Origin of the sequence: Solibacillus sp. NPDC093137, assembly GCF_050280445.1 — a bacterium.
Lineage (GTDB): Bacteria > Bacillota > Bacilli > Bacillales_A > Planococcaceae > Solibacillus > Solibacillus isronensis_B.
The window spans coordinates 519045-576715 of record NZ_JBNNVH010000001.1 but is presented as its reverse complement, the minus strand read 5'-3'; the positions used below and the strand labels follow the sequence as shown (position 1 = coordinate 576715).

Annotated in this window: 60 protein-coding genes (2 of these 60 cut by a window edge); 5 read left to right on the top strand and 55 right to left on the bottom strand. The window is 41.1% G+C overall.

Annotated features, from left to right (window positions below; all coding sequences use genetic code 11):
- The 20 genes from ACQKN3_RS02870 to ACQKN3_RS02775 form a co-directional block, all read right to left on the bottom strand.
- Positions 1-743, bottom strand: partial view of an NADPH:quinone oxidoreductase family protein gene (locus ACQKN3_RS02870; RefSeq protein WP_427709219.1) — the 5' portion only. Its footprint begins 247 nt before the window's first position; 743 of the gene's 990 nt are visible here — the first part of the coding sequence; the start codon lies at positions 741-743; its stop codon lies off the left edge, out of view.
- Positions 744-885: 142 nt separating this feature from the next.
- Positions 886-1707, bottom strand: coding sequence for a MetQ/NlpA family ABC transporter substrate-binding protein (locus tag ACQKN3_RS02865; protein WP_427709217.1), 822 nt, complete (start codon positions 1705-1707; stop codon positions 886-888).
- A 10-nt stretch (positions 1708-1717) separates the two neighbouring features.
- A complete protein-coding gene (locus ACQKN3_RS02860; protein WP_251687156.1) occupies positions 1718-2380 on the bottom strand; it encodes a methionine ABC transporter permease in 663 nt (220 codons plus the stop codon).
- On the bottom strand, positions 2373-3119 hold the full coding sequence (locus ACQKN3_RS02855; RefSeq protein WP_251687154.1) for a methionine ABC transporter ATP-binding protein: 747 nt from the start codon (positions 3117-3119) through the stop codon (positions 2373-2375). Before ACQKN3_RS02855 ends, ACQKN3_RS02860 begins: the two co-directional genes overlap by 8 nt.
- A 229-nt stretch (positions 3120-3348) precedes the next feature.
- On the bottom strand, positions 3349-3882 hold the full coding sequence (locus ACQKN3_RS02850; protein WP_427709214.1) for a GNAT family N-acetyltransferase: 534 nt from the start codon (positions 3880-3882) through the stop codon (positions 3349-3351).
- 86 nt (positions 3883-3968) lie between these two features.
- Positions 3969-5123 carry a toxic anion resistance protein gene (locus ACQKN3_RS02845; RefSeq protein ID WP_251687150.1) on the bottom strand — a complete coding sequence of 385 codons (1155 nt, stop codon included), beginning with the start codon at positions 5121-5123 and terminating at the stop codon, positions 3969-3971.
- Between the two features lie 55 nt (positions 5124-5178).
- Positions 5179-5982 (bottom strand): HAD family hydrolase, encoded by an 804-nt coding sequence (locus ACQKN3_RS02840; protein ID WP_427709212.1) that lies wholly within the window; start codon positions 5980-5982, stop codon positions 5179-5181.
- A complete protein-coding gene (locus tag ACQKN3_RS02835; protein ID WP_427709210.1) occupies positions 5983-7092 on the bottom strand; it encodes a cysteine protease StiP family protein in 1110 nt (369 codons plus the stop codon).
- Complete coding sequence (locus ACQKN3_RS02830) at positions 7070-8425, bottom strand: phosphoribosyltransferase family protein (RefSeq protein WP_427709208.1); 1356 nt, start codon at positions 8423-8425, stop codon at positions 7070-7072. Before ACQKN3_RS02830 ends, ACQKN3_RS02835 begins: the two co-directional genes overlap by 23 nt.
- Complete coding sequence (locus ACQKN3_RS02825; protein ID WP_427709206.1) at positions 8415-9515, bottom strand: HpcH/HpaI aldolase/citrate lyase family protein; 1101 nt, start codon at positions 9513-9515, stop codon at positions 8415-8417. Before ACQKN3_RS02825 ends, ACQKN3_RS02830 begins: the two co-directional genes overlap by 11 nt.
- 207 nt (positions 9516-9722) lie before the next feature.
- Positions 9723-10301, bottom strand: coding sequence for a TerD family protein (locus ACQKN3_RS02820; protein ID WP_427709204.1), 579 nt, complete (start codon positions 10299-10301; stop codon positions 9723-9725).
- 30 nt (positions 10302-10331) lie between these two features.
- The gene (locus tag ACQKN3_RS02815) at positions 10332-10907 is read right to left on the bottom strand and encodes a TerD family protein (RefSeq protein WP_251687139.1); all 576 of its coding nucleotides are present in this window, start codon (positions 10905-10907) and stop codon (positions 10332-10334) included.
- A gap of 36 nt (positions 10908-10943) precedes the next feature.
- Positions 10944-11561 (bottom strand): TerD family protein, encoded by a 618-nt coding sequence (locus ACQKN3_RS02810; RefSeq protein ID WP_251687137.1) that lies wholly within the window; start codon positions 11559-11561, stop codon positions 10944-10946.
- 74 nt (positions 11562-11635) lie between these two features.
- A complete protein-coding gene (locus tag ACQKN3_RS02805) occupies positions 11636-13270 on the bottom strand; it encodes a YceG family protein (protein ID WP_427709201.1) in 1635 nt (544 codons plus the stop codon).
- A gap of 353 nt (positions 13271-13623) precedes the next feature.
- Complete coding sequence (locus ACQKN3_RS02800) at positions 13624-14172, bottom strand: GrpB family protein (RefSeq protein ID WP_427709199.1); 549 nt, start codon at positions 14170-14172, stop codon at positions 13624-13626.
- 138 nt (positions 14173-14310) lie between these two features.
- Positions 14311-15180, bottom strand: a complete 870-nt coding sequence (locus tag ACQKN3_RS02795; RefSeq protein ID WP_427709197.1) for a M23 family metallopeptidase — start codon at positions 15178-15180, stop codon at positions 14311-14313.
- Positions 15181-15318: 138 nt separating this feature from the next.
- Positions 15319-16194: a dehydrogenase gene (locus ACQKN3_RS02790; RefSeq protein ID WP_427709195.1), complete on the bottom strand. Its 876-nt coding sequence runs from the start codon at positions 16192-16194 to the stop codon at positions 15319-15321.
- Positions 16184-16678, bottom strand: coding sequence for an RNA polymerase sigma factor (locus tag ACQKN3_RS02785; RefSeq protein ID WP_427709193.1), 495 nt, complete (start codon positions 16676-16678; stop codon positions 16184-16186). Before ACQKN3_RS02785 ends, ACQKN3_RS02790 begins: the two co-directional genes overlap by 11 nt.
- Before the next feature lie 107 nt (positions 16679-16785).
- Positions 16786-17010: a hypothetical protein gene (locus ACQKN3_RS02780; RefSeq protein WP_251687125.1), complete on the bottom strand. Its 225-nt coding sequence runs from the start codon at positions 17008-17010 to the stop codon at positions 16786-16788.
- A gap of 22 nt (positions 17011-17032) precedes the next feature.
- On the bottom strand, positions 17033-17533 hold the full coding sequence (locus tag ACQKN3_RS02775) for a DUF1648 domain-containing protein (RefSeq protein WP_251687122.1): 501 nt from the start codon (positions 17531-17533) through the stop codon (positions 17033-17035).
- 105 nt (positions 17534-17638) lie between these two features.
- On the opposite strand from ACQKN3_RS02775, the gene ACQKN3_RS02770 reads away from it, so the two are divergent.
- Positions 17639-18292: a DedA family protein gene (locus ACQKN3_RS02770; RefSeq protein WP_251687120.1), complete on the top strand. Its 654-nt coding sequence runs from the start codon at positions 17639-17641 to the stop codon at positions 18290-18292.
- A 41-nt stretch (positions 18293-18333) separates the two neighbouring features.
- Here ACQKN3_RS02770 and ACQKN3_RS02765 read toward each other — a convergent pair whose 3' ends face one another.
- From ACQKN3_RS02765 to ACQKN3_RS02745, 5 genes are read right to left on the bottom strand one after another with little or no spacing between them, the layout of a single operon-like run.
- Positions 18334-18816: a chemotaxis protein CheW gene (locus ACQKN3_RS02765; RefSeq protein ID WP_427709190.1), complete on the bottom strand. Its 483-nt coding sequence runs from the start codon at positions 18814-18816 to the stop codon at positions 18334-18336.
- Between the two features lie 11 nt (positions 18817-18827).
- On the bottom strand, positions 18828-19937 hold the full coding sequence (locus tag ACQKN3_RS02760) for a M20/M25/M40 family metallo-hydrolase (protein WP_251687116.1): 1110 nt from the start codon (positions 19935-19937) through the stop codon (positions 18828-18830).
- Between the two features lie 47 nt (positions 19938-19984).
- Positions 19985-20965, bottom strand: coding sequence for a hypothetical protein (locus ACQKN3_RS02755; RefSeq protein WP_427709188.1), 981 nt, complete (start codon positions 20963-20965; stop codon positions 19985-19987).
- A gap of 53 nt (positions 20966-21018) precedes the next feature.
- Complete coding sequence (locus ACQKN3_RS02750; protein WP_427709186.1) at positions 21019-21762, bottom strand: AAA family ATPase; 744 nt, start codon at positions 21760-21762, stop codon at positions 21019-21021.
- Positions 21763-21792: 30 nt separating this feature from the next.
- Positions 21793-22485, bottom strand: coding sequence for an AIM24 family protein (locus ACQKN3_RS02745; protein WP_251687110.1), 693 nt, complete (start codon positions 22483-22485; stop codon positions 21793-21795).
- Between the two features lie 145 nt (positions 22486-22630).
- Between ACQKN3_RS02745 and ACQKN3_RS02740 the strand changes: the two genes are divergently transcribed.
- Positions 22631-23020, top strand: a complete 390-nt coding sequence (locus ACQKN3_RS02740; protein ID WP_427709184.1) for a general stress protein — start codon at positions 22631-22633, stop codon at positions 23018-23020.
- 8 nt (positions 23021-23028) lie between these two features.
- Here ACQKN3_RS02740 and ACQKN3_RS02735 read toward each other — a convergent pair whose 3' ends face one another.
- From ACQKN3_RS02735 to mce, 4 genes are all read right to left on the bottom strand, one after another.
- A complete protein-coding gene (locus tag ACQKN3_RS02735) occupies positions 23029-23379 on the bottom strand; it encodes a hypothetical protein (RefSeq protein WP_427709182.1) in 351 nt (116 codons plus the stop codon).
- Positions 23380-23425: 46 nt separating this feature from the next.
- The gene (locus ACQKN3_RS02730; protein ID WP_427709180.1) at positions 23426-23917 is read right to left on the bottom strand and encodes a tetratricopeptide repeat protein; all 492 of its coding nucleotides are present in this window, start codon (positions 23915-23917) and stop codon (positions 23426-23428) included.
- Positions 23918-24153: 236 nt separating this feature from the next.
- On the bottom strand, positions 24154-25722 hold the full coding sequence (locus tag ACQKN3_RS02725; RefSeq protein WP_427709178.1) for an acyl-CoA carboxylase subunit beta: 1569 nt from the start codon (positions 25720-25722) through the stop codon (positions 24154-24156).
- A gap of 2 nt (positions 25723-25724) precedes the next feature.
- Positions 25725-26138 (bottom strand): methylmalonyl-CoA epimerase, encoded by a 414-nt coding sequence (gene mce / locus ACQKN3_RS02720; RefSeq protein WP_251687099.1) that lies wholly within the window; start codon positions 26136-26138, stop codon positions 25725-25727.
- 203 nt (positions 26139-26341) lie between these two features.
- On the opposite strand from mce, the gene prli42 reads away from it, so the two are divergent.
- A complete protein-coding gene (gene prli42, locus ACQKN3_RS02715) occupies positions 26342-26437 on the top strand; it encodes a stressosome-associated protein Prli42 (RefSeq protein WP_008404197.1) in 96 nt (31 codons plus the stop codon).
- Between the two features lie 247 nt (positions 26438-26684).
- On the opposite strand, the gene ACQKN3_RS02710 is transcribed toward prli42, so the two are convergent.
- The 10 genes from ACQKN3_RS02710 to ACQKN3_RS02665 form a co-directional block, all read right to left on the bottom strand.
- The gene (locus tag ACQKN3_RS02710) at positions 26685-27641 is read right to left on the bottom strand and encodes an aromatic acid exporter family protein (protein ID WP_251687096.1); all 957 of its coding nucleotides are present in this window, start codon (positions 27639-27641) and stop codon (positions 26685-26687) included.
- A gap of 77 nt (positions 27642-27718) precedes the next feature.
- A complete protein-coding gene (locus ACQKN3_RS02705; RefSeq protein WP_251687094.1) occupies positions 27719-28159 on the bottom strand; it encodes a BrxA/BrxB family bacilliredoxin in 441 nt (146 codons plus the stop codon).
- A 78-nt stretch (positions 28160-28237) separates the two neighbouring features.
- The gene (gene meaB / locus ACQKN3_RS02700; RefSeq protein WP_251689995.1) at positions 28238-29326 is read right to left on the bottom strand and encodes a methylmalonyl Co-A mutase-associated GTPase MeaB; all 1089 of its coding nucleotides are present in this window, start codon (positions 29324-29326) and stop codon (positions 28238-28240) included.
- A gap of 2 nt (positions 29327-29328) precedes the next feature.
- Entirely contained in the window at positions 29329-31479 is a 2151-nt protein-coding gene (scpA, locus tag ACQKN3_RS02695; protein ID WP_427709175.1) for a methylmalonyl-CoA mutase, read from the bottom strand.
- Complete coding sequence (locus ACQKN3_RS02690) at positions 31476-33158, bottom strand: methylmalonyl-CoA mutase family protein (RefSeq protein ID WP_427709173.1); 1683 nt, start codon at positions 33156-33158, stop codon at positions 31476-31478. The genes scpA and ACQKN3_RS02690 overlap by 4 nt, the downstream gene beginning before the upstream one ends.
- 126 nt (positions 33159-33284) lie before the next feature.
- Positions 33285-34643: a dihydrolipoamide acetyltransferase family protein gene (locus ACQKN3_RS02685; protein ID WP_251687088.1), complete on the bottom strand. Its 1359-nt coding sequence runs from the start codon at positions 34641-34643 to the stop codon at positions 33285-33287.
- A 369-nt stretch (positions 34644-35012) separates the two neighbouring features.
- Positions 35013-35996, bottom strand: a complete 984-nt coding sequence (locus tag ACQKN3_RS02680) for an alpha-ketoacid dehydrogenase subunit beta (protein ID WP_427709170.1) — start codon at positions 35994-35996, stop codon at positions 35013-35015.
- On the bottom strand, positions 35996-37006 hold the full coding sequence (locus tag ACQKN3_RS02675) for a thiamine pyrophosphate-dependent dehydrogenase E1 component subunit alpha (protein WP_079527564.1): 1011 nt from the start codon (positions 37004-37006) through the stop codon (positions 35996-35998). The genes ACQKN3_RS02680 and ACQKN3_RS02675 overlap by 1 nt, the downstream gene beginning before the upstream one ends.
- 20 nt (positions 37007-37026) lie before the next feature.
- On the bottom strand, positions 37027-38436 hold the full coding sequence (lpdA, locus tag ACQKN3_RS02670) for a dihydrolipoyl dehydrogenase (RefSeq protein ID WP_251687084.1): 1410 nt from the start codon (positions 38434-38436) through the stop codon (positions 37027-37029).
- Positions 38437-38491: 55 nt separating this feature from the next.
- Positions 38492-39586 (bottom strand): Leu/Phe/Val dehydrogenase, encoded by a 1095-nt coding sequence (locus tag ACQKN3_RS02665; RefSeq protein WP_251687082.1) that lies wholly within the window; start codon positions 39584-39586, stop codon positions 38492-38494.
- Between the two features lie 403 nt (positions 39587-39989).
- Between ACQKN3_RS02665 and ACQKN3_RS02660 the strand changes: the two genes are divergently transcribed.
- Entirely contained in the window at positions 39990-40223 is a 234-nt protein-coding gene (locus ACQKN3_RS02660) for a DUF2627 domain-containing protein (RefSeq protein WP_251687080.1), read from the top strand.
- A 162-nt stretch (positions 40224-40385) separates the two neighbouring features.
- Here ACQKN3_RS02660 and ACQKN3_RS02655 read toward each other — a convergent pair whose 3' ends face one another.
- The 3 genes from ACQKN3_RS02655 to ACQKN3_RS02645 all read right to left on the bottom strand — a co-directional run bounded on the left by ACQKN3_RS02655 (position 40386) and on the right by ACQKN3_RS02645 (position 43266).
- A complete protein-coding gene (locus tag ACQKN3_RS02655; protein WP_427709166.1) occupies positions 40386-41111 on the bottom strand; it encodes a glycerophosphodiester phosphodiesterase in 726 nt (241 codons plus the stop codon).
- Entirely contained in the window at positions 41111-42682 is a 1572-nt protein-coding gene (locus tag ACQKN3_RS02650; RefSeq protein WP_427709164.1) for a DUF342 domain-containing protein, read from the bottom strand. Before ACQKN3_RS02650 ends, ACQKN3_RS02655 begins: the two co-directional genes overlap by 1 nt.
- A gap of 149 nt (positions 42683-42831) precedes the next feature.
- On the bottom strand, positions 42832-43266 hold the full coding sequence (locus ACQKN3_RS02645; protein ID WP_251687074.1) for a hypothetical protein: 435 nt from the start codon (positions 43264-43266) through the stop codon (positions 42832-42834).
- 364 nt (positions 43267-43630) lie between these two features.
- On the opposite strand from ACQKN3_RS02645, the gene ACQKN3_RS02640 reads away from it, so the two are divergent.
- Positions 43631-44104: a DNA polymerase III subunit alpha gene (locus ACQKN3_RS02640; protein WP_427709162.1), complete on the top strand. Its 474-nt coding sequence runs from the start codon at positions 43631-43633 to the stop codon at positions 44102-44104.
- 121 nt (positions 44105-44225) lie between these two features.
- Here the strand turns inward: ACQKN3_RS02640 and spo0A are convergent, their stop codons facing one another.
- The 13 genes from spo0A to glpK form a co-directional block, all read right to left on the bottom strand.
- Complete coding sequence (gene spo0A, locus ACQKN3_RS02635) at positions 44226-45017, bottom strand: sporulation transcription factor Spo0A (RefSeq protein ID WP_251687068.1); 792 nt, start codon at positions 45015-45017, stop codon at positions 44226-44228.
- 345 nt (positions 45018-45362) lie between these two features.
- The gene (locus ACQKN3_RS02630; protein ID WP_427709160.1) at positions 45363-46289 is read right to left on the bottom strand and encodes a SpoIVB peptidase S55 domain-containing protein; all 927 of its coding nucleotides are present in this window, start codon (positions 46287-46289) and stop codon (positions 45363-45365) included.
- 191 nt (positions 46290-46480) lie between these two features.
- Positions 46481-48172: a DNA repair protein RecN gene (gene recN, locus ACQKN3_RS02625; protein ID WP_427709158.1), complete on the bottom strand. Its 1692-nt coding sequence runs from the start codon at positions 48170-48172 to the stop codon at positions 46481-46483.
- Between the two features lie 16 nt (positions 48173-48188).
- Positions 48189-48638 (bottom strand): transcriptional regulator AhrC/ArgR, encoded by a 450-nt coding sequence (gene ahrC / locus ACQKN3_RS02620; protein WP_079527588.1) that lies wholly within the window; start codon positions 48636-48638, stop codon positions 48189-48191.
- Between the two features lie 408 nt (positions 48639-49046).
- The gene (locus ACQKN3_RS02615) at positions 49047-49865 is read right to left on the bottom strand and encodes a TlyA family RNA methyltransferase (protein WP_427709155.1); all 819 of its coding nucleotides are present in this window, start codon (positions 49863-49865) and stop codon (positions 49047-49049) included.
- Between the two features lie 6 nt (positions 49866-49871).
- Positions 49872-51767, bottom strand: coding sequence for a 1-deoxy-D-xylulose-5-phosphate synthase (gene dxs / locus ACQKN3_RS02610; RefSeq protein ID WP_427709153.1), 1896 nt, complete (start codon positions 51765-51767; stop codon positions 49872-49874).
- Between the two features lie 89 nt (positions 51768-51856).
- Positions 51857-52741, bottom strand: a complete 885-nt coding sequence (locus ACQKN3_RS02605; protein ID WP_427709151.1) for a polyprenyl synthetase family protein — start codon at positions 52739-52741, stop codon at positions 51857-51859.
- Between the two features lie 3 nt (positions 52742-52744).
- On the bottom strand, positions 52745-52972 hold the full coding sequence (gene xseB / locus ACQKN3_RS02600; RefSeq protein ID WP_008404237.1) for an exodeoxyribonuclease VII small subunit: 228 nt from the start codon (positions 52970-52972) through the stop codon (positions 52745-52747).
- On the bottom strand, positions 52969-54327 hold the full coding sequence (gene xseA / locus ACQKN3_RS02595) for an exodeoxyribonuclease VII large subunit (protein ID WP_427709148.1): 1359 nt from the start codon (positions 54325-54327) through the stop codon (positions 52969-52971). Before xseA ends, xseB begins: the two co-directional genes overlap by 4 nt.
- A gap of 193 nt (positions 54328-54520) precedes the next feature.
- Positions 54521-55384, bottom strand: a complete 864-nt coding sequence (gene folD, locus ACQKN3_RS02590; RefSeq protein WP_427709146.1) for a bifunctional methylenetetrahydrofolate dehydrogenase/methenyltetrahydrofolate cyclohydrolase FolD — start codon at positions 55382-55384, stop codon at positions 54521-54523.
- Between the two features lie 142 nt (positions 55385-55526).
- Positions 55527-55913, bottom strand: a complete 387-nt coding sequence (gene nusB / locus ACQKN3_RS02585; RefSeq protein WP_427709144.1) for a transcription antitermination factor NusB — start codon at positions 55911-55913, stop codon at positions 55527-55529.
- Between the two features lie 346 nt (positions 55914-56259).
- Entirely contained in the window at positions 56260-56526 is a 267-nt protein-coding gene (locus ACQKN3_RS02580; protein ID WP_251687050.1) for an aminopeptidase, read from the bottom strand.
- A gap of 110 nt (positions 56527-56636) precedes the next feature.
- A protein-coding gene (glpK, locus tag ACQKN3_RS02575; protein ID WP_427709142.1) for a glycerol kinase GlpK crosses the window boundary here: on the bottom strand, positions 56637-57671 show its 3' portion. It continues 456 nt past the right edge of the window; 1035 of the gene's 1491 nt are visible here — the last part of the coding sequence; its start codon lies off the right edge, out of view — the gene reads right to left on this strand; its stop codon occupies positions 56637-56639.

The window sequence follows — 57671 nt, the reverse complement described above, 5'->3', positions numbered from 1 at the left end:
GTTAACCCGCTCACCGCAACGGATCCGCCGTATTGAATTTGGCTTAGCAATGATGCTAATGGCTCACCACCGACAGGATCGACCGCAGCTGCCCATTTTTGCTTGCCTAATGCGCGCACTTTCCCGTCATATACTTCTTCACGTGGAATGATCGAAGTCGCACCAAGGCTTTTTAAAAACCCGTGTTCCGATTCTTTCCCAGTGCTCGCTTCTACTTCATAGCCAAGCTTTGACAGAATCGAAACGGCAAAGCTGCCAACACCGCCTGTAGAACCGGTTACAAGTACTTTCCCTTTATCAGGCGTTACATTATTATCTTCCAACCGTTGGACTGATAAAGCTGCCGTAAAGCCGGCTGTGCCGATGACCATCGCTTCCTTTAATGAAAGTCCTTCCGGCAGGGGAACAAGCCACTCAGATGGGATGCGGGCATATTCACTATATCCGCCAAAATGAGAAACCCCGATTTCATAGCTTGTCGCAATCACTTTGTCCCCTTCTTTAAATTGCGGGTTTTCCGAAGAAATGACCGTTCCTGCCAAGTCAATGCCCGGTACAAATGGATAGCTTTTCACAATGTTACCGTCCGGAATTGCTGCTAAACTATCTTTATAATTAATAGAAGAATACTCGACTTTAAGCAGCACGTCTCCTTCAGGTAAATCATTTAAGGAAAGTTCCTTCACGTTCACTGTAAATTGTTCTTCATTATTTACGACTAATGCTTTAAAGTTATCTGCCATTTTGACCACCCCTTCAATTGTTTACAAATAAAGGGTAACAAAATTAGGCATACCGGTCAAAAAGCTGCTTTGATTCAACGCATTTTTAATATAAAAAGCCGAAACGCATAATGTAAACGCGTCTCGGCATCAATCAAGTTATTTATTCAAAAGCTGGTGTTGCTGTTTCGTCGTAGTTTTCAATCAGGAAATTACGCACTTCTTCACTCGTCATCGCTTCTGCAAGCTTTTTGATTGCATCGTCGTCTTTGTTGTCTTCACGAGCCACTAAAGTAATGGCAAAGTCGTTTTCTACACCTTCTGTCAGCAGCGCATCACTTTTCGGTGTCAGGTTAAGTGGTGCCGCATATGCCGGTGTCATCACAACTGCATCGGCATCATCGTACATACGCGCAAGCATTAACAAATCGACTTCTTTAAACTGAAGATTTTTCGGGTTGTCCTCGACACTTGCCAATGTATAATACACATCCGTCTTTTCCTTCAAAGTAATGACACCGTGCTGGGCAAGCAGCATTAATGAACGGTCAACATTTGAAATATCGTTGGCAATTGCAACTGTCGCCCCTTCAGGCAACTCTTCGATTGAATCATAATTTTTAGCATACACACCGTAGTTCGCAAAGTAAATCGGCTGGATCGGCACTAAATTCGCGTCATTGTTACGGTTGAATTCCTCCATATACGGTACATGCTGGAAGAAATTTGCATCAACTTCCTTTGCAGCGAGTGCACTGTTTGGCTGTACATTATCCCCTAAAACGACAATCTCCAAGTCAATGCCCTGCTCTTCCAATTGAGGCTCGACTAGCTCCAGAATATCCGTCATGGGTGAAATTAATGAGGCCACTTTTAATGTTGTCTCTTCCTTTTCCCCTTCTTTATTCGGTTCTGTTTCTTTATTCTGTCCGCAGCCAACTAAAGCTAGCACAGCAGCCACACTTAACATCCATCTTTTTTTCACAATCATTCTCCTATCTTTTGTCCAACCATCTTGCTGCAGTCGTACCAATCATTTGAATAAGCTGCACCAAAATAATCATAATGAAAATCATATAAAGCATTAGATCTGTCTTGAATTGCTGGTACCCGTAGCGAATTGCAAAGTCACCGATACCGCCGCCCCCGACAACACCCATTATTGTGGAATACGAAATAAAACTGACTATTGAAGTCGTCAGGCCGAGCACTAGTCCTGAACGCGCTTCCACAAAAAGAAAACTGAAAATAATTCGTCGCACCGATGCCCCCATTGAAACCGCAGCCTCGATTACACCTTTTGGCACATCGAGCAGTGACTGTTCGACAAGCCTTGCATAATGCGCTATGGCAATAATCGACAACGGAACCGTTGCCGCCACCGTCCCAATTGCCGTACCGACAAGGAGCCTCGTAAAGGGAATCAAAAATACGACCAGCAGCAGGAACGGAAACGAGCGGATCGTATTCACCACCAGGTTCAGTATGTTGTAAACGACACGGTTTTCAAGCAACCTTTCTTTCCCGCAAAGAAATAAATATGTACCGATTGGCAATCCGATTAATACGGCAGCTACAATTGACACACCGACCATGAAAAATGTTTCACTGATCGCCCGCCAAATTTCAGCTTCGTATTGACGCAACACATTAGGCATGTCCGACCCCGCCTTTCACAAGCTGATCGACAAAGCTTTGCGGATGATGGTCCGTTTCAAGTACGCCGCTTGGTATCAAATTAACTGTTTTGTAAATTTGTCCGGCGTCCAGCACCGTAGCGCGATGGCAAATACTTTTCACAACATCAAGCTCATGACTGACAAGCACAATTGTCACACCGAGCTCAACATTGACCTTCTGTAAAACGCGCAGTATTTCCGCAGAGGTGTTTGCATCGAGCGCAGAGGTTGGTTCATCACAGAGCAAGACGGCCGTTTCATTCGCAAGTGCTCTGGCAATCGCCACACGCTGCTTTTGTCCGCCGCTCAGCTGGGCAGGATATTGATTGGCTAACTGCTCCAAACCGACAAACTGCAAACATTCCATGACACGTGCTTTCCGCTGCTTTTTCGGAAAGTTTGCCAGGACGAGTGCAATTTCCACATTATCATGGACGGTTTTATTTGCGACAAGGTGAAAATGCTGGAAGATCATCCCGATTGATTTTCTAGCTTCACGGAGTTCCGCATTTTTTAAAGCTGTTAGTTGCTGGCCATTTATGACAACAGTCCCGCTGTCCGGTACTTCCAACAGATTCATCAGCCGCAGCAACGTCGATTTCCCCGCACCACTTGCCCCGATCAAACCGTGAATTTCCCCTTTCGCAATCGTTAAACTCACATCCTGAACCGCGACAAAGGAACCAAACTTTTTCGTAACGTGCTGTAATTGTATCATCTGTCATACACCCCCACTGCATACCCAATCGATTACTAATTATAGTAGATATTGCACCGGCTACCAAGAGAAATGTTTATTGCAAAAAATTCCATGCTTTAAATGGTTTGCAATAACGGAAGGAGTGATCTTGTGAACCCTTTCCAAACTTACCTATTCATCATTTTTCCAATAAAAAAGCTGCCGGAAATTAGAATTTATTTCTAACTTCCGGGCAGCCGGTATCGACTTAATAAGGGACTTGATCCAATTTAATCGGTGTGATTTTATTGTCCTTCCAATCATCATAAATGGATGCATACAAGACAGTATCTGAAATTGAACCGTCTTCATTTTCCCATGCATTGCGTAAATAGCCTTCTTTTACGAAGCCTGACTTGGTAAAGCAGTTTCTCATCGCTAAATTATCTGCTTTTGTATAACCTTCAATTCGAATCTTACACTTTTCACCATACAAGTAGTCTTTTAGCCAGTTTAAAGATTTTTGACCAATGCCTTTGCCTCTTGCTTTTGTTGTTAAACGGAGATCAAATAAAGGGATCGTATCTTCAATATCATCGATTATTAAAATTCCTACTTTTTGTTCGTTTTCAATAACCCAAAACGTTTCTCTTCCTTCAGAGTAATAGCCATTCTCGATTGCTCTTTTAATCGCTGCTGGATTTAATTGAACCTTCGCATGGAAAGGCCAATCATTGGTACAAAGTAAATCAATCAGTTCATCATTTTCTGAGTTAAATTTTCTTATTTCCAAGGCAATCACTCCCTTTTAATTTGAAGTTGCTTCACAAGTTCTGAAATCAAAATAGGATGGCAACGGATCTGCTGGTGTGCCCAAAAGTCTAACGATTATACCTTTTTCAATTTTTCGTACTGTAATTGCAGTTGTTCGATACGCTTTCGCCCTTCATCGCGGTTACGAACCGTTTCGGCCTGTATTTGCTTCGTTTCCTCAATACCCGCAATAATTGACTGCCATGTTTGTTCCATTGTTTCGACCTTTATGCTTGGATTTCCAGCTTGTCTGGCAATATCGACGGAATTTCTCCGGACATTTTCCGCATTGCGTATTAGCATTTCATTTGTACGCTTATCCAGTTCCGCCATCGAATCTGATACGAGTTTCTGGCGCTGCATCGTTACGGCATGAATAAGCCCCTGTTTAAATATCGGGATTGTCGTAACAAAAGCCGAGTTGATTTTACCAATGAGCTGGTTGTTTCCTTGTTGCATCAGGCGAATTTGTGGAGCTGACTGGAATGAAACCTGCTGTGCCATTTCAAGGTCGTAGCCGCGTTGCTGAAGCAATTCCACGGAGCGCTTGATTGTCTCCAGTTCCATAATCGCTTCATGATCCCCTTGTTCTGCCTTTATGTTTAACGTTTGGATTGTCGCGTTCAGTTCTTCAACCTTAAGATCAATCGCAGCGACATATTCACTTAACTGTTTGAAGTAATTCAGGTTTTCATCATACATCTGTTCCAGTTGAACGGTATTTCGCTTCATCTCAATTTCATACTTTTGAATTTCCGTATACACCTTATCCACTTCTTTGTTCATCGTGTCGTACTTTGAGAGTACTTTTTCAAGCTGAACTTTACTTTTCGTAAAAAGTCGTTTAAGAAAACCGCCCTTTTTTTCTTCTTCCTTGAAATCTGCAGGGTCAAAACGGTCCATAATTTTATTTAAACTTGTTAGTAGCTGCGTAGACTTTTCCAGATCGCTTTGCTTAATGGTCGCAAGCATTCGGTCCGAAAATGTCGAAATGCCGCTCGCTGTCTCCTTACCAAATTCCAGTACAGCAATCTGATTTTTCGGATCGATTCTCTCTGCAAGTGTCCTGACTTGCGGTTCCTGCTTCAATGCCAGCTGACGCTGACGAATTTGCGACATTTCCTCAGTCGAAACAAGTGACTGCACAGGCGCTGCTGGGGTTTGCGTCGGCAGCGCATCAGTTGTCGTTGTTCTTTTTTCCAGGTCTTCAAATAGCGGGTTATCTGACATACACTACACCTTCTTCATTTTTATGATAGATTGAAATTTTTAGTTGTTTTCCTTCTTATAAAGCAGCATTTTCCGAGCTTTTGATTAAAATTTGCCGCAGACAATGTTCGGCAAAGTCAGACCCGTTCTTCTGCACGATCTTCAGATTCAGCTGTTGGGCAAACTGCGTAAGCTCCCCGTGCAGCGGCACGAAATACTCGTCGGCAAGTTCAAGCATACTCAGATCCATCAGTGAATCGCCTGCCGCAAAATGCCAGTCGTAGTGCTGGAAATGTTTAATATATTCGACTGCGGCACCTTTCGTTAAGAACTGCGGCATGATGTACAATTTTCTCCCTTGCAAATAGCTTTGCCAGCCGTCCTGCTGCAAAGACTGATTGAATTCTTTCAGCTCCTGAAGATTGACGGTTTGCTGATCGATAATAAAACAGTAAAACAGATTTTCGATGATATGATGGCGAAGGAAATAGCCGGCCGACAGCTCTCGGGCATATTTTATGCCGATTTGCTGAAGTGACAGCGGCAACAATTGAAGCTGCTGTTCAATATGCTGCTGCCAGTCGGGATCGATCACTCCATTGCGGAGAATGACACCCCCATTCGCCAAAATGGCTACATCCGGAACGACGGTATGCTGAAACAGTGTAATCCGTTTATACTGTGCCATGGAACGGGTTGTCACCGGAACAAAGTGCATCGTGTCATGAATCTGTTTCAGTAACTGCTCAATCGAGGCATTAATATACGAAATGTCCCGTTCTTCCAGTTGTTCGATGCATAAACAGTTTTCGATCGCTGTATGAATCGTCCGTTGCGAGAAAATAAGCGTCCGGTCCAGATCAGAGGTGAATAACTGCATTTACAATAACTCCTTAATCAGACCGCAGCATGCATAGGTCATATTCTCGTAATACTCAATTTCCACACCGCGCTGCTCTGCCAGAATATAAATATGTTCCAGGTTTTGCTTTGCGGATGGATTGACCAGAATTTTCCAAGGAACTCTGCGTAGGAGCACCCGTGTTGTTTCCCCTACACCTGGTTTAATATGATTGATTTTTTTTATCTGATAATGCTGCTGGATTTCCTCAATACATTGAAGCCCGCTCCATGACGGCTCTTGTTCCACGTCCGCATTGTCAGCTGCCTGTTTTGCCTCGGCCGCTAAATCTGGCGTGAAATGGGAAGCTATGGCTTCTATGTATGCCTGCGAAACGTCCTGCTGCTTCAGTTCATCATAAAATTTCGCACCGTGGAAATCGGATTTCTCCATGAAGCGCTCATTGAATACCGTTCTGCTGACAAGACCTGAAACGGTGGAATTCAGGCAGGCTGACGGGATGAGGAAATCTTCCCGCGTCCCGTATAGTTTTGCGCAGTTTCCGGGATCCGCCAGTACGGCTAAATCTGCTTTAATCGTCGGCTTGCCGGCTGCATTCCATTTGGCAACCGATTGTTCCAGCTCTTTAGTAATCGCACCTTTCCCGGTCCAGCCGTCAACAAATTGAAGATTGGCTTTTGGATGCTGGTGGACGATGTAATGCAATGCGGTTTCATCAATCCCCCGTCCCCGAAGAATGGAGACCGAATAATGCGGAACATCAAGATCATGAAACTGCTGCAAATACCGTTTAATCAATATGCCGATCGGTGTACCGGCACGCGCCAGGCTGACGAGGACAAGCTCGTTTGTGTCCCGCGCTTTGACTATTTTTTCTGCCACTACCGCCACACATAGGCTCACCTTCTGTCCATACGTTTCCAGCATTGCTTCATATAGCTTCATATAACGGATGTCCGGCTGATATTCGATCGGAAGCATCTCGGAGTAGTGGGCTTTTCCGGATTGAATTGTTTTTTCCCGCTCTTCCGTATTCTTTTCAATCGACAGATGACTAATATCCCGCATTACAAATGTAACATCTTCATCGCGGTAACTGCCCATTTTATCCGGTAAGTATTTCAGCATTGTCGGCACCTCCCAAAGTTACAACATGAATTGTTCCGGCGTATGGCTTCAGCAATCCGACAAGCTCCATCAATGCTGTATGATCCAGTATTCTTTCATAGACAATGACAATATCTTCATAGTGATCTGCCGGTACATTATAGAGGTAATTCACAACACCCGGATATTCCGCGCTGTTAAATTTAAATTTGTTCGTGATTACAGATTGTTCATCGGCAAAAATGGGGCTGCGTGTTGTCGCATGGTAGGCCACATCTTCACCGAGCTGTGCGGCAATCAGCATCGGGATATACATAAACTCACCCGTACCAAGCACTAGGCACTTCCCATGTGATCTTGCGTTCGAAATTTTCTTGGCAATCAGCTCGACATCTTCATAAAGGATGCGTTGTTCATCCGCAGCCAACGAGAATCTTCCGCTGCCCGTATAATAATTTGCCGTATAGGTATTATTTTCTTCACTAAGCGAGCGTTGCATAACGAGATGCTGCTTCAATTCCTCTTCAAATGAATGGATGTGTACAGGACTGGCCGCTATCTTTTTAATGCACTGTTCGGTATGCGGGAGCGCCCCCCTGTCCTCAATTTGAAAGGCCCCTTTGAATAACGAGACAGTATGGATCTGAATCCCGTACTGATGCGCGTAAGCCTGCAGTTCCTGTTCATGTTCCGCATTTCGCCAGTCCAAAATGGAAACGAGCGTAAATGTTGTTAAGTGCGGATACGTTTCATGCAATTGACGGATAATGTTAACATTCGTTTTGCCCGTTGTCATTTCATCATCAACAAGGACAATTTCCGTTTGATCTGCAAAAAAGGATGCTTCTGCATAGACATGATGGCTCGTCGCATGCGAGTGTTCTTCCTCAAAGCTGATCACCGGCTGCTGATCAATGATGATCTCTCTTGTTGTATGAATAAACCTTACATTGCCGGAAAAAGCATCAAAAAAAGCATGCCCTAATGCCGTCGCGGTTTCAGCAAAACCGATAATTGTCAGTGGCTGTTTCATGAAAATCTTATTATTCCATGATTCCTGCAATGTTTCATGGACATTATCCTGCGTTTTAATGGCTTCGCATATTTTTTCGGCGAATTCATGTTTTTCCTGAAAACGCACTTCCATGAAACGATGTGCCAGCAAGTGGCTTGTCAATATCGGAATTTGCGGGCTGACCGCCAAATGTTTGCCGAGTACTTTACTGACAAACAGAAAACTGCGCTTTTTGTTGATGCGCAGTGCCATGTCAAAAAGCTGGTGCTCATCAAAATGGTACGGATTGTCGATTTCGTGTACGGTTGCTTCATAAGCATTCAAGACGTTATACTGCATTTTGTACCTTCACTCCCAGCAAATCTGTAAAATATACACCCTTATTGAAAACACCGAATGCTTCCGCGCGCATCATTGTTCGCTGTGCCCAACTATAGTGCGGCTTGATTTCGTTCATTTTGTTACCGTAAGCACTTTTTTCCACACCAATCGAACCGTCCGCCTGCAGCAAAATGCGCTCGGCATCCAAATAGTCCTCATGTGATACGACATACATCGCTTGTACCGTTTTGATATGGGTAGGATGAATAATCGTTTTACCGATAAGTCCGTTTAGTCGATCCAGTTCAATTTCCTTTTCCAGCCCCTTTATAGCAAGATCCTGGTTGAAATATTCCCAAACCGAACCTGAAAGCACAAATTGTGAATCCCGTAAAAAAACATTTAAAATATCCGTTATGCAATCACGGACCGGTTGGATATCGTACACGGTGTGGTGAATCGATCTCCGCACGCCCAACAATCCGCAAAAATCGGTCGACCCGATCCGGACATTCAGTATATATTCTTCAAATTCCTGCAGTAAATCCCGGATTTGAAGAAGTTCCTGCAATCGTTTTTCTTTCAGCAGGATTTCGCCGGATTCCAGAATCGGCATGCCATACAGCTGAAAGCCGAGCTGATTTTGCTGTTTGATCAGCTGCAAAAAGTCCCGCCCGTTATCCGATGTAAACTTCGGTAATACGTAGCCTGTCAGGAAATGCTGACGATTGCCAAGCTGCTCCGTCAATTGTTGCAGTTGGTCTGCGCTTCGAACACGCACAAATAAAAGCGGAATTTTTTCGACAAAAATTCGGCCGTCTTCCATTGCCTCTTTTAATGTCGTCAATGTTCGTTTTAATTGCTCAATCCCCTCTGATACTTGCAGGTCACCGAGTGCATCTTCCAAATCCAGTACAATGGTAGTGAGTGACGGGTGTTTGTGTGCGATGATTTCCTCTGCAATCACCTCTCTTGTTGCCGGCATATACAGCGCTGCACCAACACAGTAGCGGAGTTGGTTCTTATTCGTATATTTTGAAAATTCACCAGGTATACGATAGAACAAGTCGCGTTGACCATTCATAATTTCTTTTTCAAAAAAGCGCAATGCCGATCCTCCCCTTCATTGTATTTATGTAATGCGAATCATTATTTTATTTATGTGAATCACTGGAAACGTCTATTTTCCGGTTCACTAAAAGGGAGGCGACAACAGGTTTGTCACCTCCCTTTATCCATCTTCTTAAATTAGTTGTGTCACTGTAGTGTACACATCGTCAATAACTTAATACGGCATTGACTAATTGCGCATAGTTTAGACGCTAAGACCGTAAGATTGAACGAGTGCCAATAAACCACCTTGATAACCAGAACCGACCGCATTGAACTTCCATTCATTTCCATGTCGGTACAATTCACAGAATACTACTGCTGTTTCAATTGAGAAATCTTCTCCTAAATCAAAGCGTAAAATTTCCGTTCCTAAATCTTCGTCAACTAAACGCACAAAGGCATTCATGACCTGACCAAAGTTCTGACCACGGTTCTCTGCATCATGGATTGTAACTGTGAACGCAATGCGGTGCACATCGGAAGGTACTTTATCCAGGTGAACTTTGATTTGCTCGTCATCGCCGTCCCCTTCACCCGTTCGGTTATCGCCTGTATGTTCAACGGATTTATCCGGACTAATCAAATTATTATAGAAAATAAAATCCAGATCATTCCGGCATTTGCCTTGCTCGTTCAATAGAAAAACCGATGCATCCAAATCGATTTCCGCTCCACCATCAAAGTTTTTAACATCCCAGCCTAAACCGACAACAATATTTTTTAATGCCGGATTACCTTTTGTTAAATCGATGCGTTGACCTTTACTCAATTGAATTGCCATAATCGTTTCCCCCTTAGAGATGAATTAAAATTAGCCTACTTGTAAACCGAAATCGTTACATAATGCTGCTAAACCGCCTTGATAGCCGGAGCCAATCGCAGCAAATTTCCATTCACCATTATGGCGGTATAATTCACCTACCACTAATGCTGTTTCAATCGAGAAATCTTCGCCTAAATCATATCGGATTAATTCCGCTGAATCGTTGAATACGCGGATGAAGGCATTTGATACCATCCCGAAGTTCTGACCACGGCTTTCCCCATCATGAATCGTTACGGTAAAAGTGATCTTTTCAATATTAGATGGTACTGACTGAAGGTCGATATGTACGACTTCATCATCACCAGAGCCGTCACCTGTCAAGTTATCGCCTGAGTGGACAACTGATCCGTTCCCGCCTGTTGTATTATTATAGAAAACAAAGCCTTCAGGACCAGCCACTTTGCCGCTAGCTTCCAATAAAAAGATCGATGAGTCAAGGTCAAAATCGTTGCCGCCATCGTATTTATTCGTATCCCAGCCTAATCCTACGCTGATTTTAGTTAATCCCGGATTGGATTTTGTTAAATCTACCTTTTGTCCTTTTGCTAATGAAACTACCATTTTCAACACTCCTTAATTTATGTTGTATAACTTTTTTTATTTGTAGCGATTGATGACTTCACCAAGTGACTTGTCTTGTGTACCTGTACCAAGCGCCGCAAACTTCCATTCATTTTCATGGCGATAAATTTCACCTGTGATCAATGTTGTCTGACCCGAATAGTCGTCTGTCAGGTTATATTTTAATAATTCCTGGTTTGAAGATGCATTGACAATTCGAATAAACGCATTTTGAATCATCCCGAAATGCTGATTACGCTTTTGTGCATCATAAATATTTACGAGAAAGACAAGTCGGTCATATTCCGCAGGGACAGAACTTAATTCGATTGCAATCTGTTCATCATCACCAGCTCCCGCGCCTGTTAAGTTATCACCTGAGTGGGCCACAGCGCCATTCGAACTTTTTAAATTCCCGAAATAAATGACATCGCTTTTTGCAGCAACTTTTCCGTCTTTCAGCATCAGTACAGATGCGTCACAATCAACCGGGGCACCTGTAGTAGTACTTCCGCCGAATAAACTTTTAAAAAGTCCGCCGCCACTTGGCTTTGCCTGTACTTCATCCCAGCCTAAACCAACAAAAATCTTGTTTAAACCGGTGTTCCCTTTCGTTAAGTCGATTCGTTGCCCTTTTTGTAAATTAATTGACATTTTTAGTCCTCCCAAAGTAAATTACTATAAAATCTACCATTATTGTATATTTTATAAAATATAATGACAAATTTTTATCTCTTTTTTTTCCCGATTCTTCTGATTACCGATTTGAAATCCAGTTTACGGTTGAGACCATCCAACCCGTTTGAACGGGCCAGCAAATTTTCCAGTGTTTCATCAAAACTGATTTTTTCAAGTCGGTAAGAATTCAGCAATTGCTCCGTTATAAAATGTTCGATGCTCAAAGATGCACCCGGACTGTAGATGAATATATCAAACCCCAGCATGCTGGCAAACAGGAGCATAACAGCATCCTGCCGCTGCATTTGCCCGCTGTTTTCTTCAATAAACAAGAGAATTGTCGGATTTGTATAGCTGTAGTCGAACTGCTGATAGAGGCGAATGATTTCCGTTGGGACAAGCAACATTTGCCCGAACAAATATTGCTCATGCTCTTGCCTAGACTGATTGTTCGCCACTGCTATGAAATCACTTTCAATAAGACGGATTATCGTTTTTGCGATATTTCTTTGCGCACCAACTGGTATATTTTTAAACGGCCAGATACCAAGCTGCAGCATTTTTTCGACATCGAGCTTGCCATTGGTACTGGCATCACGCATATGAAACTGCATATTGCTTTTCTGTGCCTGCAATAATGGAAATGTGGTCGCAGTATATGTAAGCTCACGGGATTTTAAACGTTGAAGCTTCTGCACATAATCCGATTTATCCAATGAGACACCCTCTATTTTCGCGAAGAGCACCGGTAAATAGACAATTCCTTCTTCATCACTGAACCCTTCCCTTAAATGGAGCTGGGCCTCGGAAAGAATAAATAATTCGTCATATGTTGTATTTAAAATTCGAGTTCTTGTCTCGTGATTCGCATATTTCCATGGGTAGTTGATCGCTGCATTATCATAGAGATGCTGTTGCACATGTTCTGAAGCACGCGATGTAATGGTTTGCACACGAATCGGTTTTTCATGCGGAAAATCAAATGTTTCTGCTTTTTCAGCCAATCGTTCCGTCGGGAAATTTAAGATGCCGTACTCCGTCATAATATCCTGGCCATCCGGTTCGAATATGACGACGTCGCAGCCGAATAAATAAAGGAAGTACAGGAAATACACTTCACTTTCTTTTGCAGGTCCGTACCAGACGATGCGCGGGACCGCTAATCCGAAATCACTTTGCTCCAGCCATTCAGGGAAAAAATGATTCGACCACTTCACAAAGTCCAAAAAGATTCGCTGCAGCTGATTACTAATGAGCTTTGGATAGCGGGACTCCAAAAATTCGAGCCAGCTTCGCAAAGTCGTAATAAAATGATCCCGATACTTCGTTTGCATGAGCGGCAGCAACTGTTTTCCGGCAAAAAATGCCATAAAGCGATTCAATGATATCGGATTTTCCTGATGCATCTGCAATATATTCACAATTTCCGTCCGCTTTTTCGGATCAATCAATTTCGGGAGATTATGAAACAATAAGGTCCACGGAATGCCTTTGTTTGTAAGCGCATACAAATACTCTTGCATCTCGTAGGCATTATCGTATACACCCAATATTTGTTTCGCAACCCGGGTATATTGTAATTCACCATCACTTTGCAAAAAAATCGGACGTGAATAAAGACCCGCACTAATTATTTCTTCCCAAGTTTTTGTGCTATCTATGTAATCATGTGGAACTAGCCGCATAAATTGATCACTCCAGTTTCTATCTCTCTACATTTTCCTTACTTACATGTACGGACAAAAGGATAAAAAGGTTTCAAAAAATAAGGATTTATTTTCCCCCGCTGTCGGTAAAAGTGCCGAATTATTCCGTCAATTACGAATGTTCTTTAACCATTTCCTTATCATTATACTAGCAAAAAAACTTCACAAGGGACAGAAATTAACTACGGTAAAATACATTGTCCTCCCAAAATTCCCCTCTTTGCAGAAATTAATTTCAAATTAATTTCGCAAATTCCTTATTAAACAGTAAAATTATTATGGAAAAAATACTGGATTATTTCATGCGACCCATTGGGAGAATGCGTATTCTTTTATATGGTATCCCATCGGTATTCTGGTAACTTTCGAAAAATCGACTGCACAAATTGCTCTTTATATTGCGTATATTCGTTAATCCCATGTAAACCTGTATTGAAAAAAGCTTCTTTTAACTCCTCATATTCTTTTTTCGCTTCAATATGGGCATTCAAATAATCTCTAAAAAAACGCATTTGATGCCATTTTTCCTCGTTGAACTGTACGATGTGAATAAAATGTGTTTTCATTTCAAACGTAGCATCTGTAAATTTCGCACAAATAATTTCATTTGGCCTTTGCACTTGCAGGCGGTAAAAACCTGCCTCCCTGAGACCTTTAAATAGCTCTTTATCCGGCGAGTCAAGATTTTCAATGCCAATGACAAGATCTATGACCGGCTTGGCCGCAATACCTTCAATTGATGTGCTGCCGATATGTTCTATTTGATAAGGCTGTAAACTCGTATGCTTTAGTATTTTTTCTTTCGTCTCAGCAAATTCTATCTTCCAACTAGCTTCATACGGAACGAGGATCACTTCATCCTTTTTTAATCCAAGTTTCATAAAGTTCGCCCCTTTCTCTCCAATTTAAGACATTTCTAGGTTCACTACTTAAAAAACTGCCCAATAATTCGGGGAATCAATAATAGCAGTTCACCCGCCGTAGCTGAGTTCTCAATCTTTCCGAACATATCAGACTCTTTATTTTCCCCCACTCGGTACTACAATATCGCCCTGAATTGGTTCTTCGCCGCCATGAAACTTTATCCGCAGTGATTTGGCCTTCAGGAAATCCTGTTGATCCATTACTTGAAAATGGATATGTGCTTCTGATGAATTGCCGGAATTTCCGCATAAGCCGAGCAGTTGACCTGCCTTCACGTTATCCCCTGTTTTCACACAAATCGAATCCTTCTTGAAATGGGCAATCATACTGTATTCATTGTGCTCATGTGCAATGATGCAATAGTTTCCTGCTGCATTTTCTTCATCCATTTCGCCCGGAATATTGTCCTTAATTCCATCAATTACCTCGACCACGACACCGTCAGCCGGTGCCACGACTTCAGTTCCAAACGCATAGTAATTTTCATTTTGCAGTGTCGAGTTTTTATAGGTTTCGTTATTAACCATTTGGACTAAATCATATGCATAGCGCTGCTGTTCATACGGATAGTGATAGTTTATAAATTCGTTCGTGCCGCCCCAAAAAACATACCACTCGTCATTAATCGGCATGCTGTATGTATTTTTGGTCCATACTTGATCACTGCTCGGAAACGTTTCAAACGGTTTTAAATAGATTGCTTGGATAATACCCTGCTCGTCAAACGCGATGACAACAGCTTTCGAATAAGTTTCATCAACCCATATATACTGTTCAAGCCCCTGAAATGTATTGGCCACGATACAAGTATAACTGCTCACACCTGAATTATAGTTTAAAGAAAGCTCGCGAAATTGTTCAAACGATACAAGATTCTGAAACGATTTAGCTGTTTTCCCGTAGATTCCCTCAAATTCACCGTTTAAAAAATACCGACCGAACTGTTCTTTAAATTGATTAATCATTCAAATGCCTCCTCTTTTTTGCTCCTTAATTTATACGAATTTTCAGACAAAAAGTTTCAAGTAATTTCCTTTAAGATTTTGATATGCAAAAAAAAATGGCCGCTCCTTTATGAAGGGCCATGCATTTTCAATAAGCAGTTACGCCATAACTATCCAAATTAGGAACCATAGCACAATAAATAGGATTTTGTACTTTTCCACCTTCAATATGTTCAAGTTTGTAACTTCTTTTTTAATCAGCCACCAAATGCTAAATCCATATCCAAACAATAAAAGTAGAAGCAATGGCTTATAAAGCGGTCCGATCATGAAATAGTACGACCCTATACTCGCCACAACGATCATATAAATTGTTATAACAATTCCTAATCCGCGGATTTTTTTCGGCTGTTCAATTTGGCGGCGACTATAATAGCTGGAGGTCAACATGATCATCACTAAAATGCCTAGACCGATAAATATCGGAGGAAATTGTAGTCGATTATGCGCATTTTCTATGTCCCCCAATATAACGGATGGATATTGTTCATACCCCGGATAATACGCATCATTCTTCACGTCATATAAATAGTTCCATGCCAGTTCAAATTTTCTCTGTTCACCGTTCTTATACAACACGACTATATCATAATGCACATCGCTCTTCGGAGGAGCCATAACAACAGGAAGCTCTGAAATATTTTCAAATAAAGTCACCATTTCAGCTGTCGTAACATTTTCAACCCCAACAAAAAGTGTCGACGTTCTTCCCCTAAACCCCTTTTCTCCGTTATTTTCATAGGAAGTAATTTTGGCAATCTCACCTGATGCTGCCTGATTGTTTTGAATGTCGGAAGTAAACAGTAAAAACATGCCGATGAAACAAATCGCCGCCATTACACCGATTTCACGGAATGTTTTCAATGGAAGACGTGCTCTCTCAGGTTTTTTATGGATGTTCTGATAGATGGATTTTTTTAATGCTTCATTTTGAGGGAGTTCATTTAACTGTTTTAAGCGATCATCAAGCTTCATCGATTTCACCTCCTAAAATTTTCTGCAATGCCTGCATCGCACTCCGCTGTGTATTTGCTACCTTCACCGAGGATAGTCCCATAATGTCACACGTTTCCTGAATCGAAAGCTCCTCGATTTTACGGTATATGATGACTTCGCGTTGCACTGGTTTTAACTTTTGCAGTGCGTCGTATAATCGTTTTCGGTCTTCTTCCTGGATAAGCCATTCATGCGGAACGTGGTGAAAATCCTGCTGCTCCGGGGCATTTGTAAACGGAAGCCACTTAATTAATGCTTTCTTCCGATAAAAGTCATAAACGAGATTCCGAGCGACTTGCCTCGTATACGTCTGGAAATTGGTCACTTTGGTCAAGTCCGTTTTATAAATTCGCACAAACGTATCCTGTGTTAAATCTTCTGCGACTTGTGCGTTCGATACCATGTAACGTATGTACTGATAAGTCTTGCGGAACTCCTGCTCATAAAGCTCATCAAAATCCATGTCCATCACCTCTCTTACTTATATAGACGAATGAAAATTAAAAATATGTAATTTAATTTGAAATTTTCAAACTGAAAAAAGCATCTCCTTTATGAGATGCTTCCGGTTTACGATGAGGAATTTGCTTTTCTTTTGAAGATTCTACTTTTTCTCATGCTGCGTTCTACTTTTCGACCGGGGTATTCTACTTTTCTCAAGAAACGTTCTACTTTCAGCACGCCATGTTCTAATATTAATCGAAGTTCTACTTTCTTCGTAAAAGATTCTCCTTTTCGATCGGGGTGCTCCACTTTTGCCCCGAAATCTTCTACTTTTCCTACGCCGCGATCCACATTCCCCTCAAAACTTTCTACTTTACTTAATCCTAAAAATCTTAATCATCTTCCAAATCAATACCCCAAACAGCGCTGCCAATATGACGAAAAACGGCCAGCCGATCGTTGTTGCTTCTTCTAAAGCAATCACAATAGTGCGGTACACAATGTAGGCGAATAATATATTTATAATGTTACGCATATAATTTAATGTTTGGCGACTATTTCTGTAAAAGACCTCGGCATTTGATTCATTGATGCGTGCCGGATAATTGTGCGTTTCAGGGAATTTTTCTAAAATTATTAAAAAGAAATGCATTGCAATCCCGATGCCCGGTAAAATTAACAGCTCCCATTTAGAGCCCCAGCGGTCGACATTGCCGCTGCCGTCAAAGTGGGCAGGTACTTCATTTGGCAGTTCGCGCCAGTTCATGAACAATACACCGAGCATAATCGCTAACGCTATATAGCCGATAATATCCATCAGCCATTCGGATTTCGATTTAGGAATCTCAATTTTGGGGCGTTTCGTCAAACTCATATCCATCACCTCTTTTAGTTTTATTACTCAGCACTTTTTATAACAATAATTTGCCAACATCCGCTATACTTAAATTTAATCATCCTCTTGATGGGAGAACTACTTATGCTACTTGATATTATTCAGTTTTTACGGGAAATTGACCAAGTCATATTTTATTACATAAAAGAGCTCGGACTGTATATTTATATTCTGTTATTTGCGGTTGTTTTCACGAAAACTGCATTTGTCATTTTAACATTTTTACCCGGGGATAGTACGGTGTTCACAAGCGGTACTTTAGCAGCGATCGATAAGCTTGATTTTCTGACATTGCTGATCATTTTCATCGTTGCGACAACGCTTGCCGACAGCAGCAACTACCTCATCGGAAAATCGATCCGGAAAATTCCGCCGAAGCGCAATCTCTTTAGGCGTTTTTTATCAGAGGAAACTAATGAAAAAGCTCTGAACTTCCTGGAAAACTATGACCGGGTTGCCATTACGTTTTCACGGTTTGTGCCGTTGATGCGGACTATGACACCGTTTATAAGCGGATATTCCGGCTTTTCGTATGCAACATTTTTACGCTATAACTTTATGGGGGCCGTACTTTGGACAGTTGTCTGGCTTGGCGGTGGTTTTATACTCGGAAATATTCCCTGGGTTGAAGAGAATCTTGTTCTGACACTTACGATTATTTCCATCTTTGTATTTAGCTTCACAGGTTATGCGTACGTTAAACAATTCAAAAAAAAGAAAGCGGTTACTGCCGATTGAAAAAATGGAGCCTATCACGTTCAGATGATAAGCTCCGTTTTTTAGTTTGTCTGATTTTCCTGCTGCTTCATTTCATGTAAATATTCGATAATTTCACGGATGCCGTCTAATGAATGCACGAGAATATTCGGATCGATACAAGAAATCATGCGGTCTTCCAAATTGGCAACCGCTGTAAAATATTTCGTCTTTTCATAATTGACAAGCCCCATCTGTTTTAAAACGCCTTCTTCAAAGTCGATAATTTCTTTCGCATCGGCAACGACCAACCCGTAATTAATCAACTCTGTCTTCAACACAATGATTTTAGCTGTTTGTGTATTTGTCGGGCGATTGTATAAAATGGTCTGAAAATCGATTATTGGTGTAAGTTCCCCTCGAATTCTCGTAAAGCCAAGCAAATAGTTCGGTAAATGAGGAATCGGAGTTACACGCTCCAGCTTTTCAATCGAAACAACCAGCTCAACCGGCACTGCATATTGTTCTGTGCCGCATAAAAATACGACTGCTTTTTCAATGCTCATATTGATACCTCTTATTTCGTTGTTTGAACAACGATTTCTTCCAATAAATCAGCCAGTTTTTCCAGTTCTTCAACCGGCATTCTTTCGTTAGTTGTATGAATTTCCTCATAGCCAACTGATAAGTTTACAGTAGGAATACCGAACCCAGCGATAACATTTGCATCACTACCGCCGCCTGAAATACCGAGCTGTGGTGTACGACCGATTGCTTCAACCGCTGCTTTAGCTACTTTCACAACTTGATCTTCTTCTGTCGCACGGAAACCTGGATACATTAATTTCACTTCAACTTCAGCACGTGCACCCATTTCATGTGCAACACGTTCAAATGTTTCTTTCATATGGTCAGTTTGGGCATTCAGTTTTGTTTCATCAATCGAACGGGCTTCCGCAAGAATTGATACTTCATCACATACGATATTTGTTGCTTGACCGCCTTCAAAACGCCCAATATTCGCTGTTGTTTCTTCATCGAGACGGCCTAATTTCATTTGGGCAACCGCTTTTGCTGCAACGGTAATTGCGGAAATACCCTTTTCAGGTGCAACGCCTGCATGTGCTGTTTTACCGATGATTTTCGTAAATACTTTTGCCTGGAATGGTGCTGCTACTACAATGCCGCCTACTTTGCCGTCACTATCAACCGCAAAACCGTATTTGGCGATGATGTTTGAAGGATCAAGTTCCTTAGCACCGACTAAACCGCTTTCTTCACCTGCTGTAATGATGAACTGGATTGTACCATGAGCGCTGTCTTTTTCTTTTAGACGACGCGCCATTTCGAATAGTGCTGCGATACCTGCTTTATCATCCGCGCCAAGAATCGTTGTGCCGTCAGAATAAATATAACCGTCCTCACGGATTTCCGGTTTAATGCCTTTGCCCGGCACGACTGTATCCATATGTACTGTAAAATAAATTGGCTCGATCCGCTCATCGCCTTTTAATGTTGCGATAATATTGCCTGCACCGTGACCATTGCGTGTATGTGCATCATCCTGAAAAACATCAAAGCCCATTTCTTCTAATTTTTTCACTAAAATGGGTGCAATTACTTCTTCATGTTTTGTTTCAGAATCAATTTGCACTAATTCCAGAAACTCTTCTACTACTCGGTTCATGTTCGATAACTCCTTTAAATAACTAGTTTACGCTTTATTGTACGCCTCTATTTTTGAAAAAACAACGATTGATCATCGGCATTTAAAATGCGTTGTTTTTCTACTTGCAGCGCCTGTTCTTTTTCGATTGTTATGTTCAATTTTTGCTTCAAATCGCGAAGTGTATTCGCCACATCATCCTGTACACGTGAAATTTGATCGATTGCAGTTGTAATTTTGGAATGTACTGACCAATCGGTGAAAATATTATCGAAAAAGTAATCCGTAAACATGATAAAACCGTCTGTATGAACTTCCAGTGTATTTTGGCGCATCTCTTTAATATCGAGCAGTTCATTTTGGAAACGTTGCAGGGCCATCTGCGCTTCATGCAAATAGCTGTTCGTTTCTTCCAGTTTGTCATGCTTTAACGCCGTTGCGATAAAACCCCCACCTAAAAATGTATCCCATGTTGAGTAGGATTTGGCATCCTGCAATTTGGAGCCGGCATCTGTTAATTTATTAAATGCCTGTTTACCCGCATCAATCGCTTCGTGGATCTCGGTTTTCAACTGTTTGCATAAAAGCTCCTGTTCAGTAATCCCCGTTAATTCCTTCGCTACTGCAGGTGCATTCGCCATAAGCCACACTTGTTTTTCGTTTTCTATTTTTTTCAGGTGCTCACGGATAATTGAAACATTTATCGTGCTCAATTGTTGAACAAGTTCAATCCGATCTTCCTGTAAATCATTAAACGTTAACTGCGCTTCGACCAGCTTCAGTTCTGTAACTGCTACCTGGTCCATATTTTGCTCGATCAGCTCATCCTTTTTCCCTGACCAGCCACGGAATAGATTCACAAAAGAAAATTCCTCGAGCTTATTCAATTGTTGACGTGCTTTTTTCAGATCATGTTCATGCTGCTTAACATCCTGTTGGGCATGCTGGATCTGTTGGTCAAGACTTTCAATTTTCTTGTTCAGTTTTTCCGCTTCCAAAAGTTGAATGTGATGCTGTTCTGATTGCTGTTGCAATTGCTGCCATCCCATATTCTTCACTCCTTTATAAATTCCGTGTAGTTATCGACACCCGCAATCGATTGCTAATCCAGTTCATCCTCGTCCTCTTCAAACAGCTTCTGCAGCATTTTTTTACGGTGCTGCAAAAAATACGAGGTTACCTGATAATGCTCAGTTTCTTCATATTTCACCTGCTCGATGCCATGTTCATCAAATTGATAGATGACCGCATCCGGGAATCCGAGTAAAATTGGCGAATGTGTTGCGATAATGAATTGGACATTGCCCTGTTTCACTAAATCATTCATCAATGTTAAAAACGCCAGCTGTCTAGTTGGAGATAATGCGGCTTCCGGCTCATCCAGTAAATAGATTGCCTGCCCTGTGAACCGGTGCTGGAACAACGAGAAAAAGGATTCCCCGTGTGATTGATGGTGAAGTGATTTCCCTCCGTATGCTTTATAGCCGTTTTGATCGATCTGATCCAAATGCGACGCAAACTGATAAAATGTTTCGGCACGCAGAAAAAAGCCGTTCGTTACTTTTGGCCACCAGGAGAGCTTCACATAATCGCCAAGCGCGGATTCGGATTGATCTACTTCATACGCCTTATAGTTTTGCGTGCTTCCCCCTGCCGGATTGAAGCCGATCTGATCTGCAATGGCTTCAAGCAACGTTGATTTGCCCGCACCGTTTTCTCCAACAAAAAACGTGACACTTGCGTCCACATCCAATTCATCCATATGGCGAATAAACGGAATCGAAAACGGGTATTCGCTATAGTCCGTTATTTCTTCTTTTTTAAGTTTGACTGATTTTAAAAACATCTTTTTTCTCCTTACTTTATCCCGCAGCCATTATGATTCCGACGATAAATAAACTTCTTCAAATGGCTGAATGATGACAAATCCTTCACCGGAAAAAGCCATTTGGATCGATTCATTGCTGCCGCGTCCAATAAGTGTTCTAAACGTAATATCCGTTACAAACTCCGGCTTTAAATTACCGGACCACGCAACAGTTGCATTTGGGTCAGTATATACTGTTTCACCAGGCTTAACGATTAATGTTAATGGCTCAAAATGGGTTGTAATCGCCACTTTTCCTTTGCCGTCCAGCATGACGTTAAATAAGCCGCCTGCCATCATACCGGCCATTTTGCGCATAAGTCGAATATCCCAATTGATCGATGGCTCAAATGCAAGCAGGTCATTGCCGTTCACGCACAGGCTTTCGTTCTGCAGATCAAAAATTGTAATCTTTTTTCCTTGGTCCGCTAAATACAACCGGCCTTTCCCTTTCGCTTTCATCAATTGCGTACCTTCGCCGGTCAATGCTTTCTTAAACATTTTCGATACGCCATGCTCCAGCATGCGCTCACGCTCAAATTTAATCGAACCGACATAGGCGATCATCGCGCCCATTTTCGACCATACTTCCCCGTTCAGATTCACTTCGAGTACACGATCGGTTTCCAATTCAAAATAATCATTTTCATTCTGGTCTTGCTGCGTCTTGTTGACAAAATCACGAATGGAATAGTTCCCCATAAGTAAAACCTCCCTTTTCATGTTCTACGTATTAAACACTGTATAAGTTTCGAATTTTCTGCATTTTATAATTGTATTGATGTACGATTGTTTTCAATCACTACCATCTCAATAAAAATTCCATTACAATAAAAAAGAGGTGATTATGATGGAATATCGACGTGAAATCGCTTTAGTGTACAGTGTTGAGGAAGCTATGACAAAGCTGAACATGATTAGAGGGCACGGTTTTTCCGAGCATGAAATTCATGTGTTTTCAAAAGATATCTTCCCTTTACAATCACTGAAAATGTATACCGACATTCAAGTCCATCTAGCCGGCAACTGGCTCGACCAGCTTATCAGCTTTGTCACACGAAAAAATGTGTATGAAGTGAGTTTGCGAATTTTGCACTTAACTCCTGAAGAAACCGCCCATTATGGGCATGGCATAGAACTTGGGGCAATCTTCCTGTTTGCCGAGCACGAACACCCGTATGAAAAAGAACCGAAAAAGCAGCAAGCAGCATTCAATCTGTCTAGAGCGGTGGATTAAGATTAATTTTATAAAAAACTGCCGTCGATAATAATGAATTTAAAAATTAACGCACTAACGACTAAACTGATGATTATAAAATTCAAAATGAGAAGAAATCGCTTAGGAAACGGTATGTTCAATAACGATGCAATGGTCCAGTGAACAACACTGTAAATTAATAGCGCAATAATCGTTCCAAAAGCAATAAAGGCAATGGTCAGCAACCTGCCCGAATTTGAAATATCTCCCGGCGGTGAATCTGCTGCAGTGAACAGCATTGAACCGATAAATAACACAGATAAGAAATAACAGCTGTAGCCGATCAGGCTGACCATCGCCGTATAAATAAAGCAGTTTACAATCTTAAAAAGTTTCATCGTATAAGCTACTAACTCTAATATTTTTCCCCAATGAATTAATCACTCACTTCCACATTTTATTTAATTTATCACTATAAAATAAAATGGCTTTTTTGTATTTCTGAATTTGAGGGTCAGACGAAGTAGCTGCTAAATTTTTCAATAGAAGCTCCATTGAACGCTCATGTTCTTTCAAGTTAAACAATGTCATCGCATAAAATACTTGAATGGCTAAATTGTGCGGAAACTTCTCCACCCCTTTTTCTAACGTATGTTTTGAATTTTCGTATTCCCCTAGTGTTCTATATGTACTGCCAAGACCTAAATAAGCATTCGCTAAATCTTCATCATTCAAATCACCTTGTATTGCTTTTTCATAGTATGGTACTGCATTCGATTCTTTGCCAAGTACATCGAAGCTCCATGCACACTGGTAATTTATAAGGGCTTCGTTCGGATGTTGTTCAACTAATTTCAATAGTAATTGATTGGATTGTTGTAATTCCCCATCGCTTCTTAAATCAATTGCCCTCTGTAGCTGGTTGATTTCCTTCATACTTTGTCCTCCTATATCGTCTTTCCATTTATATAGCATAAAGGCTTTTTGAAAATTTCACTATAATAAAATTGGAGGATTTACCATATTACAGGTAAATATTTTTTAGTAACTTTCTAGTATTATTCCTGTATTTTTTCATTTAGGGCTCTATATCAGCAAAAAAACACCTCAAAAATGATTGTATTGTATACAAATCATTTAAGAGATGTTTCTGAGGGTACTTTATTTAAAAATTATAGTGGAATATTCCCGTGCTTTTTGTATGGACGGTCTTCCTGCTTTGTTGAAAGCATATCCAATGCCTGGATCAGCTTAATACGTGTTTCACGTGGATCGATAACATCGTCAACCATACCGCGTGATGCCGCTACATAAGGATTTGCGAATTTTTCTTTGTATTCTTCAATTTTCGCTGCACGTGTTGCTTCCGGATCAGCCGATTTCGCAATTTCACCTGCATGAATAATGTTTGCCGCACCAGCAGCACCCATTACCGCGATTTCCGCATTCGGCCAAGCGAATACTAAGTCCGCTCCAATCGCTTTCGAGTTCAATGCTACGTACGCACCGCCGTATGCTTTACGTAAAATAACTGTAATTTTTGGTACAGTTGCTTCTGAGTAAGCATAAAGAATTTTCGCACCGTGACGGATAATCCCACCGTGCTCTTGTTTAACACCTGGGAAGAAACCAGATACGTCTTCAAATGTAATAACAGGCACGTTGAATGCGTCACATGTACGTACGAAACGAGCTAATTTATCAGATGAATCGATATCTAATCCGCCTGCAAGGAATTTCGGCTGGTTACATACTAAACCAACTGATTCACCCGCGATACGTGCAAAACCAACAACAATGTTTTTCGCGAATTCTTTTTGCACTTCCATGAATGAACCTTCGTCAACTACTTGTTCTACTACTTTACGAACATCATAAGATTTTGTTTGGTCAATCGGCACAACATCAACAAGTTCTGAACGGAAGTTATCGCCTTCTGGAGCAGCTTGTTTCGGTGCTTTTTCTCTGTTGTTCTGTGGTAAGTAAGAAAGTAATTGCTGAATTTGTGCAATGGCAGCTTCTTCGTTTTCAGCACGGAAGTGGGCATTTCCTGAAGTTGCGTTATGCACTTTAGAACCGCCAAGACCTTCAGCTGAAATTTTTTCGCCTGTTACTGTTTCAATTACTTTAGGGCCAGTAATGAACATTTGAGATGTTTTATCAACCATTAAAATAAAGTCTGTAATCGCTGGTGAATAAACAGCACCACCCGCACAAGGTCCCATAATTACTGAGATTTGCGGAATTACACCAGAATAGATTGAGTTACGGTAGAAAATGTGACCGTAGCCGTCAAGTGATAATACACCTTCTTGAATACGCGCACCGCCTGAATCGTTAATGCCGATAAAAGGCGTACCGTTTTTCGCTGCTAAATCCATTACCGCTGCGATTTTTTTCGCGTGCATTTCACCAAGCGCACCGCCGAATACTGTGAAGTCCTGTGCAAATAAATACACATTACGGCCATTGATTTTACCGAAACCAGTAACTACGCCGTCACCAGGGCCTTCCAGTTCATCCATACCGAAATCAACAGTACGGTGTGTGATGAAAGGATTGATTTCAACGAATGACCCGTCATCCAATAACATATCAATACGTTCACGGGCAGTCATTTTCCCTTTTTCATGCTGCTTTTCGATACGCGCATCCCCGCCACCAAGCTGGATCGCTTCTTTACGGTCATAAAGCTCATTAATTTTATCAAACATATCTGGAGTTACTGTCATTGTTGTCATCGTTACTTATCCCCTTTTCCGCTTTTATCGCATAATTCATAAAGTACACCATATGAGTCTTTCGGGTGTAAGAATGCTACTTCCGCACCGCCAGCACCTGGTCCTGGCTCTTCCGATAATAGTCGTACACCTTTTTCACGAAGTTCAGCCATGCGCTCACGAATACCTGTTACGCCAAATGCAACATGGTGAATGCCTTCTCCGCGTTTTTCCAAAAAGCCATGGATTGCGCTTTTTTCACTCATTGGCTCAAGCAGCTCAATTTTTACGTTGCCTGCATCGATAAAAGCAACTTTTACTTGCTGTGATTCTACTTCTTCCATCTTTAATAATTTCAGGCCTAGCGTTTCTGTGTAGTATGTAATACGTTCTTCAATATTACGTACGGCAATGCCGATATGATCCACTTTTTCCACGGTACTGACTCCCTTTTGAATAAAATTATTAATTCCGCCTCATCTGAATCGTATCCAGACATTTGTTCGAGGCTTTTTTAATGGGTGTTTGCTACTCCCGATAAAGAATTTTTTAAAATTCCGAAAATGTAAAATCTATTGTACTTGAGAATTCCTTCAAATTTGATAAACTAGTACTAGTTCATATTGAAGGAGCGAAAAGAATGAGCAACAAAAAGTTTCAAAAAATAGTCGTTTATTCAATGGTTGTTATCATGTTAATCTCAACTGTTGCAATGGGTGTCGCAGCAATTATGTAATGGATGTTTATGCATCCATTTTTTTTAATTCATCCGGTTTCTGAAGTTGATTTCCATTCCGGGTCGGACGCTTTCCGCGGGCCCGAGGCCAACACGATGTTGGTCACAAAAGCGTTGCCACAGGACGTTGCGTTCTTAGCTTTTCTTCCTATTGCTCTCCCTCGGGCTGTTCCCGCTGGAGTCGCCTCCCCTTCATTCCAATCAATTTGCATTTAAATCAAAAGTTGCCATCCCATCATGTTCCGTTTTATTTCATCCCCTTGAACGATTGCTTGATGACCAGGTATTCATCCATTTCTTCGATGAACTGGTACAACGCAGCCATTGCGAGGAATGTTTCGTGATCATTTGGCAATGGCATTTTGGCGAACTCTTCTTTTACTTTGTCGAGTTTTTCCAAAAAGCGGCTTGCTGTATTTCCTGAATGGACATGTTCGCTCAAGTCTTCCATGAAGGCTGCAATTAATGTAGCCTGCTCTGTCATTACCGGCAGTGTCGTAATTTTCGGCAACACGCGCTCTATAATTTCCAGCTGTCTTTCACGCATATCAAAATACAGATAAAATGTATTTTCTTTACGAGTCACGTGGTTTTCAACATCTTGGAATGCCAGCGCTTTTCCTGCCTCGACCACTTTTGCCATCTCAATCAGTTCGTGACCGTCCCATAATGTATCGCCATCTCTTAGATACCCTGCAATTTCTGCAAGAATTTTCTTCAATAACGACTCCAATTTTTCGCGGTGGTAATACAGGCCCTGCTGGATATCCGGCATGTACATATTTACGACTAAACCAACCCCATAACCGATTGCCATTAAGTAAAATTCATTAATTAGCAGATCGACCGTAAAATTGCCGGTCAAATAAATGTGCATCATAATTACCGAACTTGAGATAAACCCTTCCACAACCTTTAGTGAAACGATTGTCGGAATGAAAAGAATCATAACAACCCCTAAAACAATCGGCGAATAACCGAATATTTCGAAAAATATAAATGCATAAGTAATCCCGATAAATGTTGAAACAATCCGGGTGTACACTGCATGGAGAGATTTACGTTTTGTTGGTTGAATGCTTAAAATCGTCAGAATACCAGCTGCCGTGAAAAACTGCAAATCAAAATATTGGGCAATTGCTATCGCAACAGCAGCACCAATGGCTGTTTTTAAAGTACGATAGCCGATTGAAAATTTCTTCATATCGGTTGAACTCCCCCGTTATAGCTGTGCAGCGGGTACGTTCAATACGCACCCGTTACACAATAACTCTAGTAGTATTAGATTTCTTCGCAGTTTTCCTCGAAGTGCCCTTGAAGGTTTGTTACAACACTCATTGGGTCATGTCCTTCGATTTCAAAGCGGCCAACTTCTCCTACAACTTGTCCATCTTTCAATAAAATGAATGATGGTGATGATGGGATGTGATCTTCACCGAAATAATAACGTGCAGCTGCTGTTGCCTCTTTATCTTGACCAGCAAATACTGTTACTAAATGGTCAGGACGTTTATCGTAATGTACAGCATGTGTTGCTGCTGGACGTGCAATACCGCCAGCACAACCACATACAGAATTCACCATAACAAGAGTTGTTCCTTTACGAGCAAACGCTGCTTCCACATCTTCCGGAGTGCGCAGTTGTTCATAACCTGCTGCTTCCATCTCTGCACGTGCAGTCGTTGTAATTTGTTGCATAAATAAATCATAATCCATGTTCATAAGCTTTTTAGCCCCTTTCTATGTTCCTTTTTATCATAGCAAGGTTACGAAAGATGTGCAAAGACTGTTGATTATCATTCATTTATTTTCATCTTTTTCGCCAAATAGTGCATTAACACCTTGTGTAACCGTCAGTTGGCCATGCAATATTTCTTCCTCAAGTGTCCGGACCTGCTTTTTGCGTTCCGGATTTTTATAGAACGAATCTATTAAATGATCGGTAATCATTGTATGGAACCAGTCGCGCGTTTGTTCATGGCGACGTGTCGTCCAATAATTCGATTGCTTAATCGTCTGCTCAAATTCCATCAGCATATCCCATACTTTGTCGAGCCCCGTTTTTTCAAGGGACGATACGGTCAGTGACGTACTGAGCCATCCAGGAGTCGATGGCTGAAGGAAATGAAGGATCTGCTTGTATTCCTGCATTGTCCGGCGTGCAGGGCGCATATTGTCACCGTCCGCTTTATGAACGATAATGCCGTCTGCAAGCTCCATAATGCCCTTCTTCATCCCTTGAAGCTCATCTCCCGCACCTGTTAAGACTAGCAGCAGGAAGAAGTCGACCATGCCGCGCACATACGTTTCACTCTGACCGACACCGACTGTTTCAATCAAAATGACGTCATAGCCTGCCGCTTCACATAACAGCATCGTTTCGCGGGACTTTTTATGGACACCGCCTAATGTACCGGCACTCGGTGATGGACGGACAAAGGCATTTTCCTGGCGTACCAGTTCTTCCATTCGTGTTTTGTCCCCTAAAATACTGCCGCCTGAAAGCGAAGAGCTCGGGTCGATTGCAAGAACCGCAACGCGCTTGCCCATTTTGCACAGCATCGTACCGAATGCTTCGATAAACGAACTTTTCCCCGCACCCGGTACACCGGTGATGCCAATACGGATTGAATTGCCCGTATAAGGCAACAGCTCCTGCAGCAGCTTCTGTGCTTCTTCCTTATGGGCATTGTTCGAGCTTTCAATGAGCGTAATCGCTTTTGCGAGCGAAGTACGGTTACCCGCACGTACTTCGCCAGCCAGCGTCTGTAGATCAAGTGCTTCCTGCTTTTTTTTCCGGAACCTTTTCGGGTTTGAATAGCTCATACCATCATGACCACCCTTCACACCATCCATGACAAATAAAGCGCTTTTCTCGTCTTGTGGCATCACTACTCTGCCACTTCCTCATAACCTAACTTTTTATAAATTTCTTCTATAATGCGGATCGCCGATACTGGAATCACAGTACCTGGCCCGAAGATCGCCGCAGCACCTGCTTCATACAGGAACTCATAGTCTTGAGCCGGGATTACCCCGCCGCAAATGACGATAATGTCCTCGCGACCTAATTTCTTCAATTCAGCTACAAGTTCAGGCACTAATGTTTTATGACCTGCTGCTAAAGAAGATACTCCGATACAGTGTACATCGTTTTCATTTGCCATTTGTGCAGTTTCTTCCGGTGTCATGAACAACGGAGAAATATCGACATCGAAACCTAAGTCCGCATAACCAGTTGCAACAACCTTCGCACCACGGTCATGTCCGTCTTGTCCCATCTTCGCCACTAAAATACGTGGACGGCGACCTTCTGCTTCCAGGAAGTCTTCTGTCATTTGCTTCACTTCAGAAATCATTTCATCATCCGAGAAGTTTGCAGAGTAGACACCAGAAATTGAACGGATAACCGCTTTATGACGGCCAGATACTGCTTCAATCGCATCCGAAATTTCACCTAATGATGCACGTGCTCTTGCTGCATCCACTGCAACAGCTAATAAGTTTTCAGAGCCGTCTTCAGCCGCTTTTGTTAAACGTGCTAAATGTTTTTGTACTTCCACTTCATCACGTGTAGCCTTCATTTTTTCAAGACGAGCAATTTGTGATTCGCGTACGATCGCATTGTCGATATCCAAAATGTCGATTGGATCTTCTTCCGCAAGGCGGTATTTGTTTACGCCGACAATCGTCTCTGTTTTTGAATCGATTTTCGCCTGACGTTTAGCCGCTGCTTCCTCAACTTTCATTTTTGGAAGTCCTGTCTCAATCGCTTTCGCCATTCCGCCAAGAGCTTCGATTTCTTCGATTAATGCCCATGCTTTTTCTGTCAGCTCTTCTGTCAGCTTTTCAACATAGTACGAGCCGCCCCATGGATCGATTACTTTAGTCATTCCTGTTTCTTCCTGCAGGAATAGCTGTGTATTACGTGCAATTCGAGCCGAGAAGTCCGTCGGTAAAGCAATTGCTTCGTCCAGTGCGTTCGTATGAAGCGACTGAGTATGGCCCATTGCAGCCGCGTTCGCTTCGATCAATGTACGTGTTACGTTATTGAATGGATCTTGTTCCGTTAAACTCCAGCCTGATGTTTGCGAGTGTGTACGCAATGCAAGAGCCTTCGAGTTTTTCGGATTGAATGTAGACATCATTTGTGCCCAAATGCGACGTGCTGCACGCATTTTTGCAACTTCCATGTAATAGTTCATACCGATCGCCCAGAAGAACGATAAACGCGGTGCAAATGCATCAATGTCAATGCCCGCTTTTAAACCAGTACGTACATATTCAAGACCGTCAGCCAATGTATACGCAAGCTCGATATCATTTGTCGCACCCGCTTCTTGAATATGGTAACCCGAAATAGAAATCGAATTGAATTTCGGCATGAATTTCGCGGTATATTCAAAAATGTCTGCAATAATTTTCATCGACATTGCCGGTGGATAAATATATGTGTTACGTACCATATATTCTTTTAAAATGTCGTTTTGGATCGTACCGGCCAATTTATCAGGCGATACTCCTTGTTCTTCAGCTGCAACGATGTAGAACGCAAGAATCGGTAATACTGCACCGTTCATCGTCATCGATACCGACATTTGATCAAGTGGAATGCCGTCGAATAAAATTTTTGCATCTTCTACTGAATCGATCGCAACGCCGGCTTTTCCGACATCCCCTGTTACACGAGGGTGATCCGAGTCATAACCGCGGTGTGTTGCCAGGTCAAATGCGACTGAAAGCCCTTTTTGACCCATTGCCAAGTTACGACGGTAAAAGGCATTTGATTCTTCCGCAGTCGAGAAACCTGCATATTGACGCACTGTCCATGGACGCGCTACATACATTGTCGGATATGGACCACGTGTATTTGGTGCAATACCAGCCACATCATTCAAATGTTTTGCGTCTTGAATATCTTCTTTATTGTAAACCGAATTCACTTCAATGCCTTCATTTGTCACGTACGAGCCTGTAGAAGTAAGTTGCTCTTGTTTTAATACATCTTCAATGACAACCGTTGCGAAATTTGCTTTACTCATTGTTGTACCCCCTTCACGCTCATCACGACATCCGACAGCTTGCGGGCGATGTTCTGACCTGCATAAATAAAGCCGTTTAAGCCATTTGCAGTCCACGCCGCTTCATCTTCTTTATACTTACCTGCTGCATCCAATACAACCGTTTGTTTATTGTTTTCTAGTAATGCCGGAACAATGGCTTTTGTATCTTCATCCGTTGCTGCTACGACTACATAGTCATAGTCGGCACTTGCAAGCCAAGTTGTTGCATCTTCAATTGTTTGGAAGCCTGCTGTTTGATATGCTACAACACCCGCTGTCGCAAAGTATCCTTGTACAAAATCTGCACGCGGCTTGTAGTTTTTCAGTTCGCCGAATGTTAAGATCGCTGCCTTGATTCCAGTTTGTGCATAAGTGGCACGTAAGTTTTCAAATGGAATGGCAAGACGTTTTACACCTGCAAATTGAGCATTTTCAGTTGTTGCTACTGTATCTTGCGGGTTTGCATAAATGTTCGTACCGATTAGTGAATGCTTGCGTGTCTCCACTTGCTTCATGCGCGCCTGATACACTTCCTCAATTTGAGCATTGATACCGTATGCTTCCAATCCGCCGGCAATTTCGATTTCCAAAAACAGTGCCCATGCTTCTTTTACATAGTCAGCTGTTAGTGATTCGATAAAGTACGAACCTCCTGATGGATCGATGACATTAGTTACATGTGACTCTTCTTTCGTAACAAGGGAAACATTGCGCGCAATACGGATCGATTGCCCTGATACACCTGTCAATGCATCATGCGGATGTACCGTAATAACATCTGCACCGCCGATTGCCGCTGAGAACGCTTCATTGCCTGCACGTAATAAGTTTACATAAACATCATATTTCGAGAAGCTGCGTACCGAAGTTTCCACTACGACCGGGACAGCGCTTGCTTCATTGCCGAATGCTGAAGCAAACGCTTTCCATAATACTTTGAATGCACGAAGTTTTGCTACTTCTGCGAAGAATTGTGTATCGACAGCGAACTGTACGAAAAACTTCTGTTCAAATGCTTTAAAATCTTCAGCCGTATTCGCAAGTTTAGCTGCTTGCGCAAGCGCAATAGCAAGCTCTTGAACCGCATTAGCGCCATCATTATGGAATGGAATCGTATTTGCACAAAACGTGCGGACGTTTGGATAGTCAGCTAATTCTAATGTTTCAGGTGAAACAATATAGCCTACAACGTCTTTACGTTTAGCTTCGTCAATATATTTGAATACATCCAGCACTGCATCTTCAGCAGAAGCGACGATAAATTTAAATGAATTTTCCGATAAATAAGAAGCGAGTTTTTCGCTGTCTTGTTCAGACCAGTCAAATGCAACCGGGCTGTTGATTGTAATCATTTCATTGCCTCGCGATAAGCTATCCTCGATATTGGCAAAAAAGCTGGCTGCATCATTGCCGGCGATTTGCTGTGCAATAGTGAAGCTCGTTTGTTTTGTTAAAGAACGGATTGTTGATACTTGTTTCTCCAGTTGGTCTCCCAATTTTTCGATTAAGCTTTCTTCTGTATAAAGTGGGTCAAGCGTGATATTTTCAATTGTCTTTGTAAATAAGGATTCAAACGGTTTTCCTTTTAATGCTTTTACCGCTTCTTCCTTCCACTGCTCATAGCTAGCTGTTTGAAATTCGATCTCTTTCATATTCATTGACATGTGGTCGCTAAGTAGCTTCCCCCCTTGTTATATTTCTGTACTATAGTTTACACGAGAATGTTCTGACAATAAAGAGAAAAAAAACGTGAAAGCCTTATTTTACAGGCTTTCACGGCATTTTTAGTAGACTGACATCTTCTGTTTATCGACATTTTCGAGAATTTCTTTCACACGAGATAAGAATTTACCACAAATCATGCCATCTAAAATTCTATGATCTAAAGATAAACATAAATTTACCATAGAGCGTGGAGCAATCATATTACCCTGTACTATTACAGGTCTTTTTACAATACTTTCCACCTGCAAAATTGCTGCCTGTGGATGATTGATAATGCCCATCGACTGAACAGAACCAAATGATCCGGTATTGTTGACTGTAAATGTACCACCTTGCATATGTTCCAATTTCAGTTTTCCGTTGCGTACAAGATGTGCATATTCATGAATTTCCTTCGCGATGCCTTTAATCGATTTTTCATCGACATTTTTGATAACCGGCACGAATAGTGCATCATCAGTAGCTACAGCAATCGATAAATTAATATCTTTCTTTTGAATAATTTTATCTTCCGCCCATACAGAGTTGATGATCGGGAATTCTTTTAGCGCCTGGGAGACCGCTTTTAGGAAAAATGCAAAATACGTTAGGTTGAAGCCTTCTTTTTTCTTGAAATCTTCTTTTATGCTGTCACGGTATTCAACAAGCTCTGTCACATCGACTTCCATCATCATCCATGCATGCGGAATTTCATGTGCGCTACGCAGCATATTTTTCGCAATTGCTTTACGGACTTGCGTAACCGGAATTTCAATATCTCCAGCAGCAACAGGGATTTCCTGTTTCGGCTGAGGCGACGATACCGGTTCTTGTGTAGAGCCTTGTGCTGACTCTTGCGAAGACGATTCTTGTTTTGGCTCCGCGAATGCTGTTGGTTGTTCGTCATTCGAAATATCCTGACTTGTCGGCTTACCCGCAGCAACATAGGCTTCAACATCTTTTCTTGTGATCCGATTGCCGACACCTGTGCCGGTAATTTGGGCCAAGTCGACATCGTGTTCATTGGCCAATGCTAAAACTGCAGGTGAAAAACGACCAGGCTTGCGTTCTGTGCGCACCGGTTTGTCTTCTTTTTTTGCTGCTGGTTTTTCTTCTTCTTTTTTCTGTGGGCCGGCATTTAGAATTGCCGAGCTGACATTCGAGCTTTTTTCTACTGGTGCTGGCGGCATTTCTGAGCCTTCCACTTCAATCGCGCATACAACTGCGCCTACCGGCAATGTTTCGCCTTCGTTTGCGATTAATTCTGTAATTACCCCTGCAAACGAAGAAGGGATTTCGGCATTAACTTTATCTGTTGTTACTTCTGCTAATGGATCATATTTATTTACTTTGTCTCCCACTTGGACAAGCCAGCGTTCAATCTTACCTTCTGTCACACTTTCTCCAAGTTGCGGCATGACGATATTTTGAATTGTCATTAAACAATCCCCCTTTAACTAATAGGCCTTATTTCAAAAAAGTTGCAAGCCAAATATAGATACTTGAATTAAATAAGGGCATCTCAAAATATATGAGTTGATTTCCATTTCAGGGAGGACGCTTTCCGCGGGCCCGGCTCGAGCCTGTAGTCTCTCCCACAGGCTGTTCCCGCAGGAAGCTTGCTTGTGACTGTCGCTTACGCTTTCGTCACAGAGAAAATCTTGTAGCGAAAGGCGCTAGCCGTCAGCTTGTGTTTTAGCAGTGCGAAAGGTGAAACCGTCAGCACGAACACTCGCCTCCCTTCCATTCCAATCAACTCTTTTCTCTACAAAATTGTAGCTTAAATATTCTGTCCCTTATTCTATTAACTAGAATTCAGCGAGTTCGCGAATTGCTTTTTCTACTTTGTCGGGATTAATCATGAAGAACTTTTCCATTGTTGGTGCGTATGGCATTGCAGGTACATCCGGTCCCGCGAGACGCTTGATCGGTGCATCCAGTTCAAATAGGCAATGCTCTCCAATGATGGCCGCCACTTCACTTATAATACTGCCTTCTTTATTGTCCTCTGTGATAAGAAGGATTTTCCCTGTTTTTCTTGCTGCTTCAATAATAGCTTCTTGATCTAACGGGTAAACAGTACGCAAATCTAAAATGTGCGTTTCGATGCCGTCTTTTGCCAGGCGTTCTGCTGCCTGCAATGCAAAATGTACTGCAAGACCGTACGTAATGACGGTTACATCATCACCTTCGCGCTTCACATCGGCTTTTCCGATCGGCAATGTATAATCATCTGACGGCACTTCACCTTTAATAAGACGGTATGCACGTTTATGTTCGAAAAACAGTACCGGATCCGGATCGCGAATGGCTGCTTTTAACAGGCCTTTTGCATCATATGGTGTTGACGGAATGACAATCTTCAATCCAGGAGTCCCTGCAAACATCGCTTCAACCGATTGTGAGTGATAAAGGGCACCATGAATTCCCCCACCAAACGGAGCACGCACAACTAAAGGACAGCTCCAGTCATTGTTTGAGCGGTAACGAATTTTTGCCGCTTCCGAAACAATCTGATTTACAGCAGGCATAATAAAGTCCGCAAACTGCATTTCAGCAATCGGACGCATGCCGTACATCGCTGCACCGATGGCGACACCGGCAATCGCACTTTCCGCTAACGGTGTATCCAATACACGTGCTTCGCCGAATTTGTCATACAGACCTGTTGTCGCTTTGAACACGCCGCCTTTTAACCCAACATCTTCACCTAATACGAAGACGCGGTCATCTCGCTCCATTTCTTCTTTCATCGCTAAGTTAATCGCATCAATATAAGAAATTACCGGCATTACGCATCTTCTCCTTCCGCATACACAAAACGCAATGCATGTTCTGGCGAGGCATAGGCTGCATTTTCTGCATAATCTGTCGCTTCATTGACAGTATCCATAATTTTTTTGTTCATTTCTTCCAATAGCGCATCATCCGCTATACCGTTGTCTTTTAAGTATGTTTCAAATAAAATAATCGGGTCTTTTGCTTTTCCTTCTGCAATATCCTCAGCTGTACGATATTGACGATCATCATCATCCGAAGAATGGGCTGTCAATCGGAACGAAACCGTTTCGATCAGTGAAGGCCCTTCACCGCGACGTGCACGATCAGCCGCTTCTTTCACCACTTTGTATACTTCCAGCGGATTTTTGCCGTCTACCGTTACACCAGGCATCCCGTAGCCGATTGCACGGTCTGATACTTGTGCACAGCCCAGTTGACGCTCAACCGGTACAGAAATTGCATATTGGTTGTTTTCTACCATGATAATAACCGGCAATTTATGCACGCCCGCAAAGTTTGCTCCTTCATGGAAGTCCCCTTGGTTTGACGAACCTTCACCGAGCGTTACAAATGTGATAAAGTCCTTTTGCTGCATTTTTCCTGCAAGTGCAACACCGACCGCGTGCGGTACTTGTGTCGTTACAGGAGAAGAACCCGTAAGTATACGATTTTTCTTTTGCCCGAAATGCCCCGGCATTTGACGCCCGCCAGAGTTCGGATCTTCCGCTTTCGCAAACGCCGAAAGCATTAAATCTTTAGCAGTCATCCCAAAATGAAGGACAACCCCCATATCACGATAGTACGGCGCAATATAATCCTTTGTATGATCAAGGGCAAAGGCAGCACCTACTTGAGCCGCCTCCTGTCCTTGGCATGAAATAACAAATGGTATTTTGCCAGCACGGTTTAACAGCCACATCCGCTCATCAATACGGCGTGCCATTAACATTGTTTCGTACATTTTCAGTACATCTTCATCCGTTAATCCCAATTGTTCATGTGTAATATTAGTGTCCGTCATAAAATACCCCCTTGTCGCTGTTAAAAATGAATTGCTTTGCCTTCAATCGCCAGTGCGGCTTCCCCAATAATTTCGCTTAGCGAAGGATGCAAATGCACCATCTGTCCAACTTCCCATGGTGAGGCATTTAAAAACAAGCCAAGTGCAGCTTCAGAAATTAAATCCGTTGCATGTGGTCCGATTAAATGGACCCCGACAACATCATTCGAACTTTCATCGGCAACTACTTTCACAAAGCCTGCTGTTTCACCATACACAATCGCTTTACCGATCGCTTTAAACGGGAATGTTGTTGTCACAACTTTATAGCCGTTGTTTTTCGCTTGCTCTTCCGTAAGGCCGACACTTGCGACTTCCGGATTACTGTAGACGCCTCGTGCAATATTTGCATAATGCAGTGGAATCGAATTCTGTCCCGCAATATGCTCGACAGCACGTATTCCTTCATGTGAAGCAACATGTGCCAACTGCATTCCACCGATAACATCTCCTATAGCATATATATGACGTTCTTTCGTCTGGAAATGTTCGTTTACTGAAATATATCCATTGTCCAGTTCGATTTCCGTATTCTCCAAGCCGATGTTTGACGTGTTCGCTATCCTTCCAACTGATAGTAAAAGTGCTTCCGCTGAAATGGTTTCATCATTCACTTGTAGTGATACATTTTCCTTTGTATCAATTGCGGAAGGATCAAGTTTTACATTGAAATGAACATTCACCCCGCGCTTTTTTAAAGATTTCAGCATCTCCGCGGAAATGGCTGCATCTTCAGTCGGCAACAAACGATCACCTAGCTCGATAATCGTGACTTCAACATCGAAATCAGTGAGCATTGACGCCCATTCGACACCAATTACGCCACCACCGATAATAATAGCTGACTTCGGGAGCTTTTCGATTGTCAGGAATTCATCTGATGTGAATACTTTTTTCCCATCAACTTTCAATCCGTCCAATGTTCGAGGGCGAGAACCCGTCGCAATGATGACGTTTTGCGGCACAAGCATTTCATTCTCTGTGCCATCATTCATTTCCACTGAAATCGTACCTGGCATCGGCGAGAAAATAGATGGTCCTAAAATGCGGCCGAAACCATCATATACGTCGATCTTTCCTTTTTTCATCAAGTGCTGGACACCTTTGTAAAGCTTATCTACAACGGTAGCCTTTCTTTGTTGGACACGTTCAAAATCGATTTTGACGTCATTTACTTCCACCCCAAAATCAAGTGCCTTTTTCGATTGCACATATACTTCCGCACTTCGGAGCAATGCTTTAGTTGGAATACAGCCCGCATGCAGGCATGTACCCCCCATTTTATTTTTTTCGACGATTGCCGTTTTCAATCCGAGCTGTGACGCACGAATCGCGGCTACATAACCGCCTGTGCCTCCGCCTAAAATAACGACATCATAATCTTTCGCCATAACCGACACCCCTTTTTCCAGTTACAAAATCAATTTCTTCTTTCGTAATCGCGTATTAGCGACCGTTTAAAATATTTTTTTCGTTTTGAAGGAACTGACTGCGGGATTTTGCTACACGAGCAATACGCTCTTCTGCCAAACGGTTTGCTGCTAAATATGTTGGAATATCTTCTTCTTTTGAAATTGCAAAAATCTTTTCCAAGCTTGTGTAGATCGTTTCTACACGCTTCATTGCACGCTCGCGATTATAGCCGTATAACTCGTCTGCTACGTTAATAACCCCACCTGCATTAATCACATAATCCGGTGCATAAACAATCCCTAAATCATGCAGTACTTTACCATGTCTTGATTCTGCCAGCTGATTGTTTGCAGATCCAGCAATAACCTTCGCTTTGAATGTCGGAATCGTCTGATCATTGACAATTGCGCCAAGAGCACATGGTGAGAAAATATCCACATCTTGTGCGTAAATTTCATCAGGTGCTACAGCTACTGCTCCAAAGTCTGCAACGACACGATCGATTGCTTGCTGATTAATGTCAGTTACGATTAGTTTCGCTCCTTCTTTATGCAAGTATTCACATAATGTGTACGCAACATTCCCAAGACCTTGAACTGCTACTTTACGGCCTGCCAGCGAGTCATCTCCAAATGCTTCTTTCGCTGCTGCCTTCATCCCTAAAAATACACCATACGCTGTAATTGGCGAAGGATTGCCAGAGCTGCCGAATGCCGGAGAAATACCTGTTACATAATTTGTTTCTTCATGAATTAAATCCATATCTGCAACCGTTGTACCGACATCTTCTGCCGTAATATATCGACCATTCAAACCTTGAATGAAACGTCCTAATGCACGGAACATTTCTTCATTTTTATCCTTGAACGGATCTCCAATAATAACTGTTTTACCGCCACCTAAATTTAAGCCTGCTGCCGCATTTTTATAAGTCATACCGCGTGCTAGACGAAGTGCATCTTCAATAGCTGCTTCCTCTGAGGCATATGTCCACATGCGCGAACCCCCAAGAGCTGGTCCCAATGTTGTATCATGAATAGCAATAACCGCTTTTAACCCCGATGCCTCATCTTGGCAAAAGACTACTTGTTCAAAATCATATTTCTGCATGTACTTGAAAATTTCCATAACACTATACCCCTCCACTCAAGAAAGCGCTTACTTTCTCGTATATTATTATTTTCTGTTAATTAAAGATAATAAATACTTAAATTTGTATAATTTTATTATCGTTATTTTTACAATACTTATAAATCTAAAAGGATGCAACTAGAAATCCTTAATTTGATTTAAATTAGAATATTCGGACAATTTTTACGCAAAATCAAATTTGAAAACCACGCAAAATTACTTTCGAAAAAACTATTTCAATATAGTAATTTAAGTTTTATTGTACTCATCCCATATTTCCATTCTATGAATCTATACCCGATTATTGACTTTCTCTGCCTGCATTGTAAAATTAAGTGATACTAAAAATAATCTGAGACATTGTTTCATTTACTGTTTTTTGTCTGAAGGAGGTCTGTAAATGGCACGTATGGCTGCATTTATCGTACTAGTCATTCCCGCAATTTTAATGGCTGCCGGGATAAAATTTATGCGAGACACATTATTCGGTATTTTAATTTCACCATTTCCTTGGATTTGGTTACAATTCGTCGTCGGTGCCATATTCTTTGCCGTTTCATTTTTATTTTTTGCAGGGTTTTTACTGTACCGGGATCGCAAGCGTGGTAAAGTATCGGAGCGCTGGCAGAAATAAAGACAAAACAAAAAATCAAATTTCTCTTTATAGGGAAATTTGATTTTTTTCGTATATTCAGTTAATTCTTCAATGAAGAAGAGTAATGTTATTGTGGCATTCCACAAAATTATTAGGGTAAAAGTAAATAGGGAATTACTTCCACATTTCATTTAAATAAAATCAAACTTGTCGATTTTTCTGGGCTTCCTGAACTAAATGCGGAAAATCCGTAATCCACCCTTTTACAATCGAATGGGGATTTTTTAAGAAAGATTCATTTCCCTGGATTGCGTAAAAACGCATGCCGATATTAGCCGTTTTACAGGCCTCTAAATATTGATCTTTATAGTACCGTTTATGTGCATGTATCGCATCGAAAAAATTTTGCTCCGCTAATGTGGCCCAATAGAATTTTCTCGTAATAATATACGCCGTCTCGATGTCCGGGCGAATCTCTTTCACAATCTTTAGCAGAGAATCATGGAATGAAGAGAAATGGCTGTTTTCAGGTAAGCTGATCGTTTGCAGTAATTCCTTCAGAACATGCTCATTCGTTAATAGCGACTCTTTCAGCTCTACATTCAACGCAATATTTTCGGCATTCGCCCATTCCAGTACGTCGGCAAAGGCAATCATCCGGTCACGACGAAACAGCCGTTTAAACCGCGGACCTAATTTATAGTGAATGAGCTCGTCATAAGAACACTGATTGACCATTTTATTAATACCGGCCAGTCTCTTTAAGTCATTGTCATGGAATACCACTAAAATACCATCATTTGAAACTTGGAGATCCAGTTCAATGCCATCTGCCCCAAGTTCTTTCGCTTTTTTAAAGGCAGCAAACGTATTTTCTAAGTGAAAGCTTGATGCCCCTCGGTGGGCAAAAATGGGTATGTTATTCATTATACATTCAACTCTCCATTTTCTATTAAAAATCGTCCATTTGTTATAGACGTCAAAACAGTGGACTTTTTGCCAATCTGTATATATGTACCAGGATATGCTTCTTTCGTCACATGAATCTCTGCTTTACTAACTTTGCGTAAATCGTTCATTAATTGTTTAATTTCCCGATCTAAATTCTGCGCTGTTTCTTTATTGGAAGCGAGCTTTTGTTTTGTGAGCTCCAATGCCGCCAATTGTCGTGGTGTTAACGTATGTATAACAGGAAGGATGCGTTCTATTTGTGCCTCAAGCTGCACCATATCTTCATGCATTGATTTTAGCAGCGATGCCTTGTATTGAATTACCTCAAGACTTTGTGCTCTGTTTATGCTATTAATGATTAATTCAGTCGGTCTTTCCAGTCGGTTTCCTGTAAACGCCGAAACGATTGTACTTTTTGCGATTGCAGTCCCACCGATGATTTTCCCTTTCCGCTCATCAACCAAAATGGAATGTGCAGTCAAATTTGAACCTAACGAATAAAATCCAATATTCAGATTTTGACCTGCGACTAAATGGGCATCATTTACATGTTTAACGAATATATCTCCGGCAGCTTCTACAAGTGTTTCGCCTAAACCGAATATGCCTCCTCGAATAAAAATATCCCCGTAAAGGGACTTAATCAGTTTTGCGCCGGATACACCTTCTGGATGTTCGATTGAAATATCACCATTTGCAACAACGGAAAAGCCTGGCTGGACAGTTCCTTTAATTGAGACAGATCCATTAAATTCAATATTCCCGGTTTCGATGCCGACATCACCGTCAATTGGTAAATGCTGATTCACACTCACCATTCCTTGATGTTCTTCAACTACCCCGCTTATTTTCGAGCGAAGTACCGTTTTTCCCTCTTCTTCAACTTCATAGGCCGATTTCTTGTCATAATTCAACGGCAAATCTCGCCCCAAAGGAGCAGGAATCGATTCCCCATAAATATTTATTCCCGGAATACCTGGCTGTGCATGAATTTTCTCACCAAGCCATGCGCCTTCTTCAATTTCATAAATAAAGTTCATATCATAATAATCCGCTTTGCCATCTTCTCTTATAACCGGTTTTCGCTCAGGTAATTCTAAATAGGTAATTTGTGAATCTTCACCTTTGACAGGCGGTGTTCCTTGCGCAATCAATGTTGCCTTCGCAGTGACAATCGATTCCAGTTTCACATTTAAAATACCGTACGTTATGTTATCTTCAGCTAAAAGCTTCTGAACCTTTTTTTGTATGGATTGCACATTTTCTTTTATATACTCCGCTGTCTCATATACAAAAAGCGATGCTGACATTTTATCTCGGGAAATTTCGATTACAATCGATGGAAGCCATTTACCGATTTCAACCGGGGTGTCAGTCACTTCATTTAGTCCCTCTTTTAATAATGCAAAATTCGTTAGTTTAATACGAGGATTTTGGCGCAAAATCGTTTCGAAGTCTTTTAGCATAAAACCTGGCTGTCGGGTTTGCAAATATATTTTTCCCTCATTTTTTATTATTTCAAAAAAGTGATTTTCATGAATAACCATGCCATTCCACCTCCTCATACATTACAGTATATACATATTTCTGATAATTGTTTAGTTAAAAATTGGATTGTAAGGAGGTTTTTTAGCATGTTCTTCAAATTAGCCGAAAAGTATCTGTCTCATAAGTTATAAACATCTATAATATATTATTATAGTGAACGTTGGAATTGGAGTAAATTATGATACATATCTGACAGGTCTTTTAAATATTTTTCATCCCGTGTTTCAATAGCCCTAAGTGTACGATTGATCATTAAAATATCTAGTTCGATGGAATTGGTTAGGTTTTGATGGTTAATATTATTTTCGATAATCTCGTTTCTTAATGTACCCAGCTCATTTAAATAATTTTCAAGCTCAATTTCCATCGTTTGAAGCTGTGTATTACTCAATGTACCGAGCAGTAATATATCGTTATAGCATATCTCACGTTGAACATGTAATTCTTCTTTATATTTTTTTACAACCTCATCCGGAGAATTGGCCGTTGTCGTAGGAGACGCATCAAAATCTTGCGGAAATCTTACTAGCAGAAAAAACGTCAGCACGCCCAGAAGGATCAATACGAATTTCCATCGTTTCATTTATCATCGCTCCTTATTGGTTATCCCCCTATTCTACTGTGAAATTATATTAATAATGTGAAATTAATATTAAAATCCTATGACAACAAAAAAAGTGCCCAGCACCAGCTAGACACAAATAGAACAATACGTTTTCAAACATATTATCCAAAGAAAGGAGGTAAAAACGAAGACGAAGAATTTCTTAGCCTTGCTATCTAATTTTACCCGTTGTTATTTTTTGTTAAACGTTAATTACAAATATTTTTATTCACGTAATACGATTTACGATTTACCCAAATTATAGTTTCGCAAAGTCTAAAAAATCTCTTTTTAGGTTAAAATACTCATAAATTACCAATGAATGTAAAAGGATGATTATGAAATGAGTGTAATTGTACTTGATAACAAAAGGCTTTTTCTAAAAAGGATTAAAAATTATGAGTTGAATTCAGAAAAAATCTATTATAGAAATGATAAAGCAGAGGAAAGATTTCTTTTCCTGTTCCTTATGAATGAGGAGGAACTTTGGAGTGAATATAAGTTCAAATATTTATATATTCAGATGTTTGATGGCAGTGAATATAAATATTTTTCCGATAAAAAATTATATAGAATTTTAAAGAAAATGGATGAATACTTTAAAGAAGCTGGAATTAGTGAGATAGAAGACTGCTCTTATAATAGTTCGGAAGACTGTTACTATGTTAGTGAAGATTTGAAAGAAATAATGGAAACCGATGAGCATCTAGCGCAAGCTATTGATAGTTATGTAATAATCAAGGATACGTTCATATTCGTTGATGAAGACATTTCAATTATAGCGGATAGGATGGATAATTCCTTTGGAACGGTATAAAGAAGTCAAAATAAAAAAGCCTTCTTAAACTGTCGATAGAAACTGTTTAAGAAGGCTTAATTAGTAATGTAGTATTCTTGTAATAAAAAATAAGTTTCCGAGGTAAAATGCCCTCAATTTATTAGCTCGCTACCATCTCAATACGGATTTTGTCCGCAATCATCGCAATAAATTCTGAGTTTGTCGGTTTTGATTTCATATGGTGCACGGTATAGCCGAACAATTCCGAAATGTTCTCATAGCTGCCTCGGTTCCAGGCTACTTCAATCGCATGGCGAATAGCACGTTCCACACGTGACGGGGTTGTCCCGAATTTCTTCGCGATTTCCGGATATAAAATTTTTGTAACTGAGCTTAGCAACTCAATATCATTGTAAACCATCTGGATCGCTTCACGTAAGTAAGCGTATCCTTTTATATGTGCAGGTACACCAATCTCTTTAATGATGCCTGTAATCGTTGTATCTAATAAGCGTGTGTCCATTTTCGCAGGGGTACTCGTTGATAAAACCGGTACACGTTTTTCCTGTTCGACTTTCTTGCCTGCACAATGCAGAATTTTTTGAACAAGCTGCTCAAATTCAAAAGGCTTTAACATGAAATAAGATGCACCGTAATTCACAGCCTGCTTCATGACATCTTCTTGGCCAAAAGCAGTTAGCATAATGACTTGTGTCTGTGTATGACGCTCATCGTTATACATCTCTTCCAAGACAGCCAGTCCATCCAAATGCGGCATAATGATATCCAATAGCAGAACATCAATTTTATGCTCTTCCAACATTTTAATACAGATTTTTCCGTTAGACGCTGTTGCAACAATTTCAATTTGCGGATGATTCGTAAAATACACTTCCATCATTTTAACTAATTCGCGATTATCATCAGCAATCGCAATTTTCACCTTTGACAAACAAAATCCCCCTTTAAATTCTATTTCTTATATATTCATTACAATAGCAAATTGTATGAGTTTTCTTACAAATGTCCAAACTTCTTGTGTAATACAATTGTAACAAAAATGAGCGACAGTTGTCTTTCGATCTCTCTTATTTTGCATTGTCCTTTAGTGAAGTTTCGACAGAATTACTAAATTTCCTTTTCTTTCATAAAAAATGAGTAACAAGTAGTATCTTTTCTCTGTTTATCGACAAGGAAATATATGGTTCATCATTTGTCGATTTATCATTATGTACTATTGTAATGAAAAAATCAAAAAAAGACTACACTTTAATAAAAAGTATAGTCTAAAGTATTTTTAGTACGGGCTCTTTTTCAGCATTTCAATTACAAGAATACCGGCACCTTTTGTTGGTTCTTCAATAAACATATGCGTTACCGCACCAACGAACTGGTTATTCTGTATAATAGGACTTCCGCTCATCCCTTGAACAATACCGCCCGTTTTCTTTATAAGACGTTCATCGACGACATTGAAAGTAAACGTATTATCCGTTTGTTTGTCAATTTCGATATCAAACAAATTGACTTCTTCCCCGTCGATTGCCGTTAAGATTTGTGCTTTTCCCTTTTTTAACTCATTTGCATGTATAATTTCCATCGGCGGATGCAAACTGTCATGTAATGATTGTTTCCAATTACCAAAAATACCGTATACATCATTGCTTATTACTGAACCGAGTGGCATTTGTGATTTATCTACAACTGAAATTTTGTACCCTGGCTGTCCAGGCGTACTTTTCTTCACTTGTGAGATTGATGCTTCAAAGATTGCACCATCATTGAATTTCGGAGGCTGCTTCATTGTAGAATCTACAATTTGATGTCCAAGCGCTCCGTATTCCATCGTTTCAGGATCGATGTACGTTAACGTCCCTATTCCATCTGTTTCACTTTTTAAAAATGGTTTTAAATGCACCAGTTCATGAGCTGATACGTTGATCTCTCGTTGTTGCTTTCCATTTTCAACGGTCAGTGTAAATGATTCGCCTTTGCCGGCAATGTCTTCTAACTGGCTTACTTTTTCACCATTAAGTTTTAAAATATGTTCTCCCTTTTTCAACCACTCACTATTTTCCAATAATACGTCCTGTGCAACCATTACATAAGGCATCTCCAACTGAACGCCAATTGAATGGCCCATTGGAATTAATGATTTCCCCAATACTTCTATTGGTGATAACATAAAAAGCAATGCAACGAGTATCGACCATTTTTTAATCATCCTTCACCTCCTCTATGCGCTTACTATGTGAAAATTTGACGGAGTTATGAACGGAAAAATTTTGTTGATATGAGGAAAAATTAGAATGTATTCGTTGTAATCCCTGCTGCTTCGCGACCTTGAAACTTATACGTTTAAAAAAATAAAAAACCGCCTAAAATTTTTATTGATTTTAGACGGTTTTTGTATATTTAATTCATCATTTCCTTACGTTCATTGGCCATGTGGATTAATTCTGAAGCATGTTGTAATGTCAGGTCTGTAATTACAGCCCCACTCATCATGCGGCTAATTTCCACAATTCGTTCCTTTTCTTCCATTTCCGTAATCGAAGTAAATGTACGGTTATGCTCAACTTGCTTTTTAATGTAGTAATGATGATCTGCCATTGCGGCAACTTGCGGCAAGTGAGAAATACATAAAACTTGCGAATTAACAGAAATTGCAGCAATTTTTTCGGCAATAGCCTGAGCGACACGTCCGCTTACACCCGTATCAACCTCATCGAATATAATGGACGTAATGCCATTTGACGAAGAGAAAATGGTTTTAAGCGCAAGCATCATACGTGAAAGTTCCCCGCCAGAAGCGACTTTAGGCAGCGACTTCGGTGGTTCCCCAACATTTGTAGAAATGTAGAATGCGACAAAATCCTTGCCGTTTGCGTCCAGCTGATTCAGTAGCTCGAATTTAACGATAAACTGCGCTTTTTCCATATGAAGCATACGCAACTCATTCATAATGGCATCACTAAGCTTAATCGCATTTTCTTTACGGATTGTCGTCAATTCTTCTGCAATTTCATTTAGATCTGCTTCCATTTTCGCCAGCAATTGCTCATTTTTCTGCAATGTTTCATCACGGTTCATAAGCTGGCTTAACTCTTCCTCGATTTTTTCATGATACGTTAAAATCTCTTCAACTGTCGTACCATATTTACGTTTCATAGTTTGATATAAAGCAAGCCGCTGCTCGACCTCATTTAAGCGCTCTGCGTCATACTCTAAATCATCGAGCACATTTTTCACCTGATAAGCTGCATCCTGCAATGCATAAAAACTCGAAGTGACCGCTTCTGAAGCCTCTTTGAAATTCGAATCGAGCGCTACAATGTCTTCCAGTGCATTCATCGCATTACCGATGAAATCCAGTCCTGTTCCATCATCGGAAATCGCTGAATATGCAATGTTCGCACGTTCAAATATTTTATGGAAATTCATTAAACGAAGGCGCTCTTCATCCAATGCCTCTTCTTCATCAATTTTCAAACCGGCCTGTTCCAGCTCCTGGATTTGGAATTGATATAAATCAATACGCTGCGCCATTCGCTGCTCGTCCATACTTAGCTCAGCCACTTCTCTTTTTAATTGACGATACGCTTCATACGCTTCATCGTATTTCGCTTTCACCGGCTGAAGCTTATTATGTGCATAATGATCCAGTAAATTAATATGGAATTTTTCATCCATAAGCTCCTGATTTTCATGTTGCCCATGAATGTCGATTAAACTGCCGCCAATATCACGTAAAACAGATAATGGAACAAGTTTGCCGTTCACTCTGCAAACGCTTTTTCCTGAATCATGCAAATCACGTCTTAAAATAATCGTATCTTCTTCTGATTCAATCCCATGTTCTTCGAGTTTCGCAAAAATCGGATGCTGACTATTATTCACATGAAATAATCCGCCAAGTTCCGCCTTTTTTTCTCCGTGGCGGATAAACTCGGTTGAGCCGCGTCCGCCAGCCAATATATTAACCGCATCAATAATGATTGATTTTCCGGCACCTGTTTCACCTGTCAAAACAGTTAAACCCCCGAAAAAACTAACGGTTAAATCATCAATAATAGCAAAATTTCGAATGCTTAATTCTCTTAACAAACCATTCCACCTCGGTTTACAGCATATCTAATAAGCGATTTTTTATTTCTTCACGTTCGTCCTCTGTTCGACACATGATTAAAATCGTATCGTCCCCACAAATCGTACCTAAAATTTCCGACCAGTCCAGATGATCCAATAATGAACCGATTGCATTCGCATTCCCTGGCAACGTTTTCATTACTAAAAAGTGCGACGCTCCATCAATCGAAACGAAAGCATCTGCCAACGAACGATGCAATTTTTGAATTGGGTTGAAACGTTGGTCTGCTGGTAAACTATATTTATAACGACCGTCCTGTAACGGTACTTTAACTAAATGCAGTTCTTTAATATCTCGTGAAACCGTTGCTTGAGTGACGTTGTATCCAGCATTTTTCAGCTGATCGACTAAATCGTCCTGTGTCTCGATTTCGTTATTTGTAATAATATCACGGATGCGTATATGGCGCTGTCCTTTGTTCACAAAAGTCACCTCATTAAAATGTATAGGAATATATGTATATTTACACTACCATTTGCATAAAGGAAAAACAAGAAAAAACCGTACATATGTTCAAAAATCCGTTTTTTCCGACTGTTTTCTACATAAAAAAGTAAGTAATCAGCTACAAATTTCGCATAAAAATTATTCTTTTTTATTTAAACAGACACTTTTATTACGACTTCTTCATGGTCCATTGATTTCCATTTCGGGCGGACGCTTTCCGCGGGCGCGGCTCGAGCCTCTAGTCTCTCCCTCGCGCTTTTCCCGCTGGAGTCTGCCACCCTTCATTCCAATCAATTTCCGTTAATGCCCAACATTTGTACTACCTATAGATTTAATACAAAAAAGCACAAAACAAATCCATAAGAATCTGTTTTGTGCTTTCCATTATTTCAGCTGCATATGCGCTTCTTTTACGACTTGTTCGAAGTTTGTGAAGGCTTCAACTTCCTCACCGTCATGCGGATTATATAAGTGGAATAAAAATTCAATATTCCCTTCCCCGCCCGTTATTGGTGAAAACGAAGCATCCTTTACGACAAGTCCGATTTCCGTTGCCATTTTTGCTGTTTCTTCCAAAACAGCTAGATGGACTTTCGGCTCCCGTACAATACCTTTTTTCCCTACATTTTCACGACCTGCTTCGAATTGCGGCTTTACAAGTGCCATAACATCGCCACCTTGCACTAAAACCGTTTTTAATACAGGTAGAATCAACGATAGCGAAATGAATGAAACATCGATTGTCGCGAAACTTGGTAAGCCTTCTACTAAATCTTCAGGCTTTGTGTAACGGAAATTTGTTTTTTCCATAACCGTTACACGCTCGTCTGAACGGATTTTCCATGCAAGCTGGTTTGATCCAACATCCAGTGCATAGCAGTGACGCGCACCGTTTTGCAGTGCACAATCCGTAAATCCGCCTGTTGAAGAGCCGATATCAAGCATTAGCTTACCTTCTACAGATAGATCAAAAATTTCAAGTGCCTTTTCCAGCTTCAATCCGCCTCGTGACACATATTTTAACTGTGAACCTTTTACTTGCAGCGGTGCATCGATTTCGATTTTTTCCCCTGCTTTATCAATGCGGATTTCGTTTGAGAACACGAGACCAGCCATAATCGAGCGCTTTGCCTTTTCACGCGTCTCACATAACCCGCGTTCAACAAGCATTACATCTACTCGTTCTTTTTTTTGCTTTGTCATTCTTTATTAAACCCTATCCGACTGTTTATTCGGTACTAGCTGTGTAATACGTTTTACCGCTTCTTCAGCTGTCACGTTTATTTCTTCCAATAATAAATCAACTTCACCATGCTCGATAAATTCATCCGGAATCCCGATACGTTCAATTTGAACATTGCGGTATTTTTTATCAATTGCAAATTCCACCACTGCACTACCAAATCCACCTTGCAGCAATGATTCTTCAATTGTTAAAATCGGCAAGTTTTCCTGCATAATTTCATGCAGCATTACTTCATCCATCGGTTTAATAAAACGTGCATTAACAACACGTACATCAATACCTTGGTATGCCAGCTGTTCCGCTGCCTTCATTGCCATTGGAATCGTTGTACCGAATGTCAGAATAACTGCATCTGAGCCTTCACGTAACACTTCCCATGAACCGATCGGCAGTGCTTTCATTTCCGCATCCATTTCAACACCTAAGCCATTGCCGCGAGGGTAACGAAGCGCGATTGGACCATCATTATAATCAATTGCGGTTTTTACCATATGCTGACCTTCATTTTCATCTTTAGGCATCATCAGGACGATATTCGGGATATGACGTAAAAACGAAACATCAAATACGCCTTGATGTGTTTCGCCGTCCGCGCCAACAAGGCCTGCACGGTCAATACCGATGAAAACATTTAAATTCGGGCGTGCAATATCATGCAGCACCTGGTCATACGCACGCTGTAAAAACGTCGAATAAATTGATAAAAACGGTTTCATTTGCTGTGTTGCAAGACCTGCCGCCATTGTTGTTGCATGCTGTTCGGCAATCCCTACATCAAAGAAACGATTCGGGAAGTCTTTTTGAATGCCTTCAAGTTTTGAACCGACAGGCATTGCCGGTGTAATCGTAACAATCCGGTTATCTTCCTTCATGCATTTACGAACCGATTCTGCGACTAAGCTGCTCCACGCTGGACCTTTTGTTGAAGATTTTACGAAAGCACCTGTTTCCATTTTATATGGACCCGTACCATGCCAAGTACCGATTGTATCGTCTTCGGCAGGTTTGTAGCCTTTACCTTTTTTCGTCAACACATGGACAAGTACAGGACCTTGTACTTTTTTCGCATATTCCAATGTTTTTTCCAGTGCCTCAAAATCATGCCCATCAATCGGACCTAAATATTTGAATCCTAATTCCTCAAAGAATACACCTGATACAACTAAATACTTTAGGCTGTCTTTCACACGTTCTGCAGTAGCGGCCAGCTTGTCGCCAACCATTGGAATTTTGTGAATTAATGATTCCAAATCTTCTTTTGCACGTGAATATTCCTTTGCCGTACGCAGACGTCCTAAAACGTCATGCAATGCCCCAACGTTCGGTGCAATCGACATTTCGTTATCATTTAAAATAACGATCATATTCGTTTTTTCATGACCAATATGGTTCAATGCTTCCAGTGCCATACCGCCTGTCAGTGCACCATCACCGATAATCGGAACAACAAAGTTTTTGTCCCCTTTAATATCTCTCGCCGCAGCCATACCCATCGCTGCAGATAAAGATGTGGAACTATGCCCTGTTTCCCACATATCGTGTTCACTTTCGACAAGCTTCGGGAAACCGCATAGTCCTTTAAATTGACGCAATGTGTCAAATTGACTTGCCCGGCCTGTTAAAATTTTGTGGACATATGCTTGATGCCCGACATCCCATAAAAATTTATCCTTTGGACTGTTAAAAGCTTTATGCAGTGCAATCGTCAGCTCAACGACACCTAAATTCGGGCCAATATGACCACCCGTAATTGAACATTTTTCGATCAGAAAAGCGCGAATTTCTACAGCCAGCGCTTCTAGTTGCTTTTTATTCAAGTCTTTCAAAAAGGATGGACTAGAAATTTTCGTTAAATCCATCTCATCCACACACCTTTTCATCAGTTTATTCACCGTTGTGATTTTTCTATTATATCAATGTACAACACAAGACAAAAGTTTAACACATTTTAGTTACTACGTCTCACAATATACTGTGCAAATTGTCGAAGCAATATCGTATCAGTGTCGATTTTTTGCAATGCTTCAATCGCCAGCTCATAATGCTCATCCAGCTTTTGCTTTGCACCGTCTAATGTAAGTAAAGCAGGGTATGTACTTTTTTCGCTTGCAACGTCTTTTCCTGCTGTTTTCCCTAGCTGTTCCGAAGTTCCCTCAATATCTAAAATATCATCTTGAATTTGGAAGGCTAAACCGATATGGTGCGCATATTCCACTAATGCTTCACGATCAGAACTACTTGCATTTGCCAGCACGGCACCTGCTTCAATACTAAAACGAAGTAATGCGCCTGTTTTATTTACATGAACCGTTTCAAGCTCCTGTAAATTTAATAGACGTTTTTCTCCGTCCATATCAAGCACTTGTCCGCCGACCATACCTTCAGCACCTGCAGCAATACTTAACAGGTTAACAAGCTCAATGCGTTTTTCTGCAGAAAGATTATTTAGACGTGCGATGACACCAAATGCCAATGTGTTTAATGCATCACCAGCCAAAGTTGCCAATGCTTCCCCATAAACAACATGATTCGTTGGCTTGCCTCGGCGTAATTCATCATCATCCATACTTGGCAGGTCATCATGGATTAACGAATACGTATGGATCATTTCAACAGCAGAGCCTACAGAATAACTTGCCTCAAGAGACTGATTGTACATTTCGCAAACCGCCACAACAAATAACGGACGAATTCGTTTGCCTCCTGCTTTTAATGAATACAGCATCGATTCTTTTAAATGTGCCGGTGCTTGTATTGATTCAACAAGTTTATACATTGTCGTTTCCAGCTGCGGTATATTATGATCAATAAACTGCTTTAACGTGTTTTCCATCTGTTAGTCTTCTCCATTTCCTTGTTGGAAAGCTTTCTTTTCACCATCTTCTCCAACGATTGAAATTAATTGTTGTTCTGCGTTTTGCAGTGTATCATGACAAAGTTTTGATAGTTCCATGCCTTTTTTGTAAAGGTCAATGGCTTCTTCCAGTGGAACATCTCCTTGTTCAAGTTTACGTACAACTTCTTCTAATTCTGTCATTGCTGTCGCAAATGTCGGTTTTGTCACTTTGCTTCCCCTTCCTTTTGCACATGCTTTTTCTCAATTTTCGCTTCGGCATATCCATCCTGAAACGTCACTTGAATCACGTCGCCTTTTTCCAGCTCGTGAACTGATTTTACTACGTTTTCCTCTTTATATGCCACGCTGAAGCCTTTGCTCATTAATGCGAGCGGATTTAACGCCTCCAGCATACGCAGCTGATTTGTAAAAGCGACTTTATTTTGTGCAAGCTGTTGCTGCATTCGATTCGTTAATGTTTGCGTACGGTGTGTAAGCTGCTGTTTGGCTGCAGTTAACTGATGTACCGGCGAATACAGCTTCATCTTGCTGTCTATTGTCTGCAATTTTGATTTTTCATTCATCATATAAAGCTTCGTTGCATTTTGCAGTGATAAGTCCACCTGAATTAACCTTTCAATAAAAGGACGATATAATCGCTCAGGTGTTGCAAGCGGATAGGAATTTTGCAGTTTCGTTAAGCGATTGCGTTCAAAATTGAGCTTTGACGTCATCATTTGATGAAGAATCGACTGATGATGAAGTATTTGCTGATACAGCTGCTGCTGATTCGGGACAGCCAGTTCTGCCGCGGCAGTTGGTGTCGGTGCACGCAAATCCGCGACAAAATCTGCAATCGTCGTATCGGTTTCATGTCCGACAGCACTAATAACCGGAATTTGACTTTCAAAAATAGCCCGTGCGACGATCTCTTCATTGAATGCCCATAAATCTTCAATTGATCCGCCACCACGACCAACAATAAGTACATCACACAATCCATGACGGTTCGCTAAATAAATATTCTCTGTAATGTTTGGAGCCGCACCTGCACCTTGTACGAGCGTCGGATAGATTAAAATTTCAGCCTGCGGATATCGGCGGTTAATCGTTGTGCATATATCGCGAATGGCAGCACCGGTCGTCGCCGTTAAAACACCGATCGTTTTCGGAAATTGCGGAATCGGCTGCTTGAAATTCGGGTTGAATAGACCTTCTTTTTGAAGACGTTCTTTTAATTGATTAAAAGCGACGAATAATCCGCCAATCCCGTCCGGCTCCATCGTCTGTGCATAAAGCTGATACGCGCCGCTTGCTTCATAGACATTCACATCGCCCCGTATAAAAACTTTCATTCCTTCTTCAGGCTTAAAGGAAAGTTTCGAAGCCTGTGTACGGAACATCGTTGCGTTAATACGTGAACTGTCATCTTTCAGCGTAAAATAAATATGACCTGAACTATGTACTTTTACATTTGAAAGCTCTCCCGTTACGTACACATCACGTAAATGCGGATCGGCATCAAATTTTCGTTTAATATATTTAGTTAATGCTTTTACGGATAAATAAGAATTCGATGTCATAAACGTATTGCTCCTTTACGGTAGTTCTTTTTTCGTATAAGTGATTTTTGATGCAACGGCAGAATTGCCGGTTCATCATTAAATAAAGAGGAAAAATAAGCGAAATATTTATCCTTAAGTATTCCTTATTGTACCCTATAAGCTAAAAATCACGATTTTGATCTACATCAAAATCGTGATTTTTGAAGTTAGATTAATTCTCTTGACGTTCTAACTCTTTTTCAGCTGCTTGTACTGTGTTTTCCAGTAACATCGTAATCGTCATTGGACCGACACCGCCTGGAACGGGTGTAATATGTGAAGCAATTCCTAGAACATCTTCAAAATCAACATCACCGCATAAACGGTTGTCTTGGTTGCGGTTAATCCCTACATCGATAACAACTGCACCTTCTTTAATATGCTCACTTGTAATAAAGTTCGCACGACCGACAGCAGCGATTAAAATATCTGCCTGTTTCGTAAAGGACGGTAAATCCGGTGTTTTAGAATGTGTATACGTTACTGTTGCGTCTTTTTGCAGCAGTAGTTGTCCCATCGGTTTCCCGACAATATGGCTGCGTCCAACGATGACTGCATGCTTTCCTGCAACATCTATTCCCGCATATTCGAGCATTTTCATAACCCCATAAGGAGTACATGGCAAGTATGTATCCTGTCCAAGCATCATTTTCCCTACACTAATCGGTGAGAATCCATCCACGTCTTTCTCCGGAGAGATCGTTTGGATTACTTTATCCTCGTTGATATGTTTCGGTAATGGAAGCTGAACGAGAATACCGTGAATTGAAGCACGTTCGTTTAATTCACGAATTTTTTCAAGTAAAGCCTGTTCTGAAATATCTTCAGGGAGTTTGACAAGTTCCGAATACATCCCAATCTGCTCACAAGACTTTTGCTTGTTGGCTACATATGTTTTGGATGCGGGATTGTCTCCTACTAAAATGACAGCTAAACCGGGTGTGATCCCTTTTTCTTTTAGCGCCTTTACACGAGTAGCGACCCCTGTTCGAATTTCTTGACCGATTTCTTTACCATTAATAATTACGCTTGACATGTTGTTGCTCCTTCCAGTGATTACGACAATCGGAAAGGCTGCCTGCTGCTTGTATTTTCAATAAACACTGACGCTTGTTCTGACAACCTACCAGTTAAATCTTGATATATTAATCTTTATAGAATTGAATACATTTGTTGATTTATTGCTCAGTAAATTTCGAAAGTACACCATTGACGAACTTGCTAGATTTCTCGTCACCGAATGTTTTGGAAAGCTCGATTGCTTCGTTCATAATAACTTTGTTTGGCGTTTCTTCTGCGTATAATAATTCATATACAGCTAAACGTAAAATTGTTCTTTCAATTTTTGGCAGACGGTTAATCGTCCATTTTTCTAGTTTTTTTTCTAGCGCTGCATCAATTGCTTCGAGATTTTCAGTTGTCCCACGAACTAATTGCTCCAAAAAGGCATTTAATTTTTGTTCTTCTTCAAGAACATGGCCAATCGCCTCTTCTATTGTTAATTCTGTGCTGTCTAACTGAAACAAAGCTTGTAACGCTTTTTGACGCGCCTCTGTTCGTTTCATAAATAATAGCTCTCCTTCATAAGTAGCATTACTTGTTATCATAGCATATTTTGCAAGGCATCGCACAGTTTGACAGAAAATTTTTGGCTGCAAAAAGAGATTTTTGTATTCTTCCTTAAAATGGTGAAATTTGCGATAAAAAAACGACATGTTTGAGATAAATCAACATGTCGTCTATATTATTTTCGTTAATAAAATACCTGGTTTTTATATTAGGTAGTTGATTTCCATTGCGGGTCGGACGCTTTCCGCAGGCGTCACGCTATTCCTGCTGGAGTCGCCTCCCCTCCATTCCAATCAACTCGTTATAAAACTTACTGAAGGCATCTTATATTATAAGGTGATATTAATTATTCTGTAACGGAATCGTCAGCGTGCCTGTTTCGCGCTTATCGTTTCCTGATTCCGGGAATTCAAATAGGTACGTAATTTGTTCAGCCGTTTCTTTTATTACGTAAAACTGAAAGTGCTCCATATTTTCCAGGAAATAACGGATGTCCTGCATCGCCATCAGCTCTCCTACTTCTTCATAATGTGCCAAGGCTTGCTTAAAGTAAGCGTTAATCAAATTTAAATCTTCTTCATTTGCTATACGAATATAATCTTTGCTCATATCATTTTAACTCCTCAACTAGATAATGACCTATTATAGCATAATTCCAATAGAGAATAGGAAGCTGCTGCCAATCGATTTGAAGGTCAATTATTTTCTAGTAAATTTTATCACTTAAACGCCTGTGCGGCTTTAACAGCTTTGTGCCATCCTGTAAATAATGTTTCGCGCTGCTCTTCATCCATTTCCGGCTCGAATTGGCGATTAAGTTGCCAATGATGTTGCACTTCGTCGAGATTCTCCCAGAACCCGACAGCCAAACCTGCTAAATAGGCTGCGCCAAGTGCGGTTGTTTCATTGATTGAAGGACGTTCAACAGGCACGTTTAAAATATCCGACTGGAATTGCATTAAAAAGTCGTTCATAACAGCACCACCGTCAACGCGTAATTTCATTAATTCGATGCCTGAATCTGATTCCATCGCTGACAATACATCGCGGGTTTGATAGGCAAGTGACTCCAATGTCGCACGGATAAAATGTTCCTTCGATGTGCCGCGTGTTAAACCGAATACTGCACCGCGCACTTCACTATCCCAATACGGTGTTCCCAATCCGACAAATGCCGGTACAACATACACACCATCCGTATCTTTTACACGTGCTGCATACGCTTCACTTTCAGCAGATTTCCGGAACATACGAAGCCCGTCACGAAGCCACTGAATTGCAGAACCTGCTACAAAGATACTTCCTTCAAGTGCATATGTCACTTTTCCGTCATAGCCCCACGCGATAGTTGTAAGTAGGCCGTGCTCCGATTTTACCGCTTCCTCACCTGTATTCATCAGCATGAAACAACCGGTACCGTAAGTATTTTTTACCATTCCTTGTTCATAGCAAGCTTGACCGAATAATGCTGCCTGCTGGTCTCCGGCGATACCCGCGATTGGTACACGGTGACCAAAGAAGTGATTACCCGCAATTTCCCCGTATATTTCTGAGGACGGTTTTACTTCCGGAAGCATTGATGCAGGAACACCTAAAATGTTCAGCAATTCCTCATCCCACTTTAATTCGTAAATATTATACATTAATGTTCGCGAAGCATTCGAGTAGTCCGTCACATGAACAGCTCCTTCTGTAAGCTTCCAAATAATCCATGTATCAATTGTTCCGAATAAAAGGTCACCCGCTTCCGCTTT

Coding starts and splice junctions, on each gene's coding strand:
- ACQKN3_RS02860 (WP_251687156.1), bottom strand. CDS start 2,380: ATGCCTAATGTGTTGCGTCAATACGAAGCTGAAATTTGGCGGGCGATC.
- ACQKN3_RS02855 (WP_251687154.1), bottom strand. CDS start 3,119: ATGATACAATTACAGCACGTTACGAAAAAGTTTGGTTCCTTTGTCGCG.
- ACQKN3_RS02845 (WP_251687150.1), bottom strand. CDS start 5,123: ATGTCAGATAACCCGCTATTTGAAGACCTGGAAAAAAGAACAACGACA.
- ACQKN3_RS02840 (WP_427709212.1), bottom strand. CDS start 5,982: ATGCAGTTATTCACCTCTGATCTGGACCGGACGCTTATTTTCTCGCAA.
- ACQKN3_RS02835 (WP_427709210.1), bottom strand. CDS start 7,092: ATGCTGAAATACTTACCGGATAAAATGGGCAGTTACCGCGATGAAGAT.
- ACQKN3_RS02830 (WP_427709208.1), bottom strand. CDS start 8,425: ATGCAGTATAACGTCTTGAATGCTTATGAAGCAACCGTACACGAAATC.
- ACQKN3_RS02820 (WP_427709204.1), bottom strand. CDS start 10,301: ATGGCAATTCAATTGAGTAAAGGTCAACGCATCGATTTAACAAAAGGT.
- ACQKN3_RS02815 (WP_251687139.1), bottom strand. CDS start 10,907: ATGGTAGTTTCATTAGCAAAAGGACAAAAGGTAGATTTAACAAAATCC.
- ACQKN3_RS02810 (WP_251687137.1), bottom strand. CDS start 11,561: ATGTCAATTAATTTACAAAAAGGGCAACGAATCGACTTAACGAAAGGG.
- ACQKN3_RS02805 (WP_427709201.1), bottom strand. CDS start 13,270: ATGCGGCTAGTTCCACATGATTACATAGATAGCACAAAAACTTGGGAA.
- ACQKN3_RS02800 (WP_427709199.1), bottom strand. CDS start 14,172: ATGAAACTTGGATTAAAAAAGGATGAAGTGATCCTCGTTCCGTATGAA.
- ACQKN3_RS02795 (WP_427709197.1), bottom strand. CDS start 15,180: ATGATTAATCAATTTAAAGAACAGTTCGGTCGGTATTTTTTAAACGGT.
- ACQKN3_RS02790 (WP_427709195.1), bottom strand. CDS start 16,194: ATGAAGCTTGATGATCGCTTAAAACAGTTAAATGAACTCCCTCAAAAT.
- ACQKN3_RS02785 (WP_427709193.1), bottom strand. CDS start 16,678: ATGGATTTTGATGAGCTTTATGAGCAGGAGTTCCGCAAGACTTATCAG.
- ACQKN3_RS02775 (WP_251687122.1), bottom strand. CDS start 17,533: ATGAGTTTGACGAAACGCCCCAAAATTGAGATTCCTAAATCGAAATCC.
- ACQKN3_RS02770 (WP_251687120.1), top strand. CDS start 17,639: ATGCTACTTGATATTATTCAGTTTTTACGGGAAATTGACCAAGTCATA.
- ACQKN3_RS02765 (WP_427709190.1), bottom strand. CDS start 18,816: ATGAGCATTGAAAAAGCAGTCGTATTTTTATGCGGCACAGAACAATAT.
- ACQKN3_RS02760 (WP_251687116.1), bottom strand. CDS start 19,937: ATGAACCGAGTAGTAGAAGAGTTTCTGGAATTAGTGCAAATTGATTCT.
- ACQKN3_RS02755 (WP_427709188.1), bottom strand. CDS start 20,965: ATGGGATGGCAGCAATTGCAACAGCAATCAGAACAGCATCACATTCAA.
- ACQKN3_RS02750 (WP_427709186.1), bottom strand. CDS start 21,762: ATGTTTTTAAAATCAGTCAAACTTAAAAAAGAAGAAATAACGGACTAT.
- ACQKN3_RS02745 (WP_251687110.1), bottom strand. CDS start 22,485: ATGGGGAACTATTCCATTCGTGATTTTGTCAACAAGACGCAGCAAGAC.
- ACQKN3_RS02740 (WP_427709184.1), top strand. CDS start 22,631: ATGATGGAATATCGACGTGAAATCGCTTTAGTGTACAGTGTTGAGGAA.
- ACQKN3_RS02735 (WP_427709182.1), bottom strand. CDS start 23,379: ATGAAACTTTTTAAGATTGTAAACTGCTTTATTTATACGGCGATGGTC.
- ACQKN3_RS02730 (WP_427709180.1), bottom strand. CDS start 23,917: ATGAAGGAAATCAACCAGCTACAGAGGGCAATTGATTTAAGAAGCGAT.
- ACQKN3_RS02725 (WP_427709178.1), bottom strand. CDS start 25,722: ATGACAACAATGACAGTAACTCCAGATATGTTTGATAAAATTAATGAG.
- prli42 (WP_008404197.1), top strand. CDS start 26,342: ATGAGCAACAAAAAGTTTCAAAAAATAGTCGTTTATTCAATGGTTGTT.
- ACQKN3_RS02710 (WP_251687096.1), bottom strand. CDS start 27,641: ATGAAGAAATTTTCAATCGGCTATCGTACTTTAAAAACAGCCATTGGT.
- ACQKN3_RS02705 (WP_251687094.1), bottom strand. CDS start 28,159: ATGAACATGGATTATGATTTATTTATGCAACAAATTACAACGACTGCA.
- meaB (WP_251689995.1), bottom strand. CDS start 29,326: ATGCCACAAGACGAGAAAAGCGCTTTATTTGTCATGGATGGTGTGAAG.
- scpA (WP_427709175.1), bottom strand. CDS start 31,479: ATGAGTAAAGCAAATTTCGCAACGGTTGTCATTGAAGATGTATTAAAA.
- ACQKN3_RS02690 (WP_427709173.1), bottom strand. CDS start 33,158: ATGAATATGAAAGAGATCGAATTTCAAACAGCTAGCTATGAGCAGTGG.
- ACQKN3_RS02685 (WP_251687088.1), bottom strand. CDS start 34,643: ATGACAATTCAAAATATCGTCATGCCGCAACTTGGAGAAAGTGTGACA.
- ACQKN3_RS02680 (WP_427709170.1), bottom strand. CDS start 35,996: ATGCCGGTAATTTCTTATATTGATGCGATTAACTTAGCGATGAAAGAA.
- ACQKN3_RS02675 (WP_079527564.1), bottom strand. CDS start 37,006: ATGACGGACACTAATATTACACATGAACAATTGGGATTAACGGATGAA.
- lpdA (WP_251687084.1), bottom strand. CDS start 38,436: ATGGCGAAAGATTATGATGTCGTTATTTTAGGCGGAGGCACAGGCGGT.
- ACQKN3_RS02665 (WP_251687082.1), bottom strand. CDS start 39,586: ATGGAAATTTTCAAGTACATGCAGAAATATGATTTTGAACAAGTAGTC.
- ACQKN3_RS02660 (WP_251687080.1), top strand. CDS start 39,990: ATGGCACGTATGGCTGCATTTATCGTACTAGTCATTCCCGCAATTTTA.
- ACQKN3_RS02655 (WP_427709166.1), bottom strand. CDS start 41,111: ATGAATAACATACCCATTTTTGCCCACCGAGGGGCATCAAGCTTTCAC.
- ACQKN3_RS02650 (WP_427709164.1), bottom strand. CDS start 42,682: ATGGTTATTCATGAAAATCACTTTTTTGAAATAATAAAAAATGAGGGA.
- ACQKN3_RS02645 (WP_251687074.1), bottom strand. CDS start 43,266: ATGAAACGATGGAAATTCGTATTGATCCTTCTGGGCGTGCTGACGTTT.
- ACQKN3_RS02640 (WP_427709162.1), top strand. CDS start 43,631: ATGAGTGTAATTGTACTTGATAACAAAAGGCTTTTTCTAAAAAGGATT.
- ACQKN3_RS02630 (WP_427709160.1), bottom strand. CDS start 46,289: ATGATTAAAAAATGGTCGATACTCGTTGCATTGCTTTTTATGTTATCA.
- ACQKN3_RS02615 (WP_427709155.1), bottom strand. CDS start 49,865: ATGACAAAGCAAAAAAAAGAACGAGTAGATGTAATGCTTGTTGAACGC.
- dxs (WP_427709153.1), bottom strand. CDS start 51,767: ATGGATTTAACGAAAATTTCTAGTCCATCCTTTTTGAAAGACTTGAAT.
- ACQKN3_RS02605 (WP_427709151.1), bottom strand. CDS start 52,741: ATGGAAAACACGTTAAAGCAGTTTATTGATCATAATATACCGCAGCTG.
- xseA (WP_427709148.1), bottom strand. CDS start 54,327: ATGACATCGAATTCTTATTTATCCGTAAAAGCATTAACTAAATATATT.
- folD (WP_427709146.1), bottom strand. CDS start 55,384: ATGTCAAGCGTAATTATTAATGGTAAAGAAATCGGTCAAGAAATTCGA.
- nusB (WP_427709144.1), bottom strand. CDS start 55,913: ATGAAACGAACAGAGGCGCGTCAAAAAGCGTTACAAGCTTTGTTTCAG.
- ACQKN3_RS02580 (WP_251687050.1), bottom strand. CDS start 56,526: ATGAGCAAAGATTATATTCGTATAGCAAATGAAGAAGATTTAAATTTG.